Source organism: Achromobacter sp. RW408 (assembly GCF_003184165.1).
Classification (GTDB): domain Bacteria; phylum Pseudomonadota; class Gammaproteobacteria; order Burkholderiales; family Burkholderiaceae_B; genus Achromobacter; species Achromobacter xylosoxidans.
Genome location: NZ_QHHO01000046.1, coordinates 314561 through 357025, shown reverse-complemented (window position 1 = coordinate 357025; position 42465 = coordinate 314561). Strand labels below are relative to the sequence as shown.

Here is a 42465-nt window from a genome sequence, read left to right as displayed (position 1 = left end):
CCCCCTTCCGCCGCGCCGTCGCCTGACGACGCCGCGCCGACGCCGCACACCCAGGGCCAGTCCGCCGCGAGCGCGGCGCCCGCCGCAGCCGCCATCCCGGCCCGCGAAGGCGCCGCTCCGCACGCGGACAGCCCCGCCATGCCCAAGCCCACGTTGCGCATCACCGAGATTCCCGCCGAGAATCCGCATGCCTGGGTCGACAACCTGAAAGCCGAACTGGCGCGCTGCGCCACGCTGGGTTTTTTCGAACGCCCCGATTGCGCCTGGGCGGCGCGCAAGCAGTATTGCGGCCCGAACCAGGGCTGGGGCGCCGTCAAGGAATGTCCGGCCCAACCCTGACCCTGCGCAATCTTCGTCCGAGAATTTCAGCGCGAGACGTTGAAGTACGCAATAATCACGCATAATCCATCTGTCCCGGACGCCGTCCGGCAAGCCTCACAGGACTCCCCACCATGGATCTTTCCGTCAGCAACACCGTGAACACCGGCCTGGCCATGCGTGATGCGCAGCTGATGCAGGAAGTCCAGGCCCGCGTCACCAAGAAAGCCATCAACGCCCAGGCCGACACGGTCGCCACGCTGATGCAGTCCCTGCCGGTCGTCGCCATCGACGGCAAGATCGGCACCCGCATCAATACCCAGGCATAAATCGCCCAGGCGCGCGGCAACGATTGCCGCGCTCCCTTCGCTTTGGCGCGCCCTCTTCGTGCGCAGCCCTTCGCGCCGCCTTTTCGCGCCGCCCTCTCGCGCCCCCTTTCGCCTCCCTGTCAGCCCCGGCTCACGCCGTCAGGCCTCCAGGTGCCTGCGCATCAATTCCTCGAACCACTCCAGGAACACCGCCAACCGGCGCGAACGCTGCCGCCGGTGCGGATACAGCAATGCCACCGGCATGGGCGCGGCGCGATGCGCCGGCATGACTTCCACCAGTTCGCCCGCTTCCAGCAGGTCCTGCACGTCGAAGCGCGGAATCTGGATCAGCCCCAGGCCCGCCAGGCAGCAGGCGATATAGCTTTCGGCGTTGTTCACCACCACCCGGCTGGGCACCGCGATGAGCTGGCGGCCGCCGTCGTCGGCCACCACCTCCCAGGGTAGTTCGCGCCCCGTGGTGGGCGAGGCGTAGCCCACCATCCAATGCCCCGCCGGCAATTCGTCCGGCGCATGGGGCACGCCCTGGTCGCGCAGATAGGCGGGACTGGCGCAATTGACCAGGCCGATATTGCCCAGCGGCCGCGACACCAGGCTGCTGTCGTGCAGCGCGCCGACGCGCACCGCGCAGTCGACGCCTTCCTGGATCAGGTCGATGGCGCGGTCGCTGGACCCCAGCGCCAGTTGCAACCGGGGGTGGCGCCGCAGCAGGCCCGGCAGCGCCGGCGCCACCAGGCGGCGCGCGATGCGGCTGGGCACATCGACGTTGAGCCGGCCGGACACCTGGCGCTGGCTTTGCTGGAACAGGTGGTCGATGTCCTCGACTTCGGACAGCAGCGGCCGCAAGCGCTCCAGCAACTGGGCGCCATCGGCGGTCAGGCGCACCTGGCGCGTGGTCCGGTGCAGCAGTCGCGCGCCCAGTTGCGCTTCCAGCTGCTGGACGGCGGCCGAGACGGAAGCGCGCGGCAACTCCAGCGCGTTGGCGGCCTTGATGAAACTGCCCATCTCCGCCACTTGCGCGAAGACGCGATACTGTTCGAACCTGTCCATGCTCCCCCGGTTTGCGGCAGTGCCGGCGGCACCCCGCCGCCCGTGACAGCATAGCCGCTCCGGCAGCCGTCGCGGGCATCCGACGGCGGCTTCGCCCGCACGCGTCGCCAGGCACGCCCCAAACCGGCGCGCGAGCGGCGGCCCGGGGCTCGATGGTTACTTGGTGGTGTAGCCGCCGTTGATCAGGATGGTCTGGCCTGTGATCCACCAACCGTCGCTGACCAGGTGGCGGATGAACGGCACCACGTCCTCGATGTCGGTCAGGCCGGTCTTGGAGAACGGGGACAGCGCGGCGGCGGTCTTGTGGTACGCCACCGCGTCGGCGCCTTCGGCCGGATAGAAGAACGGCGTATCCATCGGGCCCGGCCCGACCGCCGTGACCGAGATGCCGCGCGCGCCGAACTCCTTGGAGGCCGCGCGGGTGTAGTGCTCGACCGGCGCCTTGGTGCCGGCATAGGCGGCGTAGAACGGCGTGAACGCGCCCAGCAGCGAGGTCACCAGGGTGCAGACCTTGCCGTTGTCGTTGACGTGGCGGCCAGCCTCTTTCAGGAAGAAGAAGGCCGTCTTGGCGTTGACCGCGCTCATCTCGTCGTACTCGGCCTCGCTGATCTCGGTCAGCGGCTTCTTCAAGACCTTGCCGACGGTATTGATGGCGATGTCGGGCCGGCCCACCGCCGCCACCGCGTCGGCGAACAGCTTCTCGACCGCGCCGGCGGTGGTCAGGTCGGCCTGCAGCGCCACCGCCTTGGCGCCGGCGGCCTGGATCGCGGCCACGGTGGCGTCGGCGTCTGCCTTGGACGCCGCGCTGTTGTAGTGGATGGCGACGGCCTTGGCGCCGTGCTGCGCCAGGTCACGGGCGATCAGGCCGCCCAGGTTCTTGGCGCCCCCGGCGATCAGTACGACTTTGCCCTTGATGGAATGGTCTGCCATGGAAAATCTCCCGCATGTGTCGATGGAGATTCGATTCTAGGCAGCCGCGCGGGCCGGATCAGCCGGGTGCGACCGGATAGATTATCCAGAAAACCGTACCAATCATGGCCCGGCCGGCGGGTGGTTCGCGGCTCGCGCCTCGCCCTGCGCGCAGTGATCGCGGGCGTCACGGCAAGGGGACCCCAATGAAAACAGCCCGAAGGCCGTTGGGCGCTTCGGGCTGCGGTGCCGGCGTCCGGATCCGAAGATCCGGCAAGCCACGGCGATCTACTTCTTCTTCATCGGCGGCAGGTCGGTGCACACGCCTTCGGCCACTTCGGCCGCCATGCCCACCGATTCACCCAGCGTCGGGTGCGGGTGGATGGTCTTGGCGATGTCGATGACGTCCGCGCCCATTTCCACGGCCAGCGCCACTTCGCTGATCAGGTCGCCGGCATGGGTGCCGACGATGCCGCCGCCCAGGATGCGGTGCGTCTCGGCGTCGAACAGCAGCTTGGTGAAGCCTTCGTCGCGGCCGTTGGCGATGGCGCGGCCGGAGGCGGCCCACGGGAACACGCCCTTCTCGACCTTGATGCCCTGCTTCCTGGCTTCGTCTTCGGTCAGGCCGACCCAAGCCACTTCCGGATCGGTGTAGGCCACCGACGGAATCACGCGGGCGTCGAAGAACGACTTCTGGCCGGCGGCGGCTTCGGCCGCCACGTGGCCTTCATGCACCGCCTTGTGCGCCAGCATCGGCTGGCCGACGATGTCGCCGATGGCGAAGATGTGCGGCACGTTGGTGCGCATCTGGCGATCGACCTCGATGAAACCGCGGTCGGTCACGGCCACGCCCGCCTTGTCGGCGCCGATCTTCTTGCCGTTGGGGCTGCGGCCCACGGCCTGGAGCACCAGGTCGTAGCGCTGCGGTTCCTTCGGCGCGCCCTCGCCCTCGAAGGTGACGTAGATGCCGTCTTTCCTGGCTTCCGCGCCGACCGTCTTGGTCTTGAGCATGATGTTGTCGAAGCGGCCGGCGTTCTTCTTCTGCCAGACCTTGACCAGGTCGCGGTCGGCGCCCTGCATCAGGCCGTCCAGCATTTCCACCACGTCCAGGCGCGCGCCCAGCGTGGAATACACCGTGCCCATTTCCAGGCCGATGATGCCGCCGCCGATGATCAGCATCTTCTTGGGGATTTCACGCAGCAGCAAGGCGCCGGTGGAATCGACGATGCGCTCGTCCTGCGGCAGGAACGGCAGCTTCACCGACTGGCTGCCGGCGGCGATGATGGCCTGCTTGAAGCGGATGGTCTGCGACTTGCCGTCGGCGCCCTTGACCGCCAGGTGGTTGGCATCGGCGAATTCGCCCACGCCGGTCACCACGGTGACCTTGCGCGCCTTGGCCATGCCGGCCAGGCCGCCGGTCAGCTTGGCGACCACGCTGTCCTTGTAGCCGCGCAGCTTGTCCAGGTCGATCTTGGGCTCGCCGAAGCTGATGCCGTGGGCGGCCAGCTCGCGCGCCTCGTCGATGATGGCGGCGTTGTGCAGCAGCGCCTTGGACGGGATGCAGCCCACGTTCAGGCAGACGCCGCCCAGCGTGGCGTAGCGTTCGACCAGCACCACGGACAGGCCGAGGTCGGCGGCGCGGAAGGCGGCCGAATAGCCGCCGGGGCCCGCGCCCAGCACCAGCATGTCGTATTCGGCGTCGGCCGAGCCCTTGAAGGTCGCGGCGGCGGGGGCCGCTGCGGCCGGCTTGGCCTCGGCCTTGGGGGCTTCGGCCTTCGGCGCGTCAGCCTTGGGCGCTTGCTTGGCGGCCGGTGCGGCGTCGGACGCCTCGACTTCCAGGACCACCGAGCCTTCGGCGACCTTGTCGCCGACCTTGACGTTGATGGACTTGACCACGCCGCCCGTGGAGGCGGGAATTTCCATCGAGGCCTTGTCGGACTCGACCGTGATCAGGCTCTGCTCGGCCTTGATCGTATCGCCCACGGCGACCAGCACCTCGATGACCTCGACTTCCTTGAAGTCACCGATGTCCGGCACTTTGATTTGAACGGTATTGCTCATGGGGCTCCCCGTTTACAGCGCGATGCGGCGGAAGTCGGCCAGCAAGGCGCCGAGATAGGCGTTGAAGCGGGCAGCGGCGGCGCCGTCGATGACGCGGTGGTCATAGGACAGCGACAGCGGCACGATCAGGCGCGGCACGAACTGCTTGCCGTCCCAGACGGGCTTGTGCGACGAACGCGACACGCCCAGGATGGCCACTTCGGGCGCATTGATGATGGGCGTGAACGACGTGCCGCCGATACCGCCCAGCGACGAGATCGAGAAGCAGCCGCCCTGCATTTCGGCGGGCGAGATCTTGCCTTCGCGCGCCTTCTTGGACAGGTCGGTCATTTCCTGGGCGATCTGCAGGATGCCCTTCTTGTCGGCATCGCGGATCACCGGCACCACCAGCCCGTTGGGCGTATCGGCGGCAAAGCCGATGTGGTAGTACTGCTTGAGCACCAGGTTGTCGCCGTCCAGCGAGGCGTTGAACTCGGGGAACTTCTTCAGGGCCGCGACCACGGCCTTGATCAGGAAGGCCAGCATCGTGACCTTGATGCCCGACTTCTCGTTTTCCTTGTTCAGCGTGACGCGCAGCGCTTCCAGGTCGGTGATGTCCGCTTCGTCGTTGTTGGTGACGTGCGGGATCATGACCCAGTTGCGGTGCAGGTTCGCGCCGGAGATCTTCTTGATGCGCGACAGCGGCTTGGCTTCGATCGGGCCGAACTTGGTGAAGTCGACCTTGGGCCACGGCAGCAGGCCCAGCGCGGCGCCATCGGCCGAACCGCCGGCGGCGGCCGGGGCGGCGCCCGAGGCCAGCGCGGTCTTGACGAAACCGCGCACGTCGTCGGCGGTGATGCGGTCCTTGGGACCGGTGCCCTTGACCTTGCTCAGGTTCACGCCCAGTTCGCGGGCGAACTTGCGCACCGACGGCGAGGCGTGCGGCAGCTGGCCGGGCTTGAGGTTGGCGTCTTCCAGCGCGGCGGCCGGGGCCGGGCGCGAGCCGACGGCGGGCGTGGCCGGGGCCGCGGGCGCTTCCGCCTTGGCGGCCGGGGCTTCCGACCTGGCCGGCGCGGCTTCGGCGTTGGCGGCCGGCGCGGCCGCGGCGGCGGGCGCGCTGCCTTCAACCACGACCACGACCGAGCCCTTGGCGACCTTGTCGCCGACCTTGACCTTCACTTCCTTGACCACCCCGCCCTGCGAGGCCGGGATCTCCATCGAGGCCTTGTCGGACTCGACGGTGATCAGGCTCTGCTCGGCCTTGATCGTGTCGCCCACGGCGACCATGACTTCGATGACTTCCACTTCCTTGAAGTCGCCGATGTCCGGCACTTCGATCTCGACCGGACCGCTGCTGGCGGCCGGCGCGGCGGCCTCGGCCTTGGCGGCGGGCGCGGCGGCGGCAGCCTGCCTGGGCGCCTCGGCCTTGGGTTCTTCCTTGGCGGCCGGGGCGGCGGCGTCGGCCGCTTCCACCTCGAGCACCACGGCGCCTTCGGCGACCTTGTCGCCGACCTTGACCGCGATCGACTTCACCACCCCGCCCTGCGAGGCGGGGATTTCCATCGAGGCCTTGTCGGATTCGACGGTAATCAGGCTCTGCTCGGCCTTGATCGTGTCGCCCACCGCCACCAGCACTTCAATGACTTCCACTTCCTTGAAGTCGCCGATGTCGGGAACCTTGATTTGCACGACGTTGCTCATGTCTCTTTACCCTCAGGCGTATTGCGGGTTGGCTTTGTTCGGGTTGATGCCGTACTTCTTGATGGCTTCGGCCACCTTGGCAACCGGCACCTTGCCTTCGTCGGCCAGCGCGCGCAGCGCGGCGACCACGACGAAGTGGCGGTCCACTTCGAAGTGCTCGCGCAGCTTGGCGCGGAAATCCGAACGGCCGAAACCGTCGGTGCCCAGCACCTTGTATTCGCGGCCCTTGGGCACGAACGGACGGATCTGGTCCGCAAACAGCTTCATGTAGTCGGTCGACGCGATGATCGGGCCTTCCGTCTTGGCCAGCTGCTCCGTGACGTAGGCCACCTGCGGCTTCTTCTCGTCGGGGTGCAGCATGTTGTGGCGCTCGGCGTCCAGGCCGTTGCGGCGCAGTTCGGTGAAGCTGGTGACGCTCCACAGGTCCGAGGCCACGCCCCAGTCGGCTTCCAGCAGTTCCTGGGCCGCCATGACTTCGCGCAGGATCGTGCCCGAGCCCATCAGCTGCACGCGGTTCTTGCCCTTGCCGTGCGACTTGAGCTTGTACATGCCCTTGATGATGCCTTCCTCGTCGCCGGCGGTCAGGCCAGGCTGCGGGTAGTTTTCGTTCATCACCGTCAGGTAGTAGTAGACGTTTTCCTGGTCTTCCACCATGCGCTTGAGGCCATGCTGGATGATCACGGCCAGTTCGTGGCCGAAGGTCGGGTCGTACGAGACGCAGTTGGGGATGGTCGAAGCCAGGATGTGGCTGTGGCCGTCTTCGTGCTGCAGGCCTTCGCCGTTGAGCGTGGTGCGCCCGGCGGTGCCGCCCAAGAGGAAGCCGCGCGCCTGCATGTCGCCGGCCGCCCAGGCCAGGTCGCCGATGCGCTGGAACCCGAACATCGAGTAGTAGATGAAGAACGGGATCATGATGCGGTTGTTCGAGGAGTACGACGTGGCCGCCGCGATCCACGAGCTCATCGCGCCCGCTTCGTTGATGCCTTCCTGCAGGAGCTGGCCGTCGGCCGCTTCCTTGTAGTACATGACCTGGTCCTTGTCGACCGGGGTGTACTTCTGGCCTTCCGGCGCGTAGATGCCGATCTGGCGGAACAGGCCTTCCATGCCGAAGGTGCGCGATTCGTCCGCCAGGATCGGCACGACGCGCGGACCCAGCTGCTTGTCGCGCAGCACCTGGTTCAGGATGCGCACGAAGGCCTGGGTGGTGGAGATCTCACGGCCTTCGGCGGTGGGTTCCAACACGGCCTTGAAGGCGTCCAGCGCCGGCGCCTTGAGCTGTTCGTCGGCCTTGGCGCGGCGGCGCGGCAGGTAGCCGCCCAGCGCGGCGCGGCGCTCGTGCAGGTACTTCATTTCGGGCGAGTCGTCGGCCGGCTTGAAGTACGGCAGGTCGGCCAGCTTGTCGTCCGGGATGGGGATGCCGAAGCGGTCGCGGAATTCGCGGATCGAGTCCAGTTCCAGCTTCTTCTGCTGGTGGGTCGGGTTCTTGGCCTGGCCCACGTGGCCCATGCCGTAGCCCTTGATGGTCTTGGCCAGGATCACGGTCGGCTGGCCTTCATGCTTGGAGGCGGCGTCGAACGCGGCGTAGACCTTGTGCGGATCGTGGCCGCCACGGTTCAGGCGCCAGATGTCTTCGTCGCTCATGCGCGACACGGCTTCCAGCAGCTTGGGGTGCTTGCCGAAGAAATGCTCGCGCACGAACTTGCCGTCGTTGGCCTTGTACGCCTGGTACTCGCCGTCGACGGTTTCTTCCATGATCTTGCGCAGGATGCCTTCCTTGTCGTGCGCCAGCAGCGGATCCCAGTAGCCGCCCCAGATCAGCTTGATCACGTTCCAGCCCGAACCGCGGAAGTCGCCTTCCAGTTCCTGGATGATCTTGCCGTTGCCGCGCACCGGGCCGTCCAGGCGCTGCAGGTTGCAGTTGATGACGAAGATCAGGTTGTCGAGCTTTTCACGGGCCGCCAGGGCGATGGCGCCGAGCGACTCGGGTTCGTCCATTTCGCCGTCGCCGCAGAACACCCAGACCTTGCGCTTGCTGGTGTCGGCGATGCCGCGGGCGTGCAGGTACTTGAGGAAACGGGCCTGGTAGATGGCCATCAGCGGGCCCAGGCCCATCGACACCGTGGGGAACTGCCAGAAGTCCGGCATCAGCTTCGGATGCGGGTACGAGGACAGGCCCTTGCCGTCCACTTCCTGGCGGAAGTGGTTCAGCTGGTCTTCGGTCAGGCGGCCTTCGAGGTAGGCGCGGCCGTACATGCCGGGCGAGGTGTGGCCCTGGAAGTAGACCAGGTCGCCGCCGTGGTTTTCGTCTTCGGCGTGCCAGAAGTGGTTCTGGCCGCAGCCGATCATGGTGGCCAGCGAGGCGAACGAGGCGATGTGGCCGCCCAGGTCGCCGCCGTCCGGCGGATTGTGCTTGTTGGCCTTGACCACCATGGCCATGGCGTTCCAGCGCACGTACGAGCGGATGCGCGATTCCAGTTCCAGGTTGCCCGGGTGCGCCGGCTCCAGGCCGGGCGGAATCGTGTTGACGTAAGCGGTATTCGGCGAGAACGGGATGTGGGCGCCGGAACGACGGGCTTCGTCGATCAGGCGTTCCAGCAGGTAGTGCGCGCGCTGCGGTCCTTCGCGATCAAGGACTGCCGCCAGGGCTTCGAGCCACTCCTGGGTTTCTAGGGTGTCTTCGTCGTTGGCAGCCTGCACGGCGCCAGCCTGGGCGAAAGAGGACATCGTGTGTCTCCTGTTGGGGTTCGTTCGTGACCGCACCCGCTTATTTATCTACTCGCGGACATGCCATGGTAGTCGGGATCATCCGGGCTACCATGCCATGCATGGGTCGGGGTGTTGTGCTAGAGACCAGCTACTCGGGAGCGGTTTCCCTATCAGCCGGCATTCTAAGAAAGAAGATTAACCGGTCGCAAGGAAAATTTCATGTTGCGGTACGGCATTTCATAATGCGAAAACATGAACAGAAGCTTAAAGCGATATTCCCCACTTTTTTAGCCGATCATCCGCCTGTCCGGCTTGATTCCCGGCAATTCCGTTCCGACACGCATTAAAATGCCCCCCACGCCGCGCCTTCGGCTTGCAGCCCCGCGGGGCCGTTTTCATCTTGAGGCGGCCCGGCGATGAAAAATGCCCGGCCTATCCGGCCCGAACTCCATGTCCAGCGCGCCCAAGTCCAATATACCCACGCCGTTCCACGACCACGCCCGCACGCGCCGACGCGGGGTGTACTGGGTCACGCCCGCGATGGTGCTGATCCTCTATATCTGTGTGATGGGGGTGTTCTTCTGGTTGCAGCGCATCCATGACGACAGCGTCATGTTCGTGACCATCGACCAGGAAATGCGGCAGCAGCGCCTGATCTGGGTGGTGCTGGCGCTGTCTTGCGTGATCGTCATCAGCCTGCTGATGCTGTGGCGCTATACACGCTTCCGTTCCGCCGCCGAGGCCGCCCTGATCGCCGAGACCGGCTTTCGCCGCGCCATGGAGAACTCCATGTCGACCGGCATGCGCGTGCTGGACATGGAAGGCCGCATCGCCTACGTCAATCCGGCCTTCTGCCGCATGATCGGCTGGAACGAGGCCGACCTGATCGGCCGCAGCCCGCCCTTCCCCTACTGGGTGCCGGGCCGCCATGAACAGCACCAGCACACCCTGGACGTGCTGATGTCCGGCAAGACGCCCAGCAGCGGCCTGGAAGTCGAGGCCCAGCGCCGCGACGGCTCGCGCTTCACGGCGCGCATGTACGTATCGCCGCTGCTGGACCCCAACGGCAACCAGATCGGCTGGATGACGTCGATGACCGACATCACCGAGCCCAAGCGCATCCGCGAGGCCCTGACCGCCGCGCACGAGCGCTTCATGACGGTGCTGGAAGGCCTGGACGACGCCATCTCGGTCACCGCCGACACCCACGACGGCCTGGAGCTGCTGTTCGCCAACCGCACCTACCGCCGCGTGTTCGGCGCCCAGACCGGCGGCCATGACGAGCTGCTGGCCGGCCGCCGCGGCCGCTTCACGGATGAATCCGTGGAAGTCTTCGCGCCCTCGGTGCAGCGCTGGTTCGAAGTGCACCACCGCATGCTGGCCTGGACCGACGGCCGCCGCGTGCGCATGCAGGTGGCGCGCGACATCACCGAGCGCCGCACCCACGAAGAAGCCTCGCGCGTGCAGCAGGAAAAGATCCAGCTCACCAGCCGCCTGACCACCATGGGCGAGATGGCCTCGTCGCTGGCGCACGAACTGAACCAGCCGCTGACCGCCATCGCCAACTACAGCATGGGCGCGGTGGCCCTGGTCAAGGCCGGCCACACCAGCCCCAACATGCTGCTGCCGGCGCTGGAGAAGGCCGCCTCGCAGGCCGAGCGCGCCGGCAAGATCATCAGCCGCATCCGCGAATTCGTGAAGCGCAGCGAGCCGCGCCGCCAGCGCGTGGCGATCGGCCGCATCGTCGACAACGCCATCGGTTTCGCCGAGATCGACGCCCGCAAGCGCCGCATCCGCATCGACAGCTTCGTGCCGTCGAATGCGCCGGACGTGCTGGCCGACCCGATCCTGATCGAACAGGTGCTGCTGAACCTGCTCAAGAACGGCCTGGAAGCCATGGAAAAGAGCGAGTCCGACGAGCTCAAGGTGGCCGTGATCCTGCACGAGCAGCACATCGAGGTGGCGGTGGTCGACCGTGGCCACGGCCTGGCCGAGCCGGAACGCCTGTTCGAACCCTTCTTCAGCACCAAGACCCAGGGCCTGGGCATGGGGCTGAATATCTGCCGTACCATTATCGAATCGCACCACGGCCGCCTGTGGGCGGACCCGAACCCCGCCGGCGGTACTATTTTCCGCTTTACCCTGCCCTGCGCTGCGTCCCAGACGCAGGCCCAGAATGACCAGTCAGAGGAGTTGCACGCATGAACACGCCCCACCTGTCGAGCACGGTATTCATTGTTGATGACGACGAAGCGGTCCGCGATTCGCTGCGCTGGCTGCTTGAAGCCAACGGCTACCGCGTCCGCGCCTACGCCAGCGGCGAGTCGTTCCTGGAAGACTACGACGCCAGCCAGATCGGCGTGCTGATCGCCGACGTGCGCATGCCCGGCATGAGCGGCCTGGAGCTGCAGGAACAGCTGATCGCCCGCAACGCCCCCCTGCCCATCGTCTTCATCACCGGCCACGGCGACGTGCCGATGGCCGTGTCGACCATGAAGAAGGGCGCCGTCGACTTCCTCGAGAAGCCGTTCAACGAATCCGATCTGCGCGAAATCGTGGCGCGCATGCTGGAGCAGGCCACGCAGCGCGTGAGCAAGCACCAGGCCCAGAAAGACCACGAAGCCATGCTGGCGCGCCTGACCGCGCGCGAGCAGCAGGTGCTGGAGCGCATCGTCGCCGGCCGCTTGAACAAGCAGATCGCCGACGACCTGGGCATCAGCATCAAGACCGTCGAGGCGCACCGCGCCAATATCATGGAAAAACTTGAAGTGACCACCGTTGCCGATCTGATGAAAGTGGCCCTGGCCAAACCCGAGGCACACGCATGAGCCGCCGGGCCGTTCCCAAGGCGAATACCGTAGCGCACCGCGCGGAGGTTGCCTGATGTCCGCCAGGATCATTGACGGCGCCGCCCTGTCGCAGCGCATTCGCGAAGAAGTCGCCCAACGCGTCGCCGCGCTGGCCGCCAAGGGCACCCGCCCCGGCCTGGCCGTGGTGCTGGTGGGCGAAGACCCCGCCTCCCAGGTGTACGTGCGCAACAAGGTCGCGGCGTGCGAAAAGGCCGGCCTGCATTCCGTCAAGGAGCAGTACCCCGCCGACATGACCGAGGCCGAACTGCTGGCCCGCATCGACAAGCTGAACCGCGATCCGTCCATCCACGGCATCCTGGTGCAGCTGCCGCTGCCCAAGCACATGGACGCGCACAAGGTCATCGAGGCCATCGCCGCCGAGAAGGACGTGGACGGCTTCCACGTCAGCAACGCCGGCCTGCTGATGACCGGCCAGCCGCTGTTCCGCCCCTGCACGCCCTATGGCGTCATGAAGATGCTGGAATCGGAAGGCGTGGCCCTGCGCGGCGCCGAGGCCGTGATCGTCGGCGCCAGCAACATCGTCGGCAAGCCCATGGCCATGCTGCTGCTGGCCGCCGGCGCCACCATCACCATCTGCAACTCCAAGACGCGCGACCTGGCGGCCCAGACCCGCCGCGCCGACGTGCTGGTGGTGGCCACCGGCAAGCCCGGCATGATCGACGGCTCGATGATCAAGCCCGGCGCGGTCGTCATCGACGTGGGCATCAACCGCGGCGCCGACGGCAAGCTGTGCGGCGACGTCGACTTCGCCTCCGCCAGCCAGGTGGCCGGCGCCATCACGCCCGTGCCGGGCGGTGTCGGCCCCATGACCATCGCCATGCTGCTGGTCAACACCGTCGAAGCGGCGGAACGGGCCGCGGCCTGAAGACCGGTCCCGCGCCCCGCTGTGGCACCCTTGTGGGTTTGCCCCGCGCCCTTCCGGGGGACGGGGGCAAACCCACAGTCGTCTCTGGGCGTGGTGCGCGAGACCGGGCGCGCCCAGGGCCTGCCCTTGCTTTTCGGCCTGCCGCCCCAACCTGATCCTTATGCCTGCCGGCGCGCTCGCGTGCTGCCCGCCCTCCTCTCACGCTATTGGTAACACCATGACCCAGAATCCCCTGCTCGCCCCCGTCTCAGAACTGGTCGACTACCAGGCGGTCAAGCCCGCCCACGTGGTGCCCGCCATCGAGGAACTGCTGGGCATCGCCCGCCAGGCCGTGGACCGCGCCGCCGATCCGGCGCTGGCGCCCACCTGGGAAGCCGTGGTCGAGCCGCTGGATACCGCGTCCGAGCGGCTGTGGCGCGCCTGGTCGGTGGCCGGTCACCTGAACGCCGTGGTCAACACGCCCGAACTGCGCGAGGCCTACAACGCCGCGCTGCCGCTGGTGACCGAATTCTCGACCTGGGTCGGCCTGCACGAAGGCCTGTACCAGCAGTACCAGCGCCTGGCCGCCGCGCCCGATTTCGCGTCGTGGTCGCCGGTGCGCCGCCGCATCGTCGAGATGGCCCTGCGCGACTTCCGCCTGAGCGGCGTCGAACTGCGCGGCGCCGACCGCGAGCGCTACGCCGCCATTTCCGACCGCGAGGCGCAGGCCTCGCAGAAATTCTCCGAGAACGTGCTGGACGCCATCGACGCCTGGTCGCTGCTGATCGAGGACGAGGCCCGCCTGGCCGGCATTCCCGCCGACGTGCGGGCCGCCGCCCGCGCCGCCGCCGAGGAAGACGACCAGCCGGGCTGGAAGCTGACGCTGAAGATGCCCTGCTACCTGCCCGTCATGCAGTACGCGCAGGACCGCTCGCTGCGCGAGGCGCTGTACCGCGGCTACGGCACGGTGGCGTCGGAACAGGGCGACGCCCGGTTCGACAACTCGCCCCTGATCGAGGAACTGCTGTCGCTGCGCGCCGAGGAATCCGCCCTGCTGGGCCTGGGCACCTTCGCCGCGCTGCGGCTGCAGACGCGCATGGCGCGCGACGCCAAGGAAGTCACCACCTTCCTGCGCGACCTGGCCGCGCGCGCCAAACCGTATGCCCAGCGCGACCTGGCCGAGCTGAAGGCCTACGCCGCCGCCGAACTCGGCCTGGCCGAGCTGCAACCCTGGGACGTGGCCTATGCCTCCGAGCGCCTGCGCGAATCGCGCTACGCCTATTCCGAAGACGAGGTGAAGCAATACTTCACCGAACCGCGCGTGCTGTCCGGCCTGTTCGAGGTCATCGAGACGCTGTTCGACGTGCGCCTGGCGGAAACGCCGGTGTCGTCGTGGCATGCCGACGTGCGCGGCGTGCGCGTCGAAAGCCCCAAGGGCGACCTGATCGGCTACCTCTACCTGGACCTGTACGCCCGCGCCGGCAAGCAGAGCGGCGCCTGGGTCGACAGCGAGCGCACCCGCCGCGTGGTCGCCGGCCGCGTGCAGACGCCGATCGCCTACCTGACCTGCAATTTCTCGCGCCCCAACGGCGACCGCGCCGCCGTGCTGACGCACGATGACGTCATCACCCTGTTCCACGAAACCGGCCACGCCCTGCACGCGCTGCTGTCGGAAGTGGACGAGCCCGGCGCCGCCGCCTTCGCCAGCGTCGAATGGGACGCCATCGAACTGCCCTCGCAATTCATGGAGAACTTCTGCTGGGAATGGGCGGTGGTGCAGAAGCTGTCGGCCCACGTCGACAGCGGCGAACCGCTGCCGCGCGCGCTCTACGACCGCCTGGTCGCGGCCCGCAACTACCAGAGCGGCATGCAGACCGTGCGCCAGATCGAGTTCGCGCTGTTCGACATGCTGATGCACGACCGCGCCAAGGGCGCCAGCATCAGCGAAGTGCTGGCCCTGCTGCAGGAAGTGCGCGCCGAGGTCGCGGTGCTGTTCCCGCCCGCCTGGCACCGCCTGCCGCATGCCTTCTCGCACCTGTTCGCGGGCGGCTACGGCGCCGGCTACTACAGCTACAAGTGGGCCGAGGTGCTGTCCGCCGACGCCTACGAGGCATTTGAAGAAGCCGCGGCAAGGCAGGCCGGCAACGCCCTGGGCACGCTCGATCCGGCCACCGGCGCGCGTTTCCGCCGCGAAGTGCTGGCCGTCGGCGGCTCGCGCCCCGCCGCCGAATCGTTCGCCGCCTTCCGTGGCCGTGCCCCGCGCATCGACGCGCTGCTGCGCCACAGTGGCATGAGCGCGGGCTGATCGATTCGCGCATGATCCAGGGCCCGCTTGCGAGCGGGCCATTTTTTTGGCTGGCCGCGCTAGCGCTCCCCCGGCCGGCGCGCCGATACCACCAGCCAGTTCCCATGCACCGACGGTTCCGAACCGGCCTGGCGCCAGAAGTGGCGGCTGTCCTCGTCCTGCGCGTGTTTCAGGCGCGCCTGGCAATAGCGCCGCGCGGGCCAGGCCAGCAGATGATCGAGCCAGCGCCCTTGCCTGGTTTCGACCACGGAATGCAGGGTGATGTCGTGGAATCCATGATGCGCCAGCAATTGATGCAGCTGGGCAAAACCCAGGGGGAACAGCGCGCCTTCCGTGCGCGCCGCGGCGCTCCAGGGATCGACATGCACACCGCGCAGCAGCGCCCGCAGGCGGACCCGCACGCGGCCCGCGTTGGGCGTGGTCAGAACCAGCGTGCCGCCCGGGCGCAGCGCGTCATGAAAGCCGCGCACCAGCAGGCCGGGGTTGGACGCCAGGTGGATCGCTTCGCTGCAGACCACGGCATCGTAGGGCGCGGCCGCGGGCAGCGGCGTTTCGAGGTCATGCACGGTCAGGCGCCGGTAGCCATTGGCCGAGGCCGGCAACCCGGCCGGACCGATGCCATCGAGTTCGACATCGCGTCCGGTCGCCGGGCGCACCATGTCGCCCAGCCAGCCGCGATTGCAAGGCGCGTCCAGCACACGCCCCGCCAGGCGGCTGCGCAGGATGTCGAGCACCACGGGGTAATACGGGAAATAGGGATAGCCCAGCGCGTGGCTGGCCGCGGTGTTCATAGGGTGGCACCTCGCCGGTAACTGACAATATCCTGACTGTAGCTGTCAACAACCGTTCGCATGGCCCGATTTGCCACTTCTCCAACAATATTTCGACAAAGCTTCACAAGTGCGCCGCGCGCGCCTTGCGCCGGGACAAACACCACCATTGGCGGCGCGCGGCCAGCGCGCCGCCAACGGGTAGAATCGACGGGTTTATCCCTCCAACCGGCGATGGAACCCATGCGACACCTGCTTACCGGACGCGCCTGGCGCGGTCTCTTCCTGGCCCTGTGCATGCTGCTTGCCGCCTGCGGCGACCGCAATGTCGATTGGACGCTCTACAACGTCAAGGGCCACCTGCCCGACCTGAAGTTCTCGCTACCGGGCGCCGGCGGCAAGACCGTCAGCAGCGATGACCTCAAGGGCAAGACCGTGCTGCTGTTCTTCGGCTACGCCAGTTGTCCCGACATCTGCCCCACCACCATGGCGCAGTTGACGGCGGTGCTGCAGAACCTGGGCGACAAGGCGCGCGACGTGCGCATCGTGTTCGTCAGCGTCGATCCGCATCGCGACACCCCGGACATCCTGCAGGCCTACGTCAATGCGTTCAACAACCAGGCCATCGGCGTCACCGGCAATGAAAAGCAGGTGGCCGACCTGGCGCGCCGCTACCGCGTGGCCTACCAGATCGAAAAGCCCCGGCCCGGCGACGACGCCGACCAGTACGAGGTGACGCACAGCCGCGGCGTGTACATTTTCGACAATCAGGGCCGCGCCCGTCTGCTGGCCTCGGACACCGACAGCATCGAGGCGATGACCAAGGACCTGCGCCTGCTCATCGACCTGACCTCGTAGGGCGCCGTGCAACATTGCTGCACCGACGACGCGGCGCAGCATGTTGCGTGCTTGCCCCACACACCAGTTGTTACAGCCCCGGCGGCACGCGCGTGAGTAATATCAGGGCACATCGCCCTTTACCCTCGCAAGGAGTACGCGCATGAGCATCATCATCATGATCATCGTCGGCTTCATCGTCGGGCTGATAGCCCGCGCGATCATGCCCGGAGACCAGAACATGGGGATCATCATGACCACCATACTGGGCATCGTGGGCGCGGTCGTGGCCGGCTTCCTCGGCCAGAACCTGGGCTGGTATGCCCCGGGCGAACCGGCCGGCTGGATCGGCTCGGTGGTCGGCGCGATCATCGTGCTGTTCGTGGTCGGCCTCATCGCCAAGAAGCGCGGCTGACGCCCCTGGCGCGCGCCATGCAAAGCGGGCCGATCGAAAGATCGGCCCGCTTTTTTTACCACTGTCGGCGCGCCGCGAGGCTCAGCCCGGCTGCCCGCCAGGCGCGGCCGCCGCGTCCGGCGCGGGCTGCGCCGCCGTGACGGTGCGCTCGGTCCAGCCACCGCCCAGCACCTTGTACAAGGTGACCAGGTTGGACAGACGCGACAGGCGCGTATCGACCAGCGCCTGCTGCGCGGTGTAGAGCGAACGCTGCGAATCCAGCACCGTCAGGTAGTCGTCGATGCCCTGGCGGAAACGCTGCTCGGACAGGTCATAGGCGCGCTGGTTGGCGGCCACCAGCAGTTGCTGGGCCTGGATCTGCTCGTCCAGCGTGCCGCGGCCCGCGAGCGCGTCGGCGACTTCGCGGAAACCGGTCTGGATCGTCTTCTCGTACTGCGCGACCTGGATGTTCTTCTGCACCTTGGCCAGGTCCAAGCCCGCCAGCAGCGAGCCGCCGGCGAAGATCGGCACCGTGATCTGGGGCACGAAGCTCCAGGCGCCCGAGCCCGCGTCGAACAGCCCGCCCAGGCTGGCGCTGGCGGTGCCGGCGTTGCCCGTCAGGCTGATGGTCGGGAAGAACGCGGCGCGGGCCGCGCCGATGTTGGCGTTGGCGCCCTTGAGCTGGTGCTCGGCCGCGCGGATATCCGGGCGGCGCGCCAGCAGTTCGGACGGCAGGCCGGCCGGCAGCGCGGTCGGCAGCATGCCGTCGTCGAGCTTGACGGCGTTGTCCAGCGCCGCCGAGATTTCCGGCGACAGCGGCTGGCCCACCAGCAGCACCAGCGCGTTGCGGTCCTGCGCGGCCTGGCGCGTGTACTGCGACAGGTTGCGCTGGGCGGTGCGCAGCGACACTTCGGCCTGGCTCAGGTCGAGCGCCGTGGACAAGCCCTGGTCGTAGCTCTGCTTGGTGAGCTTGTAGGAGTCGTCCTGGCTCTTGAGCGTGTCGCGCGTCAGGCTCAGCAGCTCCTGGTCGGCGCGCAGCGTCAGGTAGGCGTTGGCCACTTCGGCGATCAGCGTCAGCTGGGTCGCGGTGCGGGTCTCGTCCAGCGCCAGGTACGATTCCAGCGCCTTGTCGCTCAGGCTGCGGATGCGGCCGAACAGGTCCAGTTCCCACGAGGACAGCGCGGCGCCGACCTGGTAGTTGTGGCTGGTGCTGGCCTGGCCGCTGGGCGACAGGTCGGCCGGCGTGCGCTGGGCGGTTTCCTTGCCGGCAATGCCGACGCTGGGCAGCAGGTCGGCGCGCTGGATGCGGTACTGCGCCCGCGCCGCCTCGACGTTCAGGGCCGCCACGCGCAGGTCGCGGTTGTTGGCCAGCGACTGCTCGATCAGTTGCTGGAGCAGCGGATCGGCGAAGAAATCACGCCAGCCGATGTCGGCCGTGGCCACGGCGCCGACGGCGTCGGCCTTGTAGGCCGGGCCGCTCGGATAGGCCGACGAGACCGGCGCGTCGGGCCGTTCGTAGGTCGGGGCCAGCGAGCAGCCCGCCAGGGCCGCCGCCAGGGAAAGGGAAACCAGGGTTCTCATCTGCAGCTTCATTGCGGTTTTCCTTCGACGGACACGTCCTGCGCATCGTTGGCGCTGGGGTCGTGCGGATCGCGCCGCGCGCTCATGCGTTCCACCTTGAACAGGCGCAGCATGATCACGAAGAACGCGGGGACGAAGAAGATGGCCAGGAAGGTCGCGGTCAGCATGCCGCCGATCACGCCCGTGCCGATGGCGTTCTGGCTGCCCGAACCGGCGCCCGAGGAGATCGCGAGCGGCACCACGCCCAGGATGAACGCCAGCGACGTCATCAGGATCGGGCGCAGGCGCTGGCGGGCGGCGTGGATCGCCGACTCCGTCAGGCTCGCCCCAGCCTCGTAGTGCTCCTTGGCGAACTCCACGATCAGGATGGCGTTCTTGGCCGCCAGGCCGATGGTCGTGAGCAGGCCCACCTGGAAGTACACGTCGTTGGACAGGCCGCGCAGCATGGTCGCGCCCAGCGCCCCGATGATGCCCAGCGGCACCACCAGCATGACCGCGGACGGGATCGTCCAGCTTTCATACAGCGCCGCCAGGCACAGGAACACCACGATCAGCGAAATCGCGTACAGCGCCGGCGCCTGGGCGCCCGACAGGCGTTCTTCGAACGACATGCCGGTCCATTCGAAGCCCACGCCCACCGGCAGCTTGCTGGCGATGCGTTCCATTTCCTCCATCGCCGCGCCCGAGCTGTAGCCCGGCGCCGCCTGGCCCTGGATGTTGTACGACGGCACGCCGTTGTAGCGGTTCAGCTTCTGCGGGCCGAAGCTCCAGGTGGCCTTGGCGAACGCCGAGAACGGCACCATGTCGCCATCCTTGTTGCGCACGTACCATTTGTCCAGGTCTTCGGGCAGCATGCGGGCCGAGGCCTCGCCCTGCGCGAACACCTTCTTGACGCGGCCGCGGTCGATGAAGTCGTTGACGTACGACGAGCCCCAGGCGGTGGACAGCGTGCTGTTGATGTCCGACACGGCCACGCCCAGCGCCCGCGCTTTCTCGCGGTCGATGTCGAGCTGGTACTGCGGCGCGTCCTCGATGCCGTTGGGGCGCACGCCCTGCAGGATCTTGCTTTGCGCCGCCTCGCCCAGCAGCTGGTTGCGCGCGGCCAGCAGTTTTTCATGGCCCACGCCGGCGCGGTCCATCAGCTGGAAGTCGAAACCATCGACGTTGCCCAGTTCCATCACCGAGGGCGGCGGCACCACGAACAGCATGGCGTCGCGCTCGGTCTTCCTGAAGTGGGCATTGGCGCGCGCCGCCACGGCGGCCGCCTTGAGCTTGGCGTCGCCGCGGTCTTCCCAGTCGCGCAGCTTGATGAACAGGATCGAGGCGTTCTGGCCGCGGCCGCCGAAGTTGAAGCCATTGACCGCGAACACCGAGGTGACCGCGTCCTTCTCTTCGGTCAGCAGGTAGTTGGTGGCCTCGTCGATGACGGCCTTGGTGCGCTCGGCGGTGGCGCCGGCGGGCGTCTGGATCTGGGCGAACAGGATGCCCTGGTCCTCGGCCGGCAGGAACGCGGTGGGGATGCGGGTGAACATCCAGCCCATGGCGATGACGATGGCCAGGTACACCACCATCAGGCGCTTGGTGCGGCCCAGGCCGCGCGCCACGGTATTGGCGTAGCCATGGCTGCTGCGGTCGAAGGCGCGGTTGAACCAGCCGAAGAAGCCGCGCTTGGTGCCGTGGTGGCCCTTGGGAATCGGCTTGAGCAGCGTGGCGCACAGCGCCGGCGTGAAGACGATGGCGACGATCACCGACAGCACCATCGAGGACACGATGGTGATGGAGAACTGGCGATAGATCACGCCGGTCGAGCCGCCGAAGAACGCCATCGGGATGAACACGGCGGCCAGCACCATGGCGATGCCGATCAGCGCGCCGGTGATCTGGGTCATGGACTTGCGGGTGGCCTGCTTGGGCGTCAGGCCCTCTTCGGCCATCACCCGCTCGACGTTTTCCACCACCACGATGGCGTCGTCCACCAGCAGGCCGATGGCCAGCACCATGCCGAACATGGTCAGGGTGTTGATGGAATAGCCGAATGCGGCCAGCACGCCGAAGGTGCCCAGCAGCACCACCGGCACCGCCAGCGTCGGGATCAACGTGGCGCGGAAGTTCTGCAGGAACAGGTACATCACCAGGAACACCAGGATGATGGCTTCCACCAGCGTCTTGAACACTTCCTCGATCGACAGGCTGACGAACGGCGTGGTGTCGTACGGATAGACCACGTCCATGCCCGGCGGGAAGTACGGCTTCAGGTTATTGATGGTGTCGCGCACCGCCTGCGCCGTGTCGAGCGCGTTGGCGCCCGGGGCCAGCTTGATCGCCAGGCCCGAGGCGGGCTTGCCGTTGTAGTAGCTGTCGATGGCGTAGGTCTGGCCGCCCAGTTCGATGCGGGCGACGTTGGCCAGGCGCACCTGGGAGCCGTCGGCATTGACCTTGAGCAGGATGCGGCCGAAGTCTTCCGGCTTTTCCAGGCGCGAGGGGCCGATGATGGTGGCGTTCAACTGCTGGCCGCGCACCGCGGGCAGGCCGCCCAACTGGCCGGACGAGACCTGGACGTTCTGTTCCTTGATGGCGTTGACCACGTCGACCGTGGTCAGGCCGTAGTTCACCAGCTTGGCCGGATCCAGCCAGATGCGCATGGCGTACTGCGAACCGAACAGCTGGAAGTCGCCCACGCCCTGCGTGCGGCTGATGGGATCCTGGACGTACGAGGCGACGTAGTCGGCCAGGTCGTCCTTGGTCATCGTGCCGTCGGTGGACACGAAGCCCGCCACGATCAGGAAGTTCTTGGTGGCCTTGGTGACGCGGATGCCCTGCTGCTGCACTTCCTGCGGCAAGAGCGGCTGCGCCAGCGACAGCTTGTTCTGCACCTGCACCTGGGCGGTGTCGGGGTTGGTGCCTTGGCGGAACGTCAGCGTGATGGACATGCTGCCGTCGGAGTTGCTTTCCGAGGAAATGTACTCCAGGCCGTCAAGGCCGTTCATCTGCTGCTCGATCACCTGCACCACGGTGTCCTGCACCGTCTGCGCCGAGGCGCCCGGATAGGTCACCGCGATGCCGATGGCCGGCGGCGCGATGTTCGGATACTGCGAAACCGGCAGCTTCAGGATGGACAGCGCGCCGGCCATCATCAGCACGATCGCGATCACCCACGCGAAAACCGGTCTATCGATAAAAAACTTTGCCATGCAAGGCTCCCTGACTACTGCTTGGCCGCCGCGGCGCCCGCTTGCGGTTGCTGCGCCGGCTTGGCGCTGGCTTCAGTGGCAACCACCTCGACACCCGGACGCACCATCTGCACGCCTTCCACGATGACCTTCTCACCGGCCTTCAGGCCGTCGGTGACCAGCCACTGGTCGCCGATGGCGCGGTCGGTCTTGATTTCACGCAGTTCGACTTTGTTCTCGGCATTGACCACCAGCGCCGTGGGCAGGCCGCGCTGGTTGCGCGTCACGCCGCGTTGCGGCACCAGCAGGCCGTCGGCGGCAACGCCGTCGACCAGGCGGGCGCGCACGAACATGCCCGGCAACAGGCGGCGATCCGGGTTGGGGAACACCGCGCGCAGCGTGACCGAGCCGGTGCCCGGGTCGACCGTGACTTCGGAGAACTGCAGCTTGCCCTGCTGGGTGTATTGCGAGCCGTCTTCCAGCGTCAGCGTGACCAGCGCGGCCTGCTCGCCCTCGGCCTTCTTGAGCTGGCCGCTGGAGAGCGCGTTCTGCAGGCGCAGCAGCTGCACGCTGGACTGCGTCACGTCGACGTAGATCGGGTCGATCTGCTGCACGGCGGCCAGGGCCGTGGCCTGGTTGGCCGTGACCAGCGCGCCTTCGGTGACCGAGGAACGGCCGATGATGCCGCTGATCGGCGACAGCACCTTGGTGTAGACCAGGTTGATGCGCGCGGTGTCGAGCGCGGCCTTGGCCGACAGCACGTCGGCGACGGCCTGGTCGCGCGCGGCCACGGCGTTGTCATAGGTCTGTTGGCTGACGGCGCGGGTGGCCACCAGCGGCTTGTAGCGCTCGGCCAGCAGCGCGGCGGTCTTCTGCTGCGCCTGGGCACGCGCCAGGGCGGCCTTCTGGCTGTCGAAGCTGGCCTGGTAGAGCGCGGGGTCGATCTGGTAGAGCTGTTCGCCCGCCTTGACCTCGCCGCCCTCGGTGAACAGACGCTTCTGCACGATGCCGTTGACCTGCGGCCGCACTTCGGCGACGCGGAACGGCGAGGTGCGGCCCGGCAATTCAGTGGTCAGGGAAACCGGCTTGGTGGTGAGCGTGACGACCGTCACCTGCGGCTTGCCCGCCTGGGGTGCTTCCTGCTTCTTGCCGCAAGCGGCCAACGTCAGGGCCGATGCCGTCAGCGTGACCACCGCCGCGCCGCGCCACATAGCGCTTTTCTTGTTCATAGATTGCATTCCCGATTTCCAACTAAAAAGGTAGCCCTCACACCCGCCCACCGGGGCCTGCGCCCGCCGGGATTCCGGCGACAACGACGGCGCAAGCCGAACCATGCATCGGTTCGGCTCGTGAGGATTGACTGGGGTGGTTTCGCCTCAGACATTCAGGCAGGGCTTCGACGCTTTGCTGCATTGCAGAATCGGCATTTTGCGTTATCCCGCCCGAGAAACAAAGAGGCATATTACGAAAACATCATTCCAGATATGGGACAATAATTCGCCCCGCCATGTGACAGAATTCCTTCCATGAAACGCTTACAAGGCATGGAGCTCTTCGTGGAGGTCGCCAAGACGCACAGTTTTAGCCGTGCAGCGGCCGCCCTGGGAGTGCCCAAATCAACACTGTCTCGCCAGGTGGCCGAACTGGAACGGTCGGTCGGCCTGCGCCTGCTCAGCCGCACCACCCGCAAGGTCGAGCTGACCGACGCCGGCCGGCTGTACTTCGAACGCTGCCAGCGCATCGTGGCCGAGGCCCAGATCGCCCACGAGGAGCTGCAGAAGCTGGTCGACACGCCGTCGGGGCCGCTGCGGGTGAACATGCCGGCGGATTTCGGCACGTACTTCCTGGCTGAATCGTTCATGGAGTTCTCGCGCCGCTATCCCGACGTCACCTTTTTCCTGGACCTGGCCAATCCCGACCACGCGCAGCGCGTGTTCCAGACCAGCGATATTTCCATCGAGATCGGCGAACTGCCCGATTCGACGCAGATCGCAAGGCTGCTGGGCATGCTGCCGGCCCATTTGTACGCCTCGCGCGAATACCTGGAGAAGCACGGGGAGCCGAAGCACCCCAGTGACCTGACCCGCCACGAGTGCATCGAGTTCCGCGCCGAAGGCGCCGGCCGCGTGACCCGCTGGCCGCTCAACAGCGGCGACCAGCACATCCAGTTCACGCCCGGCAACCGCTTTTCCGTCAATGGCGTAGCGATGGCCCGGCGCCTGGCGATGCTGGGCGCGGGGATCACCGTGCTGGTGGGAGGCCAGACGGCCGAGCAGAAATCGGGCCAGCTGCGACGGGTGCTGCCGGACTGGCAACTGGGCCCGTTCCCGGTCTATGCCGTCACGGAAACCCGGTTGTTGCCCGCCAAGACCCGGATCTTCATCGAATTCCTGATGGAGCGCCTGGGCGGCGACGGGCAGGCGAAGGATACCGCGCCCTTCATGAAATGAAGGGCGCTCGGAAACAGACTGAAAAATCTGTACGCGGCCTGCAAGGGCCGGGCCCGCAAGCGTGCGGCGGCATTGCGCCGCCGCGCCCGTCAGAAGCGTTCGTCGTCGCGCAGGTAGCGCCACTGGCCCAGCGGCAGGTCGCCCAGGGCCACGCGGCCGATGCGCACGCGCTTCAGGCCCACCACCTTCAGGCCCACCAGTTCGCACATGCGACGGATCTGGCGTTTCTTTCCTTCGCGCAGCACGAAGCGCAATTGGTCGTGGTTCTGCCAGCGCACCTGGGCCGGCTTGAGCGCCTTGCCATCGAGCGACAGGCCGTGGTTGAGCAGCGCCAGGCCGTTCTCGGACAGGTCGCCCTGCACCCGCACCAGGTATTCCTTGTCGATGCTGGAGTCCTCGCCGATCAGCAGCTTGGCCACGCGGCCGTCCTGCGTCAGCACCAGCAGGCCCTGCGAATCGATGTCCAGCCGCCCGGCCACGGCCAGACCGTCCAGGTGGCCGCGCTCGAAGCGTTGCGGGCTGCGGTCGCCGGCAAAGCGCGAGCGCGCGTCGATCAGCGCGACCGCGGGGGTATAGCCTTTTTCCGCCTGGCCCGAGACGTAGCCGACCGGCTTGTTGATGAGGATGGTGACGCGGGAAGTCTGGCGCGCCTGCGCGGCGCGTTCCAGCGTGATGACCTGGTTGGGGAAGGCGCGCGCGCCCAGTTCGGACACCACTTCGCCGTCGACCCGCACCCAGCCGCGTTCGATATAGCTGTCGGCCTCGCGGCGCGAACAGAGTCCACGCTCGGACATGAGCTTGGAGATTCGTACTTTTTCCATGGGCGGTATTGTATGCGCAGGCCCCGCCGGCGCCCCCGCCTCGGGGCCTGCGCCGGCGCGCCTGCGGCAATCGGCCACAGGGCATCGCGCCCGGACGGCGCGCCGGCCTTGGCATAATACGCAGCCATGATGAATCTAGCCGCAGCACATCACCCTCCCCTCGCCGCGGGCTGGCTGGCCAGCGCGCCGCCCGTCCTGACACTCACGCAGCGCCACTGGCTGTTCCGCCCGGGCGCCCTGACCGCCGGCCTGCGCCAGGTCGGACAGGTGCGCCTGCGGGTGCTGGCCGAATATGCGGACGGCGCCCCCGCCGACGAGGCCCATGCCATGCGCATCGCGCCCGGCGCGCCCGTATGGGTGCGCGAAGTCCTGATGTCGGTCGACGGCATCGACAGCGTGCCGGCGCGCAGCCTGACGCCCTTGCGCGCTTCGCACGGCGCTTGGCAGGGCATGCGGCGGCTGCTGACGCGACCGCTGGCCGACATGCTGTACCACGACAGCACGGTGATCCGTTCGCCTTTCGCCTGTCGCCGCCTTGCCTCGCCGGTGCCGTTCCACGCCACCGCCCTGGGCGCCCTCGCGGCCAATGGCAAGGCGCGCGAGGCTGGCCGCGTGTGGGCGCGGCGCTCGGTATTCTGGCGCCAGGGCCAGCCGCTGCTGGTGGCCGAGTGTTTCCTGCCGGACTTCTGGAAGCTGCTGGCGGGCCGCGCGGCGCCGCCGCTGGTGCCGCACCAGCGCACGCCGCGCTAGGCGCGGCGCAATGCCGCGGGCGCGGCCGCCCGCGCGCCATCCCACGCCATGCAATCCCGCGCCCTTGCCCCCGGGCCGCCGGTCACGCATGGGCCGGCGCCGGACGCGGCCGCGTGTCCACCGCCAGGCACAGCAAGCCCGTCAGCAACGCCAGGCCAACGTGGCCGATGTACAGCGGGTCGAAATCCGCGTGACTCAGCGCGCCCTTGCCCAGCAGCAGCACCGTCAACGCCACGCCAAGCACCGCGCCGATCTGGCGCGTGGCCTGGTTGACCGCGCTGCCCACCGCATAGTGCTGCGGCGGCAGCCGGTTGACCGCGGCGCCAGCCAGCGAGGGCAGCACCATGCCCACGCCCAGCCCGCTCAGCAGCAGTCCCGGCAGCCAATGCGCCAGGTAGGCGGGCTCGGCGCCGGGCACCAGCAGGAACCACAGGCCGCTGGCGGCATAGACCAGCGCGCCGCCCACCAGGAACGGCCGATGCCCCATGCGCGCGGCCAGCTTGCCGGTGATGATCGCGGTCGGCATCACCAGCAGCGGACCCGGCGTGACCGCCAGGCCGGCGCGCGGCAGGCTGTAGTGCCAGACGCCCGTCATGTAGAAGAAGAAAGCGAAGAACATCATCGCGAAGGCAATGCCGAAGCTGAGCGTGGCCAGGTTCACGTAGCGATAGGTGCGATGCTTGAACAGCGCCAGGTCGACCAGCGGATGCGGCGTGCTGCGGGCCCAGCCCACGAAGGCCGCCAGCGACACCAGCCCCACGGCCGCCACCATCCACAGCTCGCCGCTGCTCCAGTGCGGCGATTCCGACTGCACGATGGCCAGCGCCAGCGCGCCCACGCCCACCATCAGCAGCGCCATGCCGACGCCATCGACGCGCCGGCGCGCTTCGGGCCGCACCGATTCCACGAGGCGGGCGGCGCCGAACCACAGCGACAGCGCGCCCAGCGGCAGGTTGATGTAGAAGGCCCAGGGCCAGCCGGCGGCATCGACCACGAACGCGCCCAGGCTGGGGCCGACCGCGGCGGCAAGCGCCGCCACGGCGCCCCACAGGCTCACCGCCACCGAGCGCTGCGCGGCCGGGAACGCCGCCAGCACGATGGACAGCGAGGCCGGCGTCAGCAACGCCGCGCCGACCGCCTGCGCCACGCGCGCCGCGATCAGCCAGCCGACGGTGCCGGCCAGGCCGCAGGCGGCCGAGGCCGCCAGGAACAGCAGCACGCCGATCATGAACATGCGCTTGCGCCCGTGCGTGTCGGCCAGCCCGCCGGACGGGATCAGCATGGCCGCATAGACCACCGTGTAGGCGTTCAGCACCCAGGACATGTCGGCGGCCGAGGCCTCGGGAAAGCCGGCGCGCATGGCGCCGAACGCGGCGTAGAGCATGGTCGCGTCGAGGGAAACCAGGAACACGGCCACGCTGGCGATCCAGAAGATCGGCCAGGGGGATTCTGTCGCGGACGGCGCGGCGGCGGCTTGGGGAGCCGCGGGGGTGGCATTGGAATGCATGTCGATCGGACTCGGAAATGGCGTCGGGAAGGTCGCGAAGGCGTGGCGCCCGCGGTTCATGCCTGCAGGTAGACAGGCGGCTCGGCCGCCAGGCCTTGCTTGACCTGGCGCGTGGCGTCGTCGGCCAGCACTTCCTCGGCGCCGGCTTCCAACGCGTCGAAGGCCTGGCGCACCACCGATTCGGGCGTGCTCTTGGGCGCGTCCAGGCCGCGCGTCAGGTCGGTATCGACAAAGCCCATGTGCAGGCCCAGCACCTGGGTGCCCTGCTCGCGCAGTTCATGGCGCAGGCCGTTGGTCAGGGCCCAGGCGGCCGACTTGCTCATGCCGTACACGCCCAGCAGCGGCCGGTTGATCCAGCTCGCGATCGACAGCACGTTCAGCAGCGCGCCGCCGCCGTTGGCGGCCAGCACCGGCGCGAACGCCTGCGCCACGCGCAGCGGGCCCAGCAGGTTGGTCTCCAGGTGCCGGCGGGCCGATTCGATGCTGTCGTCGGCCAGGAAGCCGCCGGTCGCGGCAATGCCGGCGTTGTTGATGACCAGCGTCACGTCCTTGGCCAGCGCGGCCGCGGCGGCCACGTCCTCGTCGCTGGTGACGTCGAGCTTGATGGCCTGCAGGCCCGGCAGCGAGATGCTGGCCGGATCGCGCACGCCGGCGTAGACCTTGCGCGCGCCACGGGCCAGCGCCTCGCGGGCGAAGGCCAGGCCGATGCCCCGGTTGGCGCCGGTGATGAGGACGGTAGCGTTCTTCAGTTCCATGATGTCTTTCCTTGGGTGCTGCGTTCTGGCTGTGGCCGGTGACACCGGCCGGTTATATAAATATGATGATCATCATATTTATGGGATGAAGAAAGGCCGCGCAATGCGGCCCGAAAAAGGGGGCTTCAGTGGGCGGCCTGGCGGCCCTCGCTGTCGTACTGGTCGAGAATGGACTGGCGCGCGGCCGCCAACATGGCGTGGCCCTGCGCGTTGTTGCCGAGCGCGCGGGCCAGTTGCATGGCGCCCACCAGGCTGCTGGTGATCGCCATCGCGGCGTGCGGGCCGGCGTCGGCCGGCAGCGCCTGTTGCACCACGCCGACCAGCCCGGTCACCCGGCTGGCCGAGATGTCCCGCACCTCGGGCGACTGGCGCGGCATCTCCGAGGCCAGCGCCGAAATCGGGCAGCCCCCTTCGCAACCGACCAGGTGGCCCTCTGACAGATAGCTCTCGACCAGGGCGCGCAGCGGGCTGGCGCCTTCGGCGCGGCGCCGCGCCATGCCCTGCGCCATGCGGGCGGCGCCATCGCGGCCGGCGCGTTCCATCGCCGCCACCAGCATGGCGTCGCGCGACGGGAAATGCGCATAGAAGCCGCCGTGCGTGAGCCCGGCCTCTTTCATGACGTCCGCCACGCCCACGCCGGCATAGCCTTCCCGGCGAATCGCTCGCGCGGCCGCTTCCACGATGCGGTCATGGGAGAGCTCTTTGCGGGAAGCGGGGCCGGCCATGGTCGGGACTCCTGAATATGATGACCATAATATAAACCCACCCCGGACGCTTTGCACGCTTTTTTTGTTGCGGCGCACTACAGCGTCGCGATCACCCGCGACAGCAGGCGTTGCGCGCCTCGCGGCCCGAACGAACGGGCATCAAAAGGGGACGGGTCTGGCCATCAGCGCCAGATTTCGGGCTCGATGCTGACTTCACCCTTGTCGGCCGAGAAATACACCACCCCGTCCGAGATATTGGCATTCAGCTGCATGGTGCGCTCGGCCAGGTTGGCGAGGGCGCGGGTCTGCTCGGATGGCAGGTTGATGACCTTGAGGTTGCGGGTGCGCTCCAGCTTGTTGCGCACGCCGTCCCACCAGATCTTGCTGGCGGAACCGCCGTAGCAGTAGACGATGACCTGCTCGGCGCGGCCGCAGGCGCGCAGGATGCGGCGTTCTTCGGGTTGGCCGACTTCGATCCACAGGGTGATGGCGCCGGTCAGGTCCTTGACCCACAGGTCCGGCTCGTCGGTGTCGCTCAGGCCCTTGGTGAAGGCCAGTTCTTCCTGGGCCTGCAGCGCGTAGGCCACCAGGCGCACCATCATGCGCTCGTCGGTTTCGGAGGGATGGCGGGCGACCGTCAGCGAGTGGCTGCCGTAGTAGTGCCGATCGGTGTCGGCCACGTTGAGGTCGGCCTTGTAGATAGTGGCGCGCAGGGCCATGGCGAGAAAATCCGTTGAATGGGGCGAATGACTGAAGGCCGCCATGATACCGCCTGTGGCGCGGCCGGCCCCGCGCAACGGCCGCCGCCCGCCGCCGATGCGGCGGGCGATCAGGCAGTGGCTCAGTACACGCCGACGGAATGGCGCGCGACGTAGTGCCCTTCCCCGACCCGCACCAGCGGCTCGACCAGCGGATCGTCGCCCAGTTTGCGCATCGGGCTGGGGATTTCGTCGACCAGCAGCGAGCGCTCGCGGTGCCGGCGCTGCGGATCGGCGATCGGCACCGCCGCCATCAGCTTCTTCGTGTAGGGATGCTGCGGGTTCTCGAAGATGGCGCGGCGCGGACCGATCTCGACGATCTGGCCCAGGTACATCACCGCCACGCGGTGGCTGACGCGCTCGACCACCGCCATGTCGTGCGAAATGAACAGGAACGACACGCCCAGCTCGCGCTGCAGGTCGAGCAGCAGGTTGACGATCTGCGCCTGGATCGACACGTCCAGGGCCGACACCGATTCATCGGCGATCACCACCTTGGGGTTCAGCGCCAGGGCGCGCGCGATGCAGATGCGCTGGCGCTGGCCGCCCGAGAACTCGTGCGGATAACGGTCGATCATCTCGGGCGCGAGGCCGCACTTGTCCATCAGCCAGCGCACCCGCTCCTGCGCCGCCGCGCCGCTGGCCACGCGGTGGATCAGCAGCGGTTCCATGATGGAATAGCCGACCGTCATGCGTGGGTCGAGCGAGGCGAACGGATCCTGGAAGATGAACTGGATGTGGCGGCGCAGCGTCTGCATGGCGCTGCCGCGCAGCGCGCCGATGTTCTGGCCGTCGAACTCGATCGTGCCGCTCTTGCTCTTGACCAGTTGCAGCAGCGAACGGCCGGTGGTGGTCTTGCCGCAGCCGGATTCGCCCACCAGCGACAGGGTCTCGCCCGGATACAGGTCGAAGCTGACCTTCTCGACCGCATGCACGCGCTTTTGCACCCGGCCGAAGATGCCGCCGGTGATATCGAAGCTGGTGGTCAGGTCGCGCACCTTCAGCACCGGGCCGTTGTCGCGGCGCACGGTGGACGGCTGCGCCACCGGGGCGGCGGCCGGCTCGGCCTGGCGCGCGGCCTCCTCGACCTTGAGCAGCGGGAACGGCGCCGGCTCGTCGGTGCCATGCATGGCGCCCAGGCGCGGCACGGCCGACAGCAGCGCGCGGGTGTAGGCATGCCGGGGACGGGCGAAGACGTCGTCGGAACCGCCCTCCTCGACCTTGTCGCCGCGGTACATGACCAGCACGCGGTCGGCCACTTCGGCCACCACGCCCATGTCGTGGGTGATGAAGATGACGCCCATGTCCATTTCTTCCTGCAACTGGCGGATCAGTTGCAGGATCTGGGCCTGGATGGTGACGTCCAGGGCCGTGGTGGGTTCGTCGGCGATCAGCAGCTGCGGCTTGCAGGACAGCGCCATCGCGATCATGACGCGCTGGCGCATGCCGCCGGACAACTGGTGCGGATAGCGGTCGAGAATGGCGCGGGCCTCGGGGATGCGCACGCGTTCGAGCATGCGCAGCGTTTCGGCGCGCGCCGCGGCCGCGTCCAGCCCCTGGTGCAGTTGCAGGGCCTCGGCGATCTGGTTGCCGGCCGTGAAACTGGGGTTGAGCGAGGTCATCGGCTCCTGGAAGATCATGGCCACGTCGGCGCCGCGCACGCGCTGCAGCGTGCTGTCGGGCGCGTTGACCAGGTCCAGCACGTCGCCGTTGCGCCGGCGCAGCAGCATGCCGCCGTTGACGATGCGGCCGCCGCCGTATTCCACCAGGCGCATCAGCGCCAGCGAGGTGACCGACTTGCCCGAGCCGGACTCGCCCACGATCGCCAGGGTTTCGCCGCGGTCGACGTGGAACGACACGTTGCGCACCGCTTCGACGACGCGTTCGGGGGTTTTGAAGCGCACGGTCAGGTCGTTGACCTGGACGACGCGTTTGGGATCCATGGTTGCCATGATGATTACTTGTCCTGACGGGGATCCAGCGCGTCGCGCAGCCCGTCGCCCAGCAGATTGAAGCCCAGCACCACCAGGAAAATGGCCGATCCGGGGAAGATCGACATCCAGGGCGCCTGGGTCATGAAGTTCTTGGCGGTGTTCAGCATCGAGCCCCACGACGGATTCGGCGGCTGCAGGCCCAGGCCCAGGAACGACAGGCTGGCCTCGGCGATGATGGCCGTGGCGATGGTAATGGTGGCCTGCACGATCAGCGGCGGCATGACGTTCGGGAAGACGTGGCGGCAGATGATGCGCAGGTCCGAGGCGCCCAGCGCGCGGGCGCTCTGCACGTAGTCCTCGCTCTTGACCGCCAGCACCTGCCCGCGCGTGAGCCGGATGAACTTGGGCGCGGCCGACACGCCGATGGCGATCATGGCGTTGGTCAGGCTGGGGCCGAGGAAGGCGGCCAGCGCGATGGCCAGGATCAGGAACGGGATCGCCAGCAGCGCCTCGGTGGCGCGCGAGATGCAGCTGTCGGTCCAGCCGCCAAAGTAACCGGCGGCCAGCCCGAACGGCACGCCCACCACCAGCGCGATCAGCACCGACACCAGGCCAGCCATGAGCGAGGCGCGGGCGCCATAGACCATGCGGCTGAAGATGTCGCGGCCAAGCTCGTCGGTGCCCAGCCAGTAGGAGGCCGACGGCGCCTTGCGGATGGTGGTGAAGCTGGTCTGGAACGGGTCGTGGTTGGCGACCAGCGGCGCCACCAGCGCCACCAGCACGAAGAACAGCACGATGCCCAGGCCCAGCATGGCGACGTGGTTGCGTTTGAACTTGGCCCAGGCGCGGCTGCGGCTGCGGGGCGGCGTGACGGCGGCGGCCGTTGCGGGAAGTGCGCTCATGCGTGCCTCAGACGGGGATTGACCAGGATGTACAGGATGTCGGCCAGCAGGTTCATCAGGATGAAGCCCACCGCGACGCAGAGCACCACGCCCTGCACCACCGCGTAGTCACGCGTGAAGACGGCGTCGACCACCAGCTTGCCGAAGCCCGGGATGGTGAAGACCTGTTCGGTCAGCACGGCGCCGGCCATCAGTTCCCCGAACAGCAGCGTCACCAGCGTGACGATCGGCATCAGGGCATTGCGCAACGCATGGCGCAGCACCACGCGGCGCGGCGACACGCCTTTGGCGCGCGCGGTGCGCACGTAGTCGGCCGACAGGGCCTCGAGCATGGCCGAGCGGGTGTGGCGCATCAGGTAGGCGGCGATCGCCGTGGACAGCACCAGCGCCGGCATCAGCATGGTCTTGATCGACAGCCAGAAGTCCTCGGTCGGCGACACGTAGCCGGATGCCGGCAGCAGCTTCCACTGCACCGACACCACCATGATCAGGATGATGCCGAGCCAGAAATTGGGTATCGACATGCCGGACAGCGCCGCGATGTTGGCGCCCATCTCGACCGGCTTGCCCTTGCGCACCGCCGCGACGATGCCCATGGGAATGCCGATCAGCAGCGCGAAGAACATCGCCATGGCGGCCAGTTGCAGCGTGACCGGCAGCTTCTGGCCGATCAGGGTGGTCACCGGCACGTCGGTGCGCAGCGACTTGCCCAGGTCGCCCTGCACCACCTGGGTGGCCCAGGCGACGTACTGCACCGGCAGCGGGTCGTTGAGGCGGTATTTTTCGCGCAGGTAGTCCAGCACGGCCGGGTCGCGCTCTTCGCCGGCCATGGTCAGCACCGCGTCACCGGGCAGGATTTTCTGCAGCATGAAGACGATCATCGACACCAGTATCAGGGTCGGTATCGCGACGATCACGCGGCGCAAGATGAGTTTGAGCATGAGGGAAAACCGTAGAACGAAAGCGGCGGACGGAGCCGGCCCGTCAGGGCACGGCGCGCGGCCGCCGCGGGAAACGACCGGCCGCGTTCAGGCAGCCGGCGGGCGCGGCGGCGAACCGCCGCGCCGCGATCACTTCTGCGCGAACGTCACGCCCTTCAGGCGGATCATGCCGTCCGGGTACGGCACGAAGCCCTTGACCTTCTTGGCCAGCGCGAACGGCCATGGCTGGTAGTAGTTATACACGCCGGGCAGCTCGTCCTGGATGATCGCCTGCGCCTGGTCGTAGATGGCGCGGCGCTTGGTTTCATCGGGCACCGTGCGGGCCTCGTTGAGCAGCTTGTCGACGTCCGGGTTGCAGTAGTGGCCGTCGTTCAGCGCGCCCTTGCAGGTCACGAAGCTGTGGATGTTGCCGTCCGGATCGACCCGGCCCGACCAGCCCAGCATCACCACCTGGAAGTTGCCGCCCGCGGATTCCTTCTGCAGCGCGGCGTACTCGGTGGGCCGCAGCGACAGGTCGAAGCCGGCCTCGGAGGCCATGGCCTGGACCATCTCGGCCACCGACGAGGTGGTGGTGTTGTTGCCGAACATGACCTCGGCCTTGACGCGCTCGAAGCCGGCCTGCTTGAGCAGCGCGCGGGCCTTGGCCACGTCGCGCTTGGTCACGGGGAACTTGTCGCTGTGGTAGGGGCTGGCGGGCGGGAACGGCTGTTGCGCCGGCTCGAAGATGCCGCCGCCGGCCACTTCGTTGATGGCGTTGCGGTCGATGGCCAGCTGGAATGCCTGGCGCACCAGCTTGTTCTTGAAGGGATTGTCCTCGGCGCGCTTGCCGTTGGCGACGTTGAACATGAACTGCTGGAAGCCCAGGCCGGCCACCGGCGCGAAGGTCAGGCTGGCGTCGCCCTTGACCTGCGCCGCGTCGGACGGATTCAGGCGCTCGAGCAGGTCCAGGTCGCCGGCGCGCAGGTTCGACAGGCGCACGGTGGTGTCCGGGATCGGCAGGAAGGTGATGCGCTTGAAGGCGTAGTCCTTGGCGTCGTAGTACTGGTCGAATTTCTCCAGCACGACGCGGTCGTTCTGGATGCGCTCGACGAACTTGTACGGACCCGAGCAGATCGGCTTGCGGCCGACCGAGGCCACGTCGGCGTCGGCGAACGACTTGGGCGACAGCATCATGCCGGCACGGTCGGACAGCTGCGCCAGCAGCGTGGCGTCGGGCTGCTTGAGGGTCAGCACCAGCGTCGCGGCGTCGGGCGCCTCGACTTTCTCGACCGAGGCCAGCTCGCCCTTGCGCAGGCTGTCGGGCAGCGTCATGGCGCGTTCCAGGTTGGCCTTGGCGGCGGCGGCGTCGAACTTGCTGCCGTCATGGAACAGCGCGTCTTCGCGCAGCTTGAAGGTCAGCACCTTGTTGTCCGGGCTGAACGACCACGAGGTGGCCAGTTGCGGCACGAAGTGCAGCTTGGGATCGATGTCCACCAGCTTGTCGCACAGCGAGGTGAAGACGATGCGGCCGACGTAGGTGCGGGCGCGGTGCGGGTCCAGCACGTCCGGATCTTCCTGCAGGCCGATGCGGATGTTCTGGGCGCACGCGGCGCCGGCGGCCAGCGCCAGCACGCTGGCGCCGAAGGTCATGGTCAAGCGTTTCATTGTGTTTATTCCCCTTGTGGCTGCAATGCCCGGCTGCAAGGCCGGGCCGCGATGCGTGACAGCAATGCCCGCGTCAGAAACCCACGGCCTGGCCGTCACGGCGACTGTCGCTGGCGGCGACGTAGCCGAGCTCGTTGTCGCTTTCGGACATGCGCCAGATGAATTGGCCGGCGCCGAAATCCATGTACGGATCGTCCACGGATTTCAAAGCATGCCCCAGGTCTTTCAGGCCCGCAATAGTGGAAGCCTTCATATTGGTCTCGATGTCCAGCGAGAAATCGCGGTTGACCTTCCAGCGCGGCGCGCAGCAGGCGGCCTGCGGGTTCTGGTGGTAGTCGACCATGCGGATCACGGTCTGCAGGTGGCCCTGCGGCTGCATGTCGCCGCCCATCACGCCGAAGCTCATGACCGGCTTGCCGCCGCGCGTCAGGAAACCCGGGATGATGGTGTGGAACGGCCGCTTGCCGCCCTCGACCACGTTGGCCGACTTGGGATCCATCGAGAAGCCGACGCCGCGGTTCTGCAGGCTGATGCCCGTGCCCGGCACCACCACGCCCGAGCCGAAACCCATGTAGTTGGACTGGATGAACGAGATCATCATGCCGTTCTCGTCCGCGGCGGTCAGGTAGATGGTGCCGCCGGCGGCCGGACGACCGGCGCTGAAATGGGTGGCCCCGTCCAGGCGGATCAGCTTGGCGCGGCTGTCCAGGTAGTCATCCGACAGCATCTGCTCGGGCGTGACCTCCATCGAGCGCGGGTCGGCCACGTACTTGTAGAGGTCGGCGAAGGCCAGCTTCATGGCCTCGATCTGCACGTGCTGCGACTGCACCGAGTCGACCGGCATGTCGGCGATGTTGAAGCGCTCGACGATGCCCAGCGCGATCAGCGCGGCGATGCCCTGCCCGTTCGGCGGGATCTCGTGCAGCTCGTAGCCGCGATAGGACCGCGAGATCGGCTTGACCCATTCCGGGCGGTAGCCGCGCAGGTCTTCCAGCGTCATGGCGGCGCCGCATTCCTGGCTGAAGGCGGCGATGCGCTCGGCCAGCTCGCCTTCGTAGAAATCACGGCCCTTGGTGGCGGCGATGCGTCGCAGCGTGTAGGCGGCGTCCGGAAAGCGGAAGTGCTCGCCGACCTTGGGCGCGCGGCCCTCGGGCATGAAGGCCTGGGCGTAGCCCGGCTGGCTGCTCAGTTCATTGGCGGCGGCGGCCCATTTGTGCGCCACCACCGGCGGCACGGCGTAGCCGCGCTCGGCGATCTCGATGGCCGGCTCGAACAGTTGTTCGAAGGGCAGCTTGCCAAGCTTTTCGTGCAGCGCGGACCAGCCGGCCACCACGCCCGGCACCGTGACCGCGTCCCAGCCGCGCTTGGGCTGGATCGCCAGGCCGTCGGCGCCGACGCCGTATTTGCGCTTGAAGTACTCGACATTCCAGGCGGCCGGGGCCACGCCCGAGGAATTCAGGCCATGCAGTTCCTTGCCGTCCCAGACAATGGCGAAACAGTCGCCGCCCAGGCCGCAGGAGACCGGCTCGACCAGCACGATGGTGGCGGCCGCGGCGATGGCGGCGTCGACCGCGTTGCCGCCCTTGAGCAGCATGCGCAGGCCAGCCTGGGCGGCCAGCGGGTGCGAAGTCGACACCACATTGCGCGCGAACAGCGGGATGCGGATGGAGGGATACGGGTTGACCCAGTCGAAGGATTTCATGGCGCTTGTCTCATAGAGGTAAGCAGGCGAAGGTACTCCCGTGATCTAATTAAATCAATTTGATTTTTTGTTCGGTAATAAAAGAAATTTTTTTGAATTGATCCCATGAGCACCATCCGATTCCTGCGCACCTTCCTGGCCGTGGCGCACCATGGTTCGTTCTCGGAGGCGGCCGAACAGGTGGCCCTGACGCAGGCCGCCGTCAGCTTCCAGATGCGCTCGCTGGAGGCGGAATTGGGGCGCGAGCTGTTCGACCGCAGCGGGCGGCTGGCCATCCTGAACGCGGCGGGCCGGGAATTGCTGCCGGAAATCAAGCACTTGCTGGATTTATACGACCGCATGCGACTACCGCGCACGGTGCCGGGCGAACTGGCCGGGTCGGTCTCGGTGGGCAGCATCGTGTCCTGCATGGGCACCTTGTCCAAGGTGGTGTCGGGCATGAAGAAGTCGCATCCCAAGCTGGACGTGCGCATCCTGTCGGGCAAGGCCAGCGAGCTGGCCGGCAAGGTCGAGGACGGCGAACTGGACGCGGCCTTCCTGGTGGAGGCCGGCCGCAAGATGGCCAGCACCCGCTGGACCCCGCTGTATGAAGAACCGCTGGTGGTGATCGCCCCGCCCTCGGCCGCCGGGCGCGACGCGCGCCAGGTGCTGGCGGGCAACCCCTTCCTGCGCTTTGACCGCACCCAGCGCACCGGACTGCAGATCGACCGGCTGCTGCGGCGGCTGGCCGTGCCGCTGGACGAGTTCCTGGAACTGAACGCGATCGAGACCCTGGTCGAGCTGGTGCGCCAGGAGGTTGGCGTGACGCTGCTGCCGTTGATCAACGGCTCGAACTGGAGCGACAGCCCGCAGTTGCGCATCCTGCCCCTGCCCGACGACCTGGGGCCGGCGGCGCGCGCCATCGGCATGCTGGAGCGGCGCGAGCACGCCCGCCAGGGCATCACGACGGCCATCTGCGAAGCCTGCGCCGCGGCCTTCCGGGCGCGTGACGCGCAAGAGCCGGCGCAGGTCCGCCTCTAACGACAACGCCCCGCGTCGTCTCCCGGGCGGAAGCGACACGAGGCGTTGCGCCGGGCGCGGCGGACCTTACTGGCCCATCGCCGGATCGGTGACCGAGGCCTTGCCCGTCTCCACCCGGCCGGCAAAGCGGCGGATGTAGGCCGGGTCCTCGTTCAGGCGCGCCGTGAAGTCGTACCAGTTGCCGCTGGCCTTGAGCGACCACGACTGCTCGACCTGGCTGCCCGCCGGCACCGTGATCGTCCACTTCTCATTGTTGGTGTAGTAGGCGTTCGGCGTGATGACGAAGGTGCAGGGCCTGGTGCCGCTATTGATGAAGCTGGTGTAGACGTCGCCGTTGGCGATGTCGTAGCAGACACGGATTTCCGCGCCCAGCCCTTCGGTGCGGGCCAGCGCCAGGTCGCCGGCGAAATGGCGCAGGTAGCCGTTCGGGCCCATCACCCACAGGTCGTACTTGCCGCCGTCGGCGGCCACGTCCCAGCTGCCTTCCAGCTGCTTGTTGGGCTCGACCGCGTAGCGGCGCGGCAGGCGGTCCAGGTGCAGGCGGTCGTACACGTGGAACACGCCGGCGGCGCTGCCGGTGTTGGCGAACACCAGCCACATGGCGCTGCTGCCGGGCTGGGCGCGGCCGCTGGTGTGCATCTCGTAGGGCAAGGCGCGCGACGGACGCACGCCGGTTTCCTGCCTGGGCTTGGCCTGGGTGGTGGTGTCGGGCAGCGGCACCTGGGCCAGCGCCTGCTGGTCGGCGCGGGTCTGGTCCGCCGTGGCCTTGGTCCACATGGTCAGGTCGGGCAACTGCTCGCTGTTGGGCGTGGCGAAGTTGAAGGCCGAGGTCAGGTCGCCCAGCACCGCGCGGCGGTAATCGCTGATGTTGGTTTCCTTGACGCCGAAGCGCGCTTCCAGGAAACGCAGCACCGAGGTGTGGTCGAAGGCCTGCGAATTGACCCAGCCGCCGCGGCTCCAGGGCGAGACGACGTACATCGGCACGCGCGGACCGGGGCCGTAGACGCGCTTGTCGGCCGCATCCTGCAGCGACGGCTTGATGTGGCGCTCCAGGTCGGTGTTGATGGTGGATGCGCCCGCCATCGAACCGTCCGGGTTGAGCGACGGCGCGGCCGGCGACGGCACGTGGTCGAAGAAGCCGTCGTTCTCGTCGAAGTTGATCAGCAGCACGGTCTTGCTCCAGACGTCCGGATTGGCCGTCAGGGCGTTGAGCGTTTCCTGGATGTACCAGGCGCCCTGCACCGGGCTCGACGGGCCGGGGTGCTCGGAATAGTTGGCCGGCGCCACGATCCAGGACACCTGCGGCAACGAGCCGTTCAGCACGTCGTCGCGGAACGACTGCAGCAGGCCGTTGTCGCCGGCCATGGTGTTGGCCACGCCCTTGTACAGCGGATTGCCGCTGTCGGCCGCGGGCGTCCAGGCGGGCGGATTGGGGTTGCTGGCGGTCGGGTCGTTGCCGGACAGCTCATAGGCCTTGCGGAACTGGCGGAAGCCCGCCAGCGGGTTGTCGGTGAAGTTGTCGGGCAGGTTCTGGTAGACCTTCCAGCTGACGCCGTTCTCCTGCAGCTTCTCGGGATAGGTCTTCCAGGTCCAGCCGATGGTCGAGGCGCCCAGGCCGTCCCATTGGTTGCGGGTCGAAGGGCCGTTGCCCAGCGCCAGCGGATCGTTGGTGCCGGTCCAGTGGAACAGGCGGTTGGTGTTGGTGCCGCCGTGCGAGGAGCAGTGGTAGGCGTCGCACAGCGTGAAGGCCTCGGCCAGCGCGAACTGGAACGGCAGCTCCTGGCGGGTGTAGTAGCCCATCGACTGGTTCTGCTTATAGCGCGGCCATTGGTACAGGCGGCCGCCGTCCCAGGCGTTCTGCGCATCCGGGTAGTCGTGCGGCGTGCCGGACACGCGCTGGGCGTTGCCCTTGGTGCTGTCCAGGTGGTACGGCAGCACCACGCGGGTGCCGTTGGTCTGTTCCCAGACCGAGCGGTTCTGCGGCAGCGGCACGGTGATGCGGTCGCCGAAACCGCGCACGCCCTTGAACGTGCCGAAGTACATGTCGAACGAGCGGTTTTCCTGCATCAGGATGACCACGTGCTCGACGTCGTTGATGGTGCCGGTGCGGTTGTTGGCGGGGATGGCCAGCGCGCGGCGGATGGCGGGCGGGAACATCGACAAGGCGGTCAGGCCGGCGGTCGAGGCGGCGGCGTTGCGCAGGAAGCGGCGCTTGCCGGCGTGGATCGGGTCTTTGGCGGACGTCACGGATACTATTCCTTGGATTCTGGAGAAGGCGCGGCGTCAGGGCGCGCAACGCAACTGGGGCTTGGCCGGCTGGGTCGGCGTTTCGGGCTGGTTGCCGGGGTTGCCGGCATCGTCGTCGTCATCCTTGTCGCCGCCGCAGGCGGTCAGGACGGCGGCCACCATCAGGGCGGCGCCCATGCGCAGGCAGGCGCGCAGGATCGGGTTGGCGGTATTCATGGGGTGTCTATCCTCGGACATCAGGGAATCAATTCGGAAACGGACTTGCCGGACATGGCCAGCGACTTGACCTCGGCTTCGGTCAGGGCGCGCGACCAGAAGGCCAGGTCGTCGAAATACATGGTGTAGGGCCCCTTGGTGCCGGCGCAGCACACGCCGTAGGTGCCCTTGCCGTCTTCGTTCAGTCCCAGGTGCGGACCGAACAGGCCGGCGATCTGGGCGAAGTTGACGGTGCCGGTGGAGATCGAGCGGCTGAACCAGCCCATTTCGGTGTCGTAGACGTAGGCGGCCATGGTCTTGGCAGTCTTGTTGACGACCATCGCCACGTAGACCGGCTTGTTGGCCGTGAACTTGACGCCATTGATGTCCACGCGGCTGCCGCCGGCCAGGTTGAAGCGCAGCTCGGGGCCGGCCCACTGGGCGATGGTGATGCCCGGGTTGGCGCCGGAGTTGTAGTCCTTGTTGCCCAGGATGGAGCGGTCGTTGGCGGTGCCGTCGGACTGGTACCAAAAGCCGATGGTGAACGCCTGGACGCTGTCGAGCAGGCCCGCCGGGTAGTCCAGCTTGAAGGCGCCGATGGGATCGCCGCCGCGCTCGTTGCGGAACATCTTGCCGAACACGCCCTTGTCGGCGAACGCCGGCGCCTGCACGCCGTCATAGGGCGTGATCACGCCGCCGCCGGCGGCCTTGTCGGTCAGGTTGCCTTCGAACGGGAACAGCATCGTCAGGCCGGAACTCAGCGACGGCAGCAGCGGCACCGGCGCGGTGTAGACCACCGTGGCGCGCACCGCCGTGACGGCGCCGCCCACCGCGATGGCGTAGTTCAGCTCGTGCACGCCTTCGGTGGTGAAGGTGAAGCCGGTGTCGACGTAGTCCGTGGCGGTGCCCGGCAGGCGCGCGATTTCCTTGGCGTCGCGCGTGATCACGATCTCGCCGGTGGGCGTGCCCACGCGGCTCCAGCTGAGCGACACGCTCTTGTTGTCCATCGAGGTGCGGCTGGCGCCGCGGCGCAGCGCCACCGCTTCGAACAGCGAGGTGCCGGCCATGTCGTACTGGCCCGGGGCCGGCAGCGCGCCCAGGTGCGCCAGCAGCGTCGGCGCCGCGTCGGCCGCGCTCGGCAGGCCGTACCACGCGGTGTCCCAGACGCCGTCGACCGCGGCATCGTCGGCGCTGCCGCCGAGCAACGGCGCGCGGTTCAGCGCCAGCAACGTGGTCTTGTTCAGCGACAGCGGCAGGCCGTCGCTGCCGCCGGTGCGATCCAGGCCGTGGCTGGAAGCCACCACCACCAGCCAGTTCTCATCCGGATGGGCGGCGCGGCGGTCCGCGACCTGCTTGAGCAAGGCGCCGATGGCGCTGTCGGCCTGCCGCAGGGTGGCGCGATAGCCCTCGCCGAAACCGGCGCTGGCGGCCGCGCGCTCGGCGGCGCCGAACTGCGCCACCACCACGTCATAGCCTTCGGTGATGCGGTCGCGCGCCTGGCTGGCGACGCAATCGTCGACGCCGGCACAGTCGGTCAGGCTTTGCAGGTAGCCGGCATCGCGATCGCCGCCCACCAGGCCCGCCAGCAGCGACGAATTGAAGGCCGCCGCGGCGCGCGTGGCCGGCTTGGCGGCCTTGATGCGCTGGAACAGCGTGGCCGACTTGGGCGCCTGGCCCGGCGCGTTGCTGCGCACGCCGTGCTGGTCGGCCCATTGGCCGGTCAGCAGCGTGGCCCAGCCCGGCGCCAGCAGCGTCGGTTGCTGCGTCACGCCGCCAATGACCCCGCCGGTCCAGGAACGGGTCGCCGTCAACTGGGCCAGGTTGGGCAGGGACTTGTCCGTCATGCCCTGGCGGTAGGCATCGTAGGTGATGCCATCCATGCCGATGAACAGCACCTTGGCGTTCGCGCCGCTGCCCGGTTGCACGGTCGGCGGCGCCGCCGTGTCGTCGTCCTTGTCGTCGTCGCCGCCACAGCCGGCCAGCGCGCCCAGGGCCGCCAGCGCAGCGCACCAGCGCTTCCACTTCAATAACTGCATGCTCTTTCCCTTTCGAAACCCGCTTTGTGGGTGGCCCACATAGTGGCGACGCAAGGTGAAAGACCCATGAAGCGAAGAAAGGAATCGTTGATCGATGGATCAGGTTTTTTTTCTGCAGCGCTACAGACCGCAACAGGAAGGTGCCTGCCTGCGCCTGGCCGAAGCGCCCGATGCGGCGCGCCATCGCGCGGTTGTCATGATCGGCTGCTAGAGTCGGGCGCATTCCCGCCGTACCGCCATCGCCCGACCATGCCCCTGTCTTTGCGCCCGTCCCTGCC

32 protein-coding genes and 1 pseudogene are annotated in these 42465 nt (G+C 67.8%); 11 read left to right on the top strand and 22 right to left on the bottom strand.

Going from position 1 to position 42465, the window contains the following annotated elements:
* Both DK459_RS30980 and DK459_RS11670 read left to right on the top strand, forming a co-directional pair.
* Positions 1–339, top strand: a pseudogene (locus tag DK459_RS30980) (hypothetical protein); the annotation flags it as partial.
* A 113-nt stretch (positions 340–452) separates the two neighbouring features.
* Positions 453–647 carry a putative motility protein gene (locus tag DK459_RS11670; RefSeq protein ID WP_006387491.1) on the top strand — a complete coding sequence of 65 codons (195 nt, stop codon included), beginning with the start codon at positions 453–455 and terminating at the stop codon, positions 645–647.
* Between the two features lie 138 nt (positions 648–785).
* Here DK459_RS11670 and DK459_RS11665 read toward each other — a convergent pair whose 3' ends face one another.
* The 5 genes from DK459_RS11665 to aceE form a co-directional block, all read right to left on the bottom strand.
* Positions 786–1694 carry a LysR family transcriptional regulator gene (locus DK459_RS11665; protein ID WP_047992766.1) on the bottom strand — a complete coding sequence of 303 codons (909 nt, stop codon included), beginning with the start codon at positions 1692–1694 and terminating at the stop codon, positions 786–788.
* Positions 1695–1850: 156 nt separating this feature from the next.
* Complete coding sequence (locus tag DK459_RS11660; RefSeq protein ID WP_006387489.1) at positions 1851–2624, bottom strand: SDR family oxidoreductase; 774 nt, start codon at positions 2622–2624, stop codon at positions 1851–1853.
* A 267-nt stretch (positions 2625–2891) separates the two neighbouring features.
* Positions 2892–4664, bottom strand: coding sequence for a dihydrolipoyl dehydrogenase (gene lpdA, locus DK459_RS11655; protein ID WP_006387488.1), 1773 nt, complete (start codon positions 4662–4664; stop codon positions 2892–2894).
* A gap of 12 nt (positions 4665–4676) precedes the next feature.
* A complete protein-coding gene (gene aceF / locus DK459_RS11650; protein WP_024068619.1) occupies positions 4677–6344 on the bottom strand; it encodes a dihydrolipoyllysine-residue acetyltransferase in 1668 nt (555 codons plus the stop codon).
* Between the two features lie 12 nt (positions 6345–6356).
* Positions 6357–9065 (bottom strand): pyruvate dehydrogenase (acetyl-transferring), homodimeric type, encoded by a 2709-nt coding sequence (aceE, locus tag DK459_RS11645; protein WP_006387485.1) that lies wholly within the window; start codon positions 9063–9065, stop codon positions 6357–6359.
* Between the two features lie 432 nt (positions 9066–9497).
* Between aceE and DK459_RS11640 the strand changes: the two genes are divergently transcribed.
* From DK459_RS11640 to DK459_RS11625, 4 genes are all read left to right on the top strand, one after another.
* Positions 9498–11252, top strand: coding sequence for a PAS domain S-box protein (locus tag DK459_RS11640; RefSeq protein ID WP_020927319.1), 1755 nt, complete (start codon positions 9498–9500; stop codon positions 11250–11252).
* Positions 11249–11875 carry a response regulator transcription factor gene (locus tag DK459_RS11635; protein WP_006219003.1) on the top strand — a complete coding sequence of 209 codons (627 nt, stop codon included), beginning with the start codon at positions 11249–11251 and terminating at the stop codon, positions 11873–11875. The genes DK459_RS11640 and DK459_RS11635 overlap by 4 nt, the downstream gene beginning before the upstream one ends.
* A gap of 55 nt (positions 11876–11930) precedes the next feature.
* On the top strand, positions 11931–12782 hold the full coding sequence (gene folD / locus DK459_RS11630) for a bifunctional methylenetetrahydrofolate dehydrogenase/methenyltetrahydrofolate cyclohydrolase FolD (RefSeq protein WP_020927317.1): 852 nt from the start codon (positions 11931–11933) through the stop codon (positions 12780–12782).
* Between the two features lie 217 nt (positions 12783–12999).
* A complete protein-coding gene (locus DK459_RS11625) occupies positions 13000–15066 on the top strand; it encodes a M3 family metallopeptidase (protein WP_110134734.1) in 2067 nt (688 codons plus the stop codon).
* 59 nt (positions 15067–15125) lie between these two features.
* Here the strand turns inward: DK459_RS11625 and DK459_RS11620 are convergent, their stop codons facing one another.
* Positions 15126–15857: a bifunctional 2-polyprenyl-6-hydroxyphenol methylase/3-demethylubiquinol 3-O-methyltransferase UbiG gene (locus tag DK459_RS11620; protein ID WP_081004612.1), complete on the bottom strand. Its 732-nt coding sequence runs from the start codon at positions 15855–15857 to the stop codon at positions 15126–15128.
* A 222-nt stretch (positions 15858–16079) separates the two neighbouring features.
* On the opposite strand from DK459_RS11620, the gene DK459_RS11615 reads away from it, so the two are divergent.
* Positions 16080–16694, top strand: a complete 615-nt coding sequence (locus tag DK459_RS11615; protein ID WP_006387479.1) for an SCO family protein — start codon at positions 16080–16082, stop codon at positions 16692–16694.
* 142 nt (positions 16695–16836) lie between these two features.
* A complete protein-coding gene (locus DK459_RS11610) occupies positions 16837–17088 on the top strand; it encodes a GlsB/YeaQ/YmgE family stress response membrane protein (protein ID WP_006387478.1) in 252 nt (83 codons plus the stop codon).
* 81 nt (positions 17089–17169) lie between these two features.
* On the opposite strand, the gene adeC is transcribed toward DK459_RS11610, so the two are convergent.
* From adeC to DK459_RS11595, 3 genes are read right to left on the bottom strand one after another with little or no spacing between them, the layout of a single operon-like run.
* Positions 17170–18660 carry an AdeC/AdeK/OprM family multidrug efflux complex outer membrane factor gene (gene adeC, locus DK459_RS11605; RefSeq protein ID WP_024068615.1) on the bottom strand — a complete coding sequence of 497 codons (1491 nt, stop codon included), beginning with the start codon at positions 18658–18660 and terminating at the stop codon, positions 17170–17172.
* Positions 18657–21839 (bottom strand): efflux RND transporter permease subunit, encoded by a 3183-nt coding sequence (locus DK459_RS11600; RefSeq protein ID WP_024068614.1) that lies wholly within the window; start codon positions 21837–21839, stop codon positions 18657–18659. Before DK459_RS11600 ends, adeC begins: the two co-directional genes overlap by 4 nt.
* A 14-nt stretch (positions 21840–21853) precedes the next feature.
* On the bottom strand, positions 21854–23047 hold the full coding sequence (locus DK459_RS11595; protein WP_020927310.1) for an efflux RND transporter periplasmic adaptor subunit: 1194 nt from the start codon (positions 23045–23047) through the stop codon (positions 21854–21856).
* A 315-nt stretch (positions 23048–23362) separates the two neighbouring features.
* On the opposite strand from DK459_RS11595, the gene DK459_RS11590 reads away from it, so the two are divergent.
* Positions 23363–24268, top strand: coding sequence for a LysR family transcriptional regulator (locus tag DK459_RS11590; protein ID WP_110134733.1), 906 nt, complete (start codon positions 23363–23365; stop codon positions 24266–24268).
* Between the two features lie 89 nt (positions 24269–24357).
* On the opposite strand, the gene DK459_RS11585 is transcribed toward DK459_RS11590, so the two are convergent.
* Entirely contained in the window at positions 24358–25089 is a 732-nt protein-coding gene (locus DK459_RS11585; protein ID WP_020927307.1) for a pseudouridine synthase, read from the bottom strand.
* Between the two features lie 129 nt (positions 25090–25218).
* Between DK459_RS11585 and DK459_RS11580 the strand changes: the two genes are divergently transcribed.
* Positions 25219–25839, top strand: a complete 621-nt coding sequence (locus DK459_RS11580) for a chorismate lyase (protein WP_038504796.1) — start codon at positions 25219–25221, stop codon at positions 25837–25839.
* A gap of 82 nt (positions 25840–25921) precedes the next feature.
* Here DK459_RS11580 and DK459_RS11575 read toward each other — a convergent pair whose 3' ends face one another.
* The 9 genes from DK459_RS11575 to ggt all read right to left on the bottom strand — a co-directional run bounded on the left by DK459_RS11575 (position 25922) and on the right by ggt (position 36689).
* Positions 25922–27346: a DHA2 family efflux MFS transporter permease subunit gene (locus tag DK459_RS11575; RefSeq protein WP_110134878.1), complete on the bottom strand. Its 1425-nt coding sequence runs from the start codon at positions 27344–27346 to the stop codon at positions 25922–25924.
* 56 nt (positions 27347–27402) lie between these two features.
* A complete protein-coding gene (locus DK459_RS11570; protein ID WP_054444257.1) occupies positions 27403–28101 on the bottom strand; it encodes an SDR family oxidoreductase in 699 nt (232 codons plus the stop codon).
* Positions 28102–28226: 125 nt separating this feature from the next.
* Positions 28227–28826: a TetR/AcrR family transcriptional regulator gene (locus DK459_RS11565; protein ID WP_006387469.1), complete on the bottom strand. Its 600-nt coding sequence runs from the start codon at positions 28824–28826 to the stop codon at positions 28227–28229.
* 164 nt (positions 28827–28990) lie between these two features.
* Entirely contained in the window at positions 28991–29527 is a 537-nt protein-coding gene (locus DK459_RS11560; protein WP_006387468.1) for a YaeQ family protein, read from the bottom strand.
* 122 nt (positions 29528–29649) lie between these two features.
* Positions 29650–31509 (bottom strand): dipeptide ABC transporter ATP-binding protein, encoded by a 1860-nt coding sequence (locus tag DK459_RS11555; RefSeq protein WP_108913957.1) that lies wholly within the window; start codon positions 31507–31509, stop codon positions 29650–29652.
* Between the two features lie 14 nt (positions 31510–31523).
* Positions 31524–32402, bottom strand: coding sequence for an ABC transporter permease (locus DK459_RS11550; protein ID WP_006387466.1), 879 nt, complete (start codon positions 32400–32402; stop codon positions 31524–31526).
* A complete protein-coding gene (locus tag DK459_RS11545; protein ID WP_006387465.1) occupies positions 32399–33343 on the bottom strand; it encodes an ABC transporter permease in 945 nt (314 codons plus the stop codon). The genes DK459_RS11550 and DK459_RS11545 overlap by 4 nt, the downstream gene beginning before the upstream one ends.
* Positions 33344–33472: 129 nt before the next feature.
* Positions 33473–34987, bottom strand: a complete 1515-nt coding sequence (locus DK459_RS11540; RefSeq protein ID WP_006387464.1) for an ABC transporter substrate-binding protein — start codon at positions 34985–34987, stop codon at positions 33473–33475.
* Positions 34988–35060: 73 nt separating this feature from the next.
* Positions 35061–36689, bottom strand: coding sequence for a gamma-glutamyltransferase (ggt, locus tag DK459_RS11535; protein WP_110134732.1), 1629 nt, complete (start codon positions 36687–36689; stop codon positions 35061–35063).
* A 105-nt stretch (positions 36690–36794) separates the two neighbouring features.
* Between ggt and DK459_RS11530 the strand changes: the two genes are divergently transcribed.
* Positions 36795–37709 carry a LysR family transcriptional regulator gene (locus DK459_RS11530; RefSeq protein WP_049050962.1) on the top strand — a complete coding sequence of 305 codons (915 nt, stop codon included), beginning with the start codon at positions 36795–36797 and terminating at the stop codon, positions 37707–37709.
* A 66-nt stretch (positions 37710–37775) separates the two neighbouring features.
* Here the strand turns inward: DK459_RS11530 and DK459_RS11525 are convergent, their stop codons facing one another.
* The 3 genes from DK459_RS11525 to DK459_RS11515 are packed head-to-tail and all read right to left on the bottom strand — an operon-like array spanning position 37776 to position 42187.
* Positions 37776–39956 carry a phosphocholine-specific phospholipase C gene (locus DK459_RS11525; protein WP_054508131.1) on the bottom strand — a complete coding sequence of 727 codons (2181 nt, stop codon included), beginning with the start codon at positions 39954–39956 and terminating at the stop codon, positions 37776–37778.
* 36 nt (positions 39957–39992) lie between these two features.
* The gene (locus DK459_RS11520) at positions 39993–40172 is read right to left on the bottom strand and encodes a hypothetical protein (RefSeq protein ID WP_020927293.1); all 180 of its coding nucleotides are present in this window, start codon (positions 40170–40172) and stop codon (positions 39993–39995) included.
* A gap of 20 nt (positions 40173–40192) precedes the next feature.
* Entirely contained in the window at positions 40193–42187 is a 1995-nt protein-coding gene (locus DK459_RS11515; protein ID WP_024068602.1) for an alkaline phosphatase family protein, read from the bottom strand.
* Positions 42188–42465 lie beyond the last annotated feature (278 nt).

What these genes read in the sequence shown, in the direction of transcription:
- DK459_RS11575 (WP_110134878.1), bottom strand. Translation starts at nt 27,346, where the DNA reads ATGCATTCCAATGCCACCCCCGCGGCTCCCCAAGCCGCCGCCGCGCCG.
- DK459_RS11670 (WP_006387491.1), top strand. Translation starts at nt 453, where the DNA reads ATGGATCTTTCCGTCAGCAACACCGTGAACACCGGCCTGGCCATGCGT.
- aceF (WP_024068619.1), bottom strand. Translation starts at nt 6,344, where the DNA reads ATGAGCAACGTCGTGCAAATCAAGGTTCCCGACATCGGCGACTTCAAG.
- DK459_RS11580 (WP_038504796.1), top strand. Translation starts at nt 25,219, where the DNA reads ATGAATCTAGCCGCAGCACATCACCCTCCCCTCGCCGCGGGCTGGCTG.
- DK459_RS11520 (WP_020927293.1), bottom strand. Translation starts at nt 40,172, where the DNA reads ATGAATACCGCCAACCCGATCCTGCGCGCCTGCCTGCGCATGGGCGCC.
- DK459_RS11615 (WP_006387479.1), top strand. Translation starts at nt 16,080, where the DNA reads ATGCGACACCTGCTTACCGGACGCGCCTGGCGCGGTCTCTTCCTGGCC.
- DK459_RS11555 (WP_108913957.1), bottom strand. Translation starts at nt 31,509, where the DNA reads ATGGATCCCAAACGCGTCGTCCAGGTCAACGACCTGACCGTGCGCTTC.
- DK459_RS11545 (WP_006387465.1), bottom strand. Translation starts at nt 33,343, where the DNA reads ATGCTCAAACTCATCTTGCGCCGCGTGATCGTCGCGATACCGACCCTG.
- DK459_RS11590 (WP_110134733.1), top strand. Translation starts at nt 23,363, where the DNA reads ATGGAGCTCTTCGTGGAGGTCGCCAAGACGCACAGTTTTAGCCGTGCA.
- lpdA (WP_006387488.1), bottom strand. Translation starts at nt 4,664, where the DNA reads ATGAGCAATACCGTTCAAATCAAAGTGCCGGACATCGGTGACTTCAAG.
- DK459_RS11600 (WP_024068614.1), bottom strand. Translation starts at nt 21,839, where the DNA reads ATGGCAAAGTTTTTTATCGATAGACCGGTTTTCGCGTGGGTGATCGCG.
- DK459_RS11530 (WP_049050962.1), top strand. Translation starts at nt 36,795, where the DNA reads ATGAGCACCATCCGATTCCTGCGCACCTTCCTGGCCGTGGCGCACCAT.
- DK459_RS11550 (WP_006387466.1), bottom strand. Translation starts at nt 32,402, where the DNA reads ATGAGCGCACTTCCCGCAACGGCCGCCGCCGTCACGCCGCCCCGCAGC.
- DK459_RS11665 (WP_047992766.1), bottom strand. Translation starts at nt 1,694, where the DNA reads ATGGACAGGTTCGAACAGTATCGCGTCTTCGCGCAAGTGGCGGAGATG.
- DK459_RS11620 (WP_081004612.1), bottom strand. Translation starts at nt 15,857, where the DNA reads ATGAACACCGCGGCCAGCCACGCGCTGGGCTATCCCTATTTCCCGTAT.
- DK459_RS11565 (WP_006387469.1), bottom strand. Translation starts at nt 28,826, where the DNA reads ATGGCCGGCCCCGCTTCCCGCAAAGAGCTCTCCCATGACCGCATCGTG.
- DK459_RS11625 (WP_110134734.1), top strand. Translation starts at nt 13,000, where the DNA reads ATGACCCAGAATCCCCTGCTCGCCCCCGTCTCAGAACTGGTCGACTAC.
- DK459_RS11640 (WP_020927319.1), top strand. Translation starts at nt 9,498, where the DNA reads ATGTCCAGCGCGCCCAAGTCCAATATACCCACGCCGTTCCACGACCAC.
- adeC (WP_024068615.1), bottom strand. Translation starts at nt 18,660, where the DNA reads ATGAAGCTGCAGATGAGAACCCTGGTTTCCCTTTCCCTGGCGGCGGCC.
- DK459_RS11540 (WP_006387464.1), bottom strand. Translation starts at nt 34,987, where the DNA reads ATGAAACGCTTGACCATGACCTTCGGCGCCAGCGTGCTGGCGCTGGCC.
- DK459_RS11515 (WP_024068602.1), bottom strand. Translation starts at nt 42,187, where the DNA reads ATGCAGTTATTGAAGTGGAAGCGCTGGTGCGCTGCGCTGGCGGCCCTG.
- DK459_RS11595 (WP_020927310.1), bottom strand. Translation starts at nt 23,047, where the DNA reads ATGAACAAGAAAAGCGCTATGTGGCGCGGCGCGGCGGTGGTCACGCTG.
- DK459_RS11570 (WP_054444257.1), bottom strand. Translation starts at nt 28,101, where the DNA reads ATGGAACTGAAGAACGCTACCGTCCTCATCACCGGCGCCAACCGGGGC.
- DK459_RS11635 (WP_006219003.1), top strand. Translation starts at nt 11,249, where the DNA reads ATGAACACGCCCCACCTGTCGAGCACGGTATTCATTGTTGATGACGAC.
- DK459_RS11610 (WP_006387478.1), top strand. Translation starts at nt 16,837, where the DNA reads ATGAGCATCATCATCATGATCATCGTCGGCTTCATCGTCGGGCTGATA.
- DK459_RS11560 (WP_006387468.1), bottom strand. Translation starts at nt 29,527, where the DNA reads ATGGCCCTGCGCGCCACTATCTACAAGGCCGACCTCAACGTGGCCGAC.
- DK459_RS11660 (WP_006387489.1), bottom strand. Translation starts at nt 2,624, where the DNA reads ATGGCAGACCATTCCATCAAGGGCAAAGTCGTACTGATCGCCGGGGGC.
- folD (WP_020927317.1), top strand. Translation starts at nt 11,931, where the DNA reads ATGTCCGCCAGGATCATTGACGGCGCCGCCCTGTCGCAGCGCATTCGC.
- aceE (WP_006387485.1), bottom strand. Translation starts at nt 9,065, where the DNA reads ATGTCCTCTTTCGCCCAGGCTGGCGCCGTGCAGGCTGCCAACGACGAA.
- ggt (WP_110134732.1), bottom strand. Translation starts at nt 36,689, where the DNA reads ATGAAATCCTTCGACTGGGTCAACCCGTATCCCTCCATCCGCATCCCG.
- DK459_RS11585 (WP_020927307.1), bottom strand. Translation starts at nt 25,089, where the DNA reads ATGGAAAAAGTACGAATCTCCAAGCTCATGTCCGAGCGTGGACTCTGT.